Raw genomic sequence first — 57,671 nt, forward strand, 5'->3', positions numbered from 1 at the left:
AGGAAGTTGGCCGGGTCGCCGCCGTAGTGCTTGATGATGTCCATGGTGGCCATGGCGAGACCGGCGCCGTTCACGAGGCAGCCGATGTTGCCGTTAAGCGAGATGTAGGAGAGGTCGTGATGGGAGGCCTCGATTTCGTTCGGGTCCTCCTCGTCGAAGTCGCGCATGTCGCCGATCTGCAGGTGGCGGAACAGGGCGTTGTCGTCGAAGCCGAACTTGGCGTCGAGGGCGAGCAGATCCCCCTCGGCGGTGACCACCAGCGGGTTGATCTCGAGCAGGGAACAGTCGCAGGCGATGAAGGTGGCGTAGAGGTTGGTGAGGACCTTGACCGCCTTGCCGGTCAGCTTCCCCTTCAATCCGAGGCTGAAGGCGATCTTGCGGCACTGGAACTGGGTGAGGCCGACCAGGGGATCCACCGCCTCGGTGACGATCTTCTCCGGGGTGTTGGCCGCGACCTCCTCGATGTCCATGCCCCCCTCGGTCGAGGCCATCACGGTGACGCGCGAGGTGCCGCGGTCGACCAGGAGGCTCACGTAGAGCTCGTTGGCGATGTTGCAGCCGTTCTCCACCAGCACCCGGTGCACCACCTTCCCTTCCGGCCCGGTCTGGTGCGTCCTGAGCGTCATGCCGAGCATGTCGCGGGCGATCATCTGCACCTCGCTCGAGGTCCTGGCGAGCTTGACCCCGCCCCCCTTGCCGCGCCCGCCGGCGTGGATCTGCGCCTTCACCACCCAGGGCCCCTCGCCCAGACGCTTGGCCCATTCGCGGGCGCTGGCGCCGTTGTAGCAGACGTGGCCGTCGGGGACCGGCACGCCGAATTTTCTCAGGATCGCTTTGGCCTGGTATTCATGGATATTCACTGTTTCTTCTCCAAATCTGCAGCGGAATTTCTGCGGCGGTTAGCGGGGTGTTGGTACCGGGCCGGCCGATAGTGACACGCCGACGTCAGGTTGTCGAAGGGGGCCGGCGCCTGTGGCGCCGGTCCCAGGTTCCGTCCGTTTCTGGCATCAATCGTTGCCAGAGAACTCCAGGTTGGACGCGGTCATCGATTCCTTCAGGGGCACTTCCTCCGGCGAGCTGGAGGACGCGAGCCGGGATACCGCCGCGAGGCCGATCAGGGCGGCGGCGGAGAGCCAGAGGGCCGGGCTGGCGCGGTTGCCCGTCTTCTCGATGAGATAGGTACAGACGGCCGGGGTAAAACCGCCGAATATGGCGGTTGCCAGGCTGAAGGAGAGAGAAAAGGCGGTGGTTCTCACCTTGGCCGGCATGATCTCCGTCAGGAAGGGGATCATCGAGCCGTTGTAGACACCGAAGATGAAGGAGAGGAAGCTCACCACCGCCAGCAAACGGCTGAAGGAAGGGGCGGTCACCAGCCAGGACATGGCCGGGTACGAGAAGCAGAGGGTAAGGATGGTGCACAGGAACAACAGCGGCCGTCTACCGATGCGGTCCGAGATGGCCCCGCCGATAGGGAGCCAGATGAAGTTGGATATGCCGACGCAGAAGGTGGCCAGCAGGCTGTCCGATGGGCTCAGGTGCAGGGCGTGCTTGCCAAACGTGGGGATATACGCCGTGATCAGGTAAAAAGTGGTGGTAGTCATCACCGACATCATGGTGCCAAGCCCCACCTTCTGCCAGTTCTCCGCAACGGTACGGAGCACCTCCTTGTTGCTCGGATGGTGGTGACGCGCCTCGAATTCGGGGCTCTCCTTCAGTCCGCGACGGATGATGAAGATCAGGGGGATGATGATGCAGCCGATCCACATCGGAATGCGCCAGCCATAGGAGAGCATCTCGGCGGGAGGCAGGATGCTGCTTATGTACATACCGATCGCCGCCGCCATGACAACGGCGACCTGCTGGCTCGCCGATTGCCAGGCGCAGTAGAACCCCTTGTTGCCGGGAGTCGCTATCTCGGAGAGGTAGACGGAAACGCCGCCCAGTTCCACGCCCGCGGACAGCCCCTGGATCAGGCGCCCGAGCACCACCAGTATCGGCGCCAACACCCCGATGCTGCTGTATCCTGGCGTGCAGGAGATGGTGAGGGTGCCAAATGCCATCATCGCCAAGGTCATGACCAGCCCCTTGCGCCTCCCCTGGCGGTCGATGTAGGAGCCGAGGAACAGCGCGCCCAGGGGGCGCATCAGGTAGCCCGCCCCGAAGGTGGCCAGAGAAAGCATCAGCGACGTGAATTCGTTCCCCGCCGGGAAGAATGTCTTGGCGATATACGAGGCGTAGTAGCCGTAGACCATGAAATCATACATTTCCAGAAAATTGCCGGTTGCGACGCGGTAGACGTTCTTGATCCGATCTTTCCTGCTCATCGTGGGTTTCATACATCACCTCCTGTCATTCTAGTTATGGTTTGCGGTTACTCGGCGCCGAGTTTCTGCATGGTGCGCTGCTCCTTGGCGTTGCGCAAAAGAGCGCCGAAACGATAGATGCCATGGACGAACTTCCCATAGGGCATGGTGACGAAGAGCCCCAGCACCACGCCCAGGTGCACGACCACCAGCGCGGAGAGCGCCGGGGTTTCACGAAAGACGGTCAGCAGGAACCCGCTCAGGCTGGTGAGCATCAGCGAGACGAGGAACCCCGCGTCCATGCCGTTTTGTCGCGGGTCCACCAGCAGGGAGTTTCGCCTGCTTTTGAGCCAAAGGAGCCCCGCAGGACCAAGCAGCAGCCCTATTCCACCGAGCGATCCGAGCAGGAGCGGCAGGCTGCGTACCACCCCGGCGCCCCCTCGCGCGAAATCGGGGATCGGCGGGGGGCCTTCCCACCCCAGCCCGTAATGGAAGACCGTCCCGACGGCGGTTGCCGCCAGGCAGAGCCCGAAGCCGTAAAAGGTGAGGTGGTGGAACACGCGCCTGGTGTTGGAAGGGAGTTCGTCCGGATAGGCGCAACCGTTGTCGGTGCCGTCCAGATGCTTGAGCCCCAGGGTGTCGCTGATCGCCTGGAGCAAGTCCGACGCGACCAGCGGCTGAGCGTTACTGACACCGGTGTCCCTCCAGAACCGGGCGAAGCCGATGGCGAACACCCCGCAGATGAGCAGAGCTACCGTGGCGAAGGTGGCAACCATCGCCTGGTGCGACATGACCGCGTAAAAGGCCCCTTCGGCATCGCTGTGTGCGGCAAGGAGTGCCCGCGGCGTGCGCCCCGCCAGCATGATGGCCAGGATCACGAAAAGACCCGCCACTGAGACAACCCCGGTCGCCAGACCGTTTCTGCGGAACAGGGCGGCGAATGCCCCGGGCCAGGCGTACTTGCGGTAGGTCTCCAGGCGTATCTCCGCCAGCGTCTTCGGGAAATTCAGCTCGAACACCTGCGGCGGCGCGAACTGGCAGGCGTAGTAGCATTCGGTGCAGTTGTGGCAGAGGTTCGCCAGGTAGTTCAGGTCCTTCTCCGTGAAGTTGATTCTGCGCTCCATGGCAGGGAAGACGGCACAGAACCCCTCGCAATAGCGGCATGCGTTGCAAAGCCGCATGACCCGCTCCCCCTCCAGCACCAGTTCTCTTGGGATTGATTCAAGCGTTGACATGTTTGACAGCCTCCTCTCCAGCGATACGTCCGAAAATTGTTCCGATGGTCATGCCGAACCCGGCCAGGTACCCCTTGCCCAAGATGTTGCCGGCCATGATTTCACCTGCCGCGAACATGTTGTGGGACGGCTTGTCGTCCTGCATGATGATCTGGGCGCGCTCGTTGACCTTGACGCCGAGATAGGTGAAGGTGATGCCGGGGCGCAGCGGGTAGGCGTAAAAAGGTGGCGTATCCAGCGGGCGTGCCCAGTGCGATTTTGGTGGGGTGAGGCCGGCGGTGCTGCAGTCATCCAGGACGTTGTGATTGAAGTTCCCCGGCTTGATGGCGGCGTTGAACTTAGCTACGGTCTGTGACAGCGTATCCGGGTCCAGGTTCAGCTTGGCCGCCAGTTCTTTGAGAGACGTCGCCTCGATGGGGGGGAAAACTGGCGGCATGAAGGTCCCCATCGCCTTCGCATCGATGATGGAATAGCCGATCTGATCGGGCTGACCGGCCACGAGGCGTCCCCAGATCGCGTAGCGCTTGGGCCAGAAGTCTTCCCCCTCGTCGTAGAAGCGGAGTGCGTGTCTGTTGACCACGATCCCCAGCGACACGCAGTCCACCCTGGTGACGATGCCGCCGTCGAAGTTCGGGGCACGGGCGTCGATGGCGACCGCATGGCACTGGGTAGGATCGCCGACGCTCTTGACACCCTGGTCCATCAAAAAGCGCAGGATGTTCCCCTTGTCGTAGGGGGTGCCGCGGATGATGAAGTTGTTGGCGGCCTCGCCCCAAGCCTCCTTGAGCCAGGCGATGTTGGACTGGAACCCCCCGGCCGCGGCGATGAGGGTCTTGGCGTGGACCTCGTGGGTGAAGCCTTTGCGGGCGAAGACTGCGGAGGTGAACGTGTTGTCCTTGATCTTCAGTTCGACCACCTCGGAGTTGTACTCGATGTCGACACCGAGCTTTTCCGCGGTGCGGTAATAGGCGTTGACGAGGAACTTGCCGCCCCCCAGGAAAAAGGCGTTGGTGCGGGAGAGGTGGAGCGTACCGCCAAGTGACGGCTGGAAACGGACGCCGTGGCGCACCATCCACTCCCGGCAGTGGGCGGAGTGGCGGATCGTCATCCGGGCGAGCTGTTCGTTCGTTTCCCCCCCGGTCACCTTGAGCAGGTCTTCCCAGTATTCGCTCTCCGAGTAGCTGTCCGTCAGCACGTCCGCCGGGTGGTCGTGCATGCAGCGCAGATTGCGGGTATGCCTGCTGTTGCCCCCCCGGAAATCCTTGGGTGCCCCTTCGAGCAAGAGCACGCTTGCTCCGGCGCGGCGCGCCGTGATGGCGGCGCAAAGGGCTGCGTTCCCGCCTCCTACAATCAGGACGTCGTAGGTTCGTGTTAAATCCATAATCACTGCTCCTTTCCCTTCGTTGTCTGGCGCATTTTCCGATGAAGCGTTTTAAAAACCGAACACTCGTTCGAACGGCGCTGCACCGGCTGCCAGCCTCAATTCATAGGCAGGTTTCAGCAACAGGGATGCCATGAGGGGGGAGAGGTGATAAGCGCTTGATTTCGTATACAAAACTATGTTTTGGTTGGTAGAAAGAGGGGCTGAAGGGGTAAGACGTCCGTCTTGGCCCGCGCAGCGGGAGGAGAGGCGTTTCGTTAAAAATCAGGGTGTTGCGTAGGTCATGACGAACGTCATGACCATTCCATTTGTCATGACGGTTCGTACAAGGGGAGTTGCAAAGGGGGGGGGGTGCGGGTGAAAAAAAGCGGCAGGAATGAAAAACGGCGCAACCACAGAGGGTTGCGCCGTCGGAGACGACCATGAAACTACGGTGCGGATCGCTTTCGCATTGAGTTCAGCCGCTTGTTAAGGCCCGACTGTGTCATGCCGAGCAGGCGGGCCGCTATGGTCTGGTTCCCCCCGGCGCGCTCCATGGCGTCGGCCATCAGCAACTCGATGGCCTCGTTGAAGGTGGGGAGGCGTTCGAAGCAGGCAAACGGCTTCAGCTCGGAACCGGGGACGGTGGCTGGCCCCAGGGCTCCTTCGACACAGTTGATCGCCTTGTTGAAGGAGTCAAGGGAAAGAACCCTGCCTTGGTGGGTACTCACGGCATCGAAGACCATCGCCTTCAGCTCGCGGATGTTGCCGGGAAAGCCGTAGGTGGAGAGGAGTTGCACCAACTCCTTGGGCGGGGTCGGCTTCTTCTTGCCGAACGCGCCGGCCGCCTCCGCCAGAAAATGATCAACGAGCAGGGGAAGGTCCCCTTTGCGCTCCCTCAATGGTGGTATCTGGACATGGTGGGTGCGCAGCCGATAATAAAGGTCCCGCCGGAAGGTCCCGGCAGCCTGCCTGGCCGCCAGATCGTGGTGGGTGGCAACTATCACTCGCGCGCGAAGCCGCTTCGGAACGTCGGATCCCAGCGGGAAGTATTCGCCGCTTTGCAGGAGCCGCAGCAGTTTTACCTGGGACGACGGGCTCAGGTCCCCGATCTCATCCAGAAACAGGGTCCCGTCCGCCGCCTCCTCGATCATCCCGCGCCGCGCCACGTCCGCACCGGTGAACGCGCCGCGCACATGTCCGAACAGCGTGTCGGCAAAGACGTTGTCATCGAGACCGGCCACGTTTACCGCGACCAGCGCACCCCGGCACCGGCTCAGGTTGTGGGCGACCTGGGCGAAGAGCTCCTTGCCAACGCCGCTCTCGCCGCCGATCAGCAGGGGTTCGCTGCTCCTGGAGACCGCTTCCAGGTAGGAGAAGATGGCATGCATGCCGGGGTCGACGCTGACGATGGACTGAAAGGCTTCGGGGTGCTTCAGCTTGCGGCCCAGGATGCAGGCGGACATCTGCCGGTTTTCACGTTGCAGTTCCAGCATCTTTATGGCCCGCAGCACACCGCTGGCGATGCTTCCCTCCTCGGCGGTCTTGACGAAATAGTCGAAGGCCCCGATCTTCATGCATTGCACCGCGTTCTGGATCTGATTGAGGCCGCTGACGATGATGGTCGCGACTTCCGGGTGCCGCTCGCAGATCAGAGCCAAAAGTTCCTCTCCCCCCTGATGTGGCATGGTCAGGTCCAAAAGAACGAGGCCCACCGCCCCACGGTCCAGTATGTCCATGACCTCGCGGCTGTCTTGGCAGGTGACTATGTTGGTGATGCCGGCCCATTCCAGTGCGAGTGAGAAGGTCTGCAGCCAGGAAGGCTCATCGTCTACCAAGAGAATGCTGAAGGAAGGGAAGAGGGGATCGCCCATGTCTTTGATATCCTATGCTGTCGGCAGGGAAAGTGTGACGGTGGTCCCGGTGCCGGGTTCCGAGGCGAATTCCAACAGACCGCCATGCTCCTTGACGATGCCCGCCGAAACCGAGAGGCCGAGGCCGGTTCCTCCCGTCTCACGTTTGGTCGTATAGAAAGGGTCGGTAAGATGCAGGAGCTGTTCGGAGTCGATGCCGATTCCTTCATCCCGCACCTTGAGCACCACTTTTCCCTGCTTCCGTTCAAAAGAGGTGGAGACGAAGATGCGCCGCTCCTGGTCGGGGAGAGCCTGGCACGCGTTCAGGATCAGGTTGACCACGACCTGCTCGATGCGCTGGGCGTTGCCCATGACCTTGGGAAGGTCGTCCGCATAGCTGGCGGTAAACCCGCGCGTTGCCTTGCGGATTGAGCTTTCTATCAGGCGTGTCGCGGCCTGCACCACGTCGTTCATATCGAATGGTTCCATGCTGGCAGCGTCGCTTTGACGGGCGAAGTCCTTGAGATCATCGACAATCCGTTTGATTCGCTTGGCGCCCTCGTGGACCTCATGGAGCAACGCCGGGATCCTGTTCCGCATGCGGGAATAGGGGAGCTGTCCGCACATGAAGTCGCCGTGTTCCCGGCAGTAATCCTCAAGCACCTTGCTCACGGCATCCTGCGATTCCTTCAATATCGGCATGCTCATCAGTATGAGCCCGTTGGGGTTATTGATCTCGTGGGCTACACCGGAGACCAGGATACCCAGCGATGCCAGCTTGTCCGCCTGGACGAGTTTGTCCTGGTGCAGGCGCAATTCCTCCAGGGCACGTTCCTTTTCGGAGACCTCAAGCGCCAGTTCCCTGGTACGCTGGTTGACGCGATTTTGCAGGGAACGGGACCAGACAAAGGTCCCGGCCAAAAGAAGCACGAGCGGAAACAACGTCATGGCGCCGTACTGCAGGGCCTTGTCCCAGCTGACCTTCTTGGGCTCCAGCACGCCGAGCCACTTGTCGTAAATCTGCTGGTACTGCCCGGTCTTGATGAGAATTGCGAGACCTTCGTTGAGTCGCGACTGCAGCGCATGGTTCCCCTTCCTGACGGCGAAGGAGAACTTGTAGGAGGCGATGTTTTTATTCACCGGGACAAGGTTCGATAGCTTGTTTTCCCGGATGATGTACATGGAAGGGAGCAGGGCCGTCACCGTGTAGTCACAGCGGCCCGAGGCCAGCAACCTCAGCGCGTCGGCAACGGTATCGGCGGGCACGAGATCGTCGCCGAAGCCGAGCAGTTTCAACCGGTCGTGCATGGCCCCGTCGCGAAAGACGATTACCTTATGGCCTCTCAACTCCTCCAGGGATCCCACGGGGGGTGTCCCTTTGCGTGCGAAGATGGCGTGCTGCACGATGGAATGAGGAGACGGGTAGTCAAAGAACGCTTCTCGCTCGGGGGTGTGCGACATACCCAAGCTCATGTCGATCCTGCCGGCAGCGAGGTCGCTGCGCACCTTAGACCACTCATTGAGCTGGATCCTGACGTCCATCCCCATCACCTCGGCGACAGCTCGCACCAAATCCACGGTAAAGCCGGCAGGCTGGCCGTTTTTGTCGACGAACTCGTAGGGAGGGTAGTTGCGGTTGCCGCTGACACGGATGATATTACTTCTTCCGGGAACAGGGCCGTCATCACCCTGGCCCCCTACCAGAATGCCGTCAACGGGGGCGGAGGCAAGGCATGAGGAAGCAAGGCCAAGCAGTAAGCACACTGCGGAGACAATGCGGATTACGAAACCCACGTCAACCTCACCTCGCCGCGCCAGCGTACTTTCAGTGTCGACTCCTTATCAATCTAAACTAAAGTAAATCCTCGTTTTTCCTGTTTATATCAAATTCAACGAGACCCTGTAAACAAATTCCATCCCTCTCCTTCTGCACAAAAGCTCCGCACAAGCCATGGCAGGACATCTTGGTATCTTTGAACGGGTGGCCCTTTTGTTGCTGTGCCTTTCTTTAATGTCTCCTTGATGCTCATCCATTTTCTTAATAGCTCTGCTCTCGCGCGGCTTGTGCCTCATCCGCCGCATCCCTTCGTGTCCACGACCCACAAGCCGCGGCTCTCCCTCCCTTGGGCACCCCCCATCAATACTCCGCGGCCATGGCCAGGGCGCGCTGGACTTTCACGGAGAGGGTGGCTTCGCGCAACGGCTTGGGTATGAAGTCGAAAAAACCGCGGCGCAGGGCGGTGGCCTCCTCGTCCACTGTGGCGGTCGAGGTGATCAGTATCACGGGGACGTTGGCGGTCTCGGGGAAGGTGCGCAGGCTCTCCAACACGGCATAGCCGTTCAGCTTGGGCATCTCCTTGTCGGTTATCACCAGGTCGAAACGGTTGGACATGATCTCCTTGAACGCTTCCATGCCGTCGGCGGCACAGACCACGTGGTACCCCTTGCGTTTCAGGGAGGAGCTGATGAACTGGCTCACGGCCTGGTCGTCGTCCACGATGAGGACGCTTTTCTTGTCGGATGCCGCTGCCGGTGCGGATTTCAGGTAGTGCAGCTTGATGGCGAGCATGATCTCGCGCCGGGGGGCCACGTAGGGCAGTACGGTAAGACCATGTTCTTCCGTCAAGGTACGCAGCACACCGGAAAGGGTCGGGTCGCTGATGGCGACGGCCAACTTCCCGTCCTGCATCTTCAGCGGAAAGATCAGATTGGCCAGGGCCGCCTTGGTCGGGATCAACCCGAGCAGTGCCTCGGAATACTTGTAGCGGTGAAAGTCCCCGAGGAACTTCATGCCGTGCTGCTGCGCCAGCGCCTGGGCGAGCTCATCGGGCGTGACCAGTTCCAACTCCTCCAGCACGGTGCCGAAACGCTTTCCCTTCTTGCGCGCGTAGCCGACCAGCCTTTCCACCGTCAGGGCGGAAAGTATCCCCTTCTCGACAAAGATCTCCCCCAACTTCTTCCTGGATGAGCCCTCGCTTCGCTGCGCCTCTCGCTGTGAACGCTCCATCTCTCCCCCTGGCCACCGGCGGGCTTCCTCGTCGGGACGCAAAAAAGCCGGGGCTGAATATCGTCTGATATTTCGGCAACCCGGCTGTCTCGTGGAGACCCTTTAGGCTTTCCGCCCCATTCTCGCGAATGGTTTAGTATTGTCGTGTATCGCTAATTAATTTTCTCCCAGTCATTACACTCACAAGGCCTCCTTTGTCAAGGGAAACAAAGAGGCACTGGCAATGAAGGAATCCCGGTGCCTGCTCCCGCAGGTTTCTTTTATCCCGATAGCAACCTGCACTGTGTCGCGTCTTTCCCCGAACAGCCGCTCGGCCTCTTCTAAAAGCATTGCAGCAGAGAGTATGACATCGAACACTGATACTTGTGGTCAGTAGTGGGAGAAGATTTCCGTTTTCCTGACTTAAGTCTGAAGTCCTGGGCCCGATGAGTGAACAGGTTGCTGGAAGAAAAGAGCAGACAAATAGAATCATCCAGGAGGGACAATGAAACGATTGGTCTTTTTCATGTTGCTGTCCGGCGTGGTGACGGGCTGTGCCTCGACCACTCCCGTCGTGATCAATGACGGTGCCAGGAGCCGCGCCTTCATTCCGTGCACTGCCGATTCTCTTTGCTTTCGCGACGGGTACAACGTGACCTGGGACAACTGGTGCCCCAACATCAACCGCGACTTCCCGGTGTCCTACCGGCTGAAGCAATTCGAATACCTGTCCAACCGCGTGGAGTACATCCTGCAGCCGCGCACCGAGATCGGACGCCCGGGAGGTGACCTGTGAGATACCACGTCAAGACCTTGGCACTCGTTGCCGCCATCGGACTCCTGTCGGCATGTGCCAACTCGGCCACCATGGCCCCCGCGTCCATGCACCGCGATGCCGACGGCTACCAGAAAGAGAGCCTCGCCTCGGACCAGCGCTACATCGTCGACGAGTCGCTGCAGGTCCAGGACAGCCTGACCCAGGTGGGCAAATTCAACGCCCGGATGATCTTCATGACCGACCAGCTGGAGCGGAACGCCGACCGGAAGAGCCTGGAGAACACCTTCATCGTCACCAGCTTCGTGAATCTCGACAACCTCAACGAGACCACCTCCTTCGGCAGGCTGGTCGCCGAGGACGTGATCCACGAACTCCAGGTCCGCAAGTGGAAGGTCTACGAGGTCAGGCTTGCCAAGGACACCACCGTCAACGAGCACGGCGAGTTTTCCTTAAGCCGCGACATACAGAAGATCCGGGCCCTGTACAAGATCGGCGGCGTGGTCACCGGGACCTATTCCGTCGCCGACAACCATCTCATCGTCAACGCCAGGGTCATGGACATCGGCACCGGGCTGGTGATCTCCTCGGGGCAGATCCATCTCCCCAGGAACCACTACATCGACAGCCTGCTCTTTCGCGAGGACAAGCTGAGCACCATGAAGATCGTCGGGGATACCCCCTACAGCTGCCGGGACATCCCGACCTGCTGGGGCGGCCAGAGCACGCCAGGGGAGGGGAGCCGTAAATGAACCCCCTGCGCCTGGTGCTCCTCGCCCTCGTCAGCTGTTCCCTCCTGTCGGGATGCGCGGGGACCCTTCCCATCACGGTGGGGGGGGATTGCCACAACAAGACCCTGCCCATGCTGCTCGACGCGACCGACATGAAGACCCTGTTCCACGACATGGCCCTGGAGTTGTGCACCGACAAGTGCGCCGACCGCCAGACCTGCGGGGCGCCCGCCTCCTGCAAGGAGGAGCCCGGAGGCCGGGCGACGGTCATGGTGACCGACTTCGCCGACCTGCAGAGCCTCGTCCCGAGCCAGTCGGGGATGCTCATGGGCGAGCTGATGCGGGGCGGGCTGAACTCGGTGTGCTGCTACAAGATCGTGCAGGCGGAGTTCGGCAAGTACTTCAAGCTCTCCGAAAACGGCCTGGTGGTGCTGACCCGCCGGGCCACCGAGGTGAAGAAAAATGAGTACCAGCAGCCCGAGGCGGTGGTGGGGACCTATACCTACCTGAGCAACAACAAGGTCCTCGTCTTCGCGCGCAAGATGGACACCGAGACCGGCACCATCTCCAAGATGGTGACCCGGGAGCTGACCTATGCCTGCGGCGGAAGCTCGGTAATCAGCTACACCGTGAAGTAGATCGGACGCGGGCCCCGCGCGGCCGGGAAGGCTGCAACGCCGCCAGAACATGAAAGGCCTACCTCCTGCCGGGGTAGGCCTTTCACTATGGAAGCGCCTACCCCCGCTGGACGGGGAGGCATACGGTCACCTTGGTGCCGCGGCCGGGCTGGGACTGGAATTGCAGGGTGCCGCCATGCTCCTTGACGATGGAGGAGGAGATGTACAACCCCAGCCCGGTCCCCCCCTTGTTGATCCTCATGGTGAAGAAGGGCTCGGTGAGCCGCGCGAGCACCTCCTCGGTCATGCCGTCCCCCTGGTCCTCGACGCTCAGGTTCACCGTCTCCCGCTCGGCGTCGTACCAGGTCGCCACCACCACGCCGCTGTTCTTGTCGGGAAGCGACTGCAGCGCGTTCATGACCAGGTTGATCACCACCTGGTCGATCTGCTGCTGGCTCCCCCGCACGGCGGGGAGGTTCTGCACGAGCTCCATCTTGTACCTGTCGGTGTGGCGCTGGATGTGGTGCCACAGGATGGCGGCGGAGTTTTCCACCGAGCGGTTCACGTCGATGGTCCCCTGCATGTCCAGCTCGGCGGGCTTGCTGAAGTTCCTCATGTCCCGCACGATCTTGTCGATCTGCTGCGATCCCCCCCTGATGCCGTCGTGCAGCTGGGGGACCATGTCCAGGACCTCGTCGTAGGGGAAGCCCCCAAGGTCGAAGCTCCCCTCCGCCTCCCTGAGCGCCCGCAGCCGGAGCAGGGCATCCCTGGTGATCTGGGTCAGGACGGTGTTGTTGATGGAGATGCAGTGGTTGGGGTTGTTGATCTCGTGCGCCACGCTTGATACCAGCATCCCCAGCGAGGTCATCTTGTTGGTCTGGATCAGCTTGGCCTGGGTGGCACGGATCTCCTGCTCCAGGCGGAGTTTCTCGGAGATGTCCCGGATGGAGCAGAGCACGATCTCCTCGTCCTTGAGCCGGATCCTGGTCCCCCTGAAGGAGATGACGATCTTCTCTCCCCCCGCCTTGTGGCTCACCGCGCGCTTCAGGAATCCCTGCGAGTCGTGGTGCCCGGCGAGCTCAGCCCTGATCTTCGCCAGGTCCCCGGCGTCGATGAGGGCGTCCATCCTGAGGTGGGGGAGGTCCGCCGGGCGCAGCCCGTAGAGCGTCAGCGCCGCGGGGTTGGCATCGATCACCTGCAGGGTCTCCAGCTTCATCAGGATGACCGGGTCGTCGTTTTGCACGAAGACCTGGTAGAAGCGCTCCTCGCTCTCCCGGAGCTCGCTCTTGGCCCGGGCGAAGTCGGTGATGTCGCGCCCCTCGGCGACCAGGTAGATCACCGCGCCCGCCTCGTCACGGATGGGGGAGAGGGAGAAGTCGACGTGGCGCACCCCTCCCTCGTGGTCGATGTGGGTGGTCTCGAAACGGGCGGGGATACCCTGGCAGCCGCTGGCTATCGCGGCGCGCAGCCGCTCGCGCAGTTCCGCGTCGTGGCGCCACCAGGGGGTGTCCCAGTAGGGGCGTCCAAGGACCGCCTCCTTGCTCGCCCCGACCAGCGCCAGCGCGGTGCGGTTCGCGTCGACCAGGGTTCCGTCCGGGGTGAGCAGCCCCTGGTAGTGGAAGGCGTGGTCGGTGACCGAGCGCAAAAGCCGCTCGCTCGCCACGATCCGCTGCTCCCGGTGCCGGATCTCGTCCGCCATGCTCTGCAGGTCGCCCGCCAGTTGTTCCACCTCGGCGATCTCGCCCCTGGGCCAGGGGGAGCTCTCGCCGCGGGTCACCCTGCGGGCGAAGGTGGCCAGTTCCTCCAGGCGGCGCGAGAGGCGGCGGGCCAGGAAGAGCGAGGCGGAGAGGGCCAGGAGCAGGGCCGCCACCGCCCCGGCGGCCACGTTGTGCGTGGTGATGACCACGGACCGGTAGGCGTTTTGTACCGGCTGGGCGACCAGGACGTACCATCCGATATGCGTGGATTTCATCATGGTGCCGGTGAGGGCGCGCCCACCCAGGGTGAATTCGCCGCTCACGGGCTCCTCCGAGCGAAGCCCGCGGCGCACCAGGGGGATCTCCCCGACGAAGCGGGGCACGGGAAGGCCGGTCACGCCCTGGTCGGCGATCACCTGCCCGCCGCCGTCGATCAGGATGATCGCCTGCCCGGCGCTCCCGACGATGTCGCGCATGGAGCGGACCAGCTTGGCGAGGTCCACCTCGCCGATGACGACCAGGTCGCCGCTTGGAACCCCGACCGCGACCGACACCCCCTTGCCGAAGGCGGAGACGAAGGTGTTGGACCAGACGGCCTCCCCGAGGCGCCGGGTGTCGAGAAAGAGCCGCTCGTGGGCGAGGCTGGTCCTTGCCAGGGTGTGGTGGTCGGCTTCGGTGTGGTGGTGGTCCTTGCGGATCCCCGCGGCCTTGATGCGGCCGTCGGGGAACACCGCGTAGAGGAGGTTCAGCGAGGACGACGACTCCACCTCGGTGTCGAGGATCTCCTGGAGGTCGGCGAGGTAGCCGGGTCTGTGCAGGGGGAGGGCGGCGACCGCCCTGACGTCGGTGAGCGCGGCGGAGAGGTAGTTGTCCATGGCCACCCCGAACGCCCGCGCCAGTTCGCGCTGACCCGACTCCACATCCTTCTTGATGTGGGGGAGCAGCAGGAAAACGTTCAGGAAGACGACCAGCAGGAAGGGGATGACCGCCAGAAAGGTCGACTGCAGCGACAGTATCCTGCGAAAACGGTGCGTGGCCACAGAGGCTCCTCGTGCCGGGGCGGAGCGCGGCCGTCCCCGGGAAATCCGCGAAAAAAACTCTTTTGCTTTTAACATTTTGACGATAAGGTGGCAAATACTCATTTGACTATTAGCATTAGCGGATAGTGAAAGGCGGCGGAGCGCACATGTCAGCACAGGGAAACAAGAAGGGCGCGGCGGACCTCATCCTCCTCGTGGATGACGAGCCGCAGATACTGTTCGGATCGTCGGTGATGCTGCGGCAGGCGGGGCTTGGGCGGGTGAGGACGCTGGAGGACATCCGCCAGCTGTTGCCGCTTTTGGCCGAGGAGGAGCCGGGGGTGATCGTCCTCGACCTGCAGATGCCGCACATATCGGGCAAGGAGATGCTCGGGGAGCTCAGCTGCGGCTATCCCGGCATTCCGGTCATCATCGTCACCGCGGCCAACGAGGTCGACACCGCCATCGACTGCATGAAGCTCGGCGCCTTCGACTACATCGTGAAGCCGGTGGACGCCACCCGCTTCGTGACCAGCGTCAGGAAGGCGCTGGACCGCAACACCATGCAGCGCGAGATCGAGTCGCTGCGCGAGTCGCTTTTGACCGGCAGGCCCGCCAACGAAGAGGCCTTCACGTCCATCAAGACCAGGAGCCCGCGCATGAAGGCGATCTTCAGCTATCTGGAGGCGGTGGCTCCCACCGAGCAGCCGGTGCTGATCACCGGCGAGACGGGGGTGGGCAAGGAGCTCATCGCGCGCGCCCTGCACGAGCTGAGCGGGCGGCGCGGGGCGTTCGTCCCGGTCAACAGCGCCGGGGTGGATGACCACGTCTTCTCCGACACCCTGTTCGGGCACAAGAAGGGGGCCTTCACCGGTGCCGACCACGGGCGCGACGGCATGATCGTCCGCGCCGCCGGGGGGACGCTCTTTCTCGACGAGATCGGCGAGATGTCGCCCCCCACCCAGGTGAAGCTCCTGCGCCTTTTGCAGGAAGGGGAGTACTACCCGCTGGGGTCCGACCTCCCCGCCGCCAACCGGGCCCGGGTCGTGGTCGCCACCAACCGCGACCTCGCCGCCGCCATCAGCGAGGGGAGCTTTCGCCGCGACCTCTACTACCGGCTCTGCGCCCACCAGGTGCACATCCCGCCGCTGCGCGAGCGGACCGAGGACATCCCGCTCCTTTTGGAGACCTTCGTCGAGGAGGCGGCGCACACGCTGCACAAGGAGGTTCCGGAGTACCCCTACGAGCTGGCGAGCCTCCTGGCCGGGTACAGCTTCCCCGGCAACATCAGGGAATTGCGCGCCCTGGTCTTCGACGTGGTGACCCGGCACCAGCGGGGCAAGCTCCCCCTGGCCCCGTTTCGCGACGCCACCGGCGTCGGTGTTCCGGCGACGGTGGCGTCGCTCGACGACGGGGGACGGTGGCTGAACCTCGCCGACGGCTTCCCCACCCTGGCGCAGCTCACCCAGAGTCTCATCGAGGCCGCGCTGAAGCGCTCGGGGGGGAACCAGCGCGCCGCCGCCGAGCTTTTGGGCATAAGCCGCCAGGCCCTCAATCAGAGAATTAGCAAGAAATAATGTAGTGCTTTCTCCTACTTCCCCCTAGAAACCCCCTTCCCGGCACCGCGCGCCCCCATCGGCGGACAAGAAATCTTTCCTTGTCAAGATTTCTTGCTCGCCGCCGCAACGTCACGCCAGTTCTAATGAAATTCCTTCCGGCGCGCCGGGCTGTCAAGAAATCTTGCTCGCCCCGCCCCCCCCTCCCACACTTTCGCCGCCACGCAACCCCTGTAATCAGGCACTTCCTACTTTTCCCTACGCTGGCACGGCGCTTGCCATGGCAGATCAGCCGGGGTGCGCCCCTTACCGGGGGAGGCCGCCCCGTTGGCAGCGGCCGGGGGACTCCCGGAGCCGCCTGACACGAAAGGAAAGAGAACGAGGTGCATGATGCTTAAGAAAGTGCTGGTGGTCGATGATTCGGAAATGATCCACAAGATGTACCGCCTGGTTCTGAACCGTTACGGCTGCGAGATTATCGACGCCATGGACGGCCAGCAGGCGCTTGACCTGCTGGAGCGGCACCAGGGGATCCAGCTCATCCTGCTCGACATCAACATGCCGGTGATGAACGGGGTGCAGTTCCTGGAGAAGGCCGGCGCGCTGGGGATCACCGGCAGGATCCCGATCGTCATCATCAGCACCGAAGGGAAGGAGAGCGACACCATCCGCGGCCTGCAGCTGGGCGCCAAGGGGTACGTGAAGAAACCCTTCAACCCCACCCTGCTCCACGAACTGATCGACAAGCTCGTGCCCCCCTCCGACACGCCCCGGTTCGACGAGCCCCGCCGCGCCAACACCCTGTAGCCCCAAGGCCACCGGCGCCGGCGCTCAAGGCCGGGCCCCTCGGCCGGAGATGGAGAGGGAAACGTGATGAACCTGAACAAAGTTTTGGTGGTCGACGATTCCGCCTTGATCCACCAGATGTACCACCTGGTCCTGGCGCGTTACCGCTGCGAGGTGGTGGACGCCCACAACGGGCAGGAGGCGCTCGATGTCCTGGCGCGGCTAAACGACGTGCAGCTCGTGCTGTTGGACATCAACATGCCGGTGATGAACGGGGTGCAGTTCCTGGAGAAGGCGTCCCAGCTCGGCCTGACCCAACGGGTCCCGGTGGTGATCGTCAGCACCGAGGGGAAGGAGGCCGACACCATCCAGGGGCTCAGGCTGGGTGCGATCGGCTACCTGACCAAGCCGTTCACCCCGAGCCAGTTGCACGAGGTGATCGTGCGGGTGCTGCAGGGGAGCGAAAGCTGTCCGGAACCGGACGAGGAGATGGCCCTTGAGCGGTGAGTGCGATTTTTCAACCCTGATCGAGGAGTTCGTCGAGGACGCGGGCAGCCACCTGGACGCGGTGGAGGGGTTTCTCCTCGAGCTGGAGCGGCGCGCGCCGCAGGGATGCGACGGCGAGCTGGTCACCCTGATCCTGGGGCACCTGCACACCCTCAAGGGGAACTCCGGCATGATGGGGCTCACCCCGCTGCAGCAGTACGTGCACCGGCTGGAAGAGGTGATGAAGGAGACCGGGGGCGGCAGCCTCACCCCGGGCCCCGCGCTCTTCGGCGCGCTCTACGGCGGGGTGAACGCTTTGCGCTCCGCCCTGTTCCGCTTCGCCCAGGCACCCGACGCCGGCTTCGACTTCGCGGCCGAGGAGGCGGCGCTCGAGGAGCTGCGCGCGGCGCCCGGGCAAGCGGCCGAACCCCGCCCCTCCCGGCCGGCCCCCCAGGGCGAGTTCGGCTACATCACCCAGAAAAGCAGCACCCTCAAGGTGAACTTCGAGAAGCTCGACGAGCTCTTGAACCTCATGGGCGAGCTGGTCATCCAGCGCACCGCCCTGGCCACCCTGGAAAAGCGCCTGCGCGAAAAGGTCTCCGACCGGGAGCTTCTGGCCGCCTTCAACGAGACCAGCCAGCTGATCGGCAAGAGCACCGACGACCTGCGCCAGTCCATCATGAAGGTGCGCATGCTCCCGGTGAAGAGCGTGTTCCAGCGCTTCCAGCGCCTGGTGCGCGACCTCTCGCTTGCCCACGGCAAGGAGGTGCGCCTGCAGCTCGAGGGGGAGGATACCGAGCTCGACAAGACCGTTCTCGACGAGATCGGCGAGCCGCTGTTGCACCTGATCCGAAACGCCGTCGACCACGGCCTGGAATCCCCCTCCGAGCGGCGCGCCGGCGGCAAGGATACCCGCGGCACGCTGACCCTCAGGGCGCGCCACGAGAGTAACCACATCGTCATCTCGGTCTCCGACGACGGCCGCGGCATGGACCCGGAGGAGATCCGCAAGAAGGCGGTGGCCCGGGGCGTGCTCGAGCCGGAGGCGGCGCGGGGGATGAGCGACGCCGAGATCCTGCAGCTGGTCTTTCTCCCCGGCTTCTCCACCAGGAGCGAGGTGACCGAGACCTCGGGGCGCGGGATCGGGCTCGACGTGGTCAAGAAGATCGTCTCCTCGTTGAACGGCATCATCGAGATCGACTCCAGCAGGGGGCGGGGCACCACCTTCACCATGATGCTCCCGCTGACCCTGGCCATCATCACGGCGCTCATGGTCGAGGTGGCGGGCGATACCTACGCGGTGCCGCTCTCCGGGGTCCTGGAGAGCGTCCAGGTGGGGGGGGCGGAGTGCCACGACACCGGCAACGGCGAGGTGATCATGCTGCGCGACCGGGTGCTCCCCCTGTACCGGCTGGACCGCTTCTTCGGGCGGAAGGGCGCGGAGCAAAGGGAACAGGAGTACGTGGTGGTGGTGGCAAGCGGCGACAAGAAGGGGGGGCTCGTGGTGGACCGGCTGGTCGGCCAGCAGGAGATCGTCATCAAGGGGCTGGACGACTACCTGGGCGAGCTTCCCGGCATCTCCGGGGGGACCGTGCTCGGTGACGGCCGGGTCTCGCTCATCGTCGACATCCCCTCGATACTGGGGCGCTGACCCGAAAAGGCATCAGAGTTTTCAAAAAGGAGACAGGCATGGCAGAGCAATTTATCCTCCCAAGCTCCGGACTGGCGGAGGACGTGCTGGCCCGGTTCATCGAACAGGCCCAGGAGGAGGTGGACCGGGGCGTGGTGGTCGATGCCGCGGCCCAGGGGGCGGGGACCGTGCAGCTGGTCACCTTCCGGCTGGGCAAGGAGGAGTACGGCGTCGACATCAACAGCGTCCAGGAGATCATCCGGGGAGGCGGCATCACCGAGGTTCCCGGGGCTCCCCCGCACGTGCGGGGCGTCATCAACCTGCGCGGCAAGATCATCCCGGTGGTGGACCTGCGCCGGCGATTTTCCCGCCCGGAGATCGAGGAGAACGAGGAGCAGCGCATCGTGGTGGTGGAACTGGGCGAGAAGCGCCTGGGGATGCTGGTCGATTCGGTGCGCCAGGTGATCCAGTTCTCGACGAGCCTCGTGGAGGAGATGCCCGAGGACGCCACCACCGCCGAGGCGAGCTACATCCGCGGCATGGGGAAGCTCGACGGCCGCCTCATCATCATTTTGAATCTCAACCGGGCACTGCTGCTCTAGCGCGGGGCACGACCAGTAAAGGAGAAGGGGATGTTAAAGAACGTTCGCATAGGGGGCCGGCTCGGCCTTGGTTTCGGCATCATGCTGCTCATCGTCATCGCCGTCGGCGGCACCGGTTACTGGGGGGTGAGGGAGAGCACCCAGACCACCATCGCCATGCTGCAGGGGGACGCGACCATCTCGGAACACGCCTCCCGGGCGCGGGCCAACGTGGTGGGGCTAAGGCGCTACGAGAAGGACCTCTTCCTCAACATCGGCAGCCGCGATAAGGAGAAGGAGTACCTCGCCAAGTGGAGCGAACAGCGCGACCACCTCGTCAACCGCCTGAAGGACCTGGAGAAGGTCGTGGTCCTGCCGAAGGAGAAGGAGGCGATCAAGTCGATGCGGGATGAACTCCTCGCCTACGAGGCCGGTTTCAACAAGATCTACCAGGGGATCGAGGCGGGTCGCATCAAGAGTCCGGCCCAGGCCAACGCGGCCGTCGAGCCGTACAAGACGGGGATCCACAAGTTCGAGGAGGCCTCCAGGGAGATCGCCGACGAGAGCAACCAGCGCATGGACAGCAAGGAGAAGGTCATGATCGACCTCTCCCGCCACGTGTCGCTTCTGGTGATTGCGAGCATCCTGGTGAGCCTCATCGTCGGGATCCTGGTGAGCTTTTTGATCACCCGCAGCATCACCGTCCCCATCAACGCGGCGGTCGAGGTGGCGAAGACCGTGGCCCGGGGCGATCTCACCGTGGCGGTCGAGGTGAACTCCAAGGACGAGGTGGGGGAACTCCTCTCCGCCATGCAGATCATGGTGCAGAACCTCATGGCCATGATCGGCAAGATCCGGGGCACCTCCGGCGAGGTGGCCTCCGCCGCCGGCCAGATCTCGGCCAACACGCAGCAGCTCACCAAGTCGGCCCACGGCCAGGCCTCGGCCACCGAGGAGACCTCGGCCACCATGGTGCAGATGGCCGCCTCGATCCAGACCGTCGCCGGCAACGCCGACGCCCTGGCCGCCAACGCGGACGAGGTTTCCTCCTCCATCGAGGAACTGGGCGCTTCCAGCGAGCAGGTGGCGAAAAGCGCCGACGTCATGGCGAGCGCGGTCGCCGAGACCTCGGCCACCATCGAGCAGATGACCGTTTCCATCGAGAACGTGGCGCAAAACGCCGAAGAACTGATGTCCTCCGTCGCCGAGACCTCGGCCACCATCGAACAGATCACCGTCTCCATCGACCAGGTGGCCAGCAACTCCCAGGAGCTGCAGAAGGTGATGGCGGACTCCTCCGCCACCATCGAGGAGATGGCCGCGTCGATCCGCCAGGTGGCGAAGAACGTCGAGGAGGCGGACCGGGTGGCCAAGGGGGCGGCCAAGGAGGGTGAGGCCGGCCTCGAGGCGGGGCAGCAGGCGGTCGCCGCCATGGGGCGCGTGGCCCAGGTGATCGAGAAGACCTCCGACTCCATCCTGAACCTCGGGCGTCGCTCCGAGGAGATCGGCAACATCGTCAAGGTGATCGGCGAAATCGCCGATCAGACCAACCTCCTTGCCCTGAACGCGGCCATCGAGGCGGCGCGCGCCGGCGACGCCGGGCGCGGTTTCGCCGTGGTGGCCGACGAGGTGCGGAAACTGGCCGAGCGGAGCATGGGGGCCACCAAGGAGATCGCCCTGGTGATCCGCCAGGTGCAGGCCGACACCGGCGAGTCGGTGAAGTTCGGCGAGATCGCCTCGCAGGAGGCGAAGAACTCCATGGAGCTCATCACGCTGGCGGGGACCGCGCTCGACAACATCGTCACCAGCATCGACCGCACCAGCACCCTCATGTCCGACATAGCCCGTATGACCGCCGAGCAGTCCAACGCCTCCAACCAGGTGCTGCGCGCGGTGGAGCAGATGAGCGGGGCCTCGGACGTCGTGGCCAACGCCGCCCGCGAGCAGGCGACCGGCGGCCGCCAGATCCGCATCGCCGTGGAGCGGATGAACCAGCTCACCCAGGAGGTGACCGGTTCGGCCAAGGAGCAGGCGCTGGGGAGCCGCCAGATCCGCATCGCGGTGGACAACATGAACCAGGTCACCAGCCAGGTGACCGTCGCCACCCGCGAACAGTCCCTCTCCGCGCGCCAGATCGTCTCCGCGGTGAACAGCATGACCTCCATGACCCAGTCGGTGGCCAACGCAACCGCCGAGCAGAAGAAGGGGGGCGAGATGGTGGTGGTCGCCATGGACAACATAAGCGACATCACCCGGGAGAACCTCTCCGCCGTCGAGCAGCTCTCGCGCGCGGCCCAGAACCTCACCCAGCAGGCCGAGGAGATGACGGCCCTGGTGGGGACCTTCAAGGTGGCCTGACATGGAAATCGCGGCACGCCGGGCATACGGGGACGAACTCCCCGACCCCTGCCTGGACAGGATACGGGAGCGGGTCTTCCAGCTGAGCAGGCTCTACTTCGCTCCCCGTAAGCTCTCCCTGTTCCGGCAGCGGGTGGAAGGCCGGCTGGCGCAGCTGGGCCTTGCCGACTGCTGCTCCTACCTGGACCACCTGGAGCGGACGCCCGGCGAGTACACCACCCTGCTCGACCTTTTGACCATCAACGAGACCTTCTTCTTCCGCAACCCCGACCAGTTCACGCACCTGCGCGAGGTGGTGCTGCCGGAGCTTGAGCTCGCGCGGGGGCGGGAGATGATGCGCTCGTGGGGGGGGAGCGGGGGGGGGCGGGGGATCATGAAGCTGCGCATCCTCTGCGCCGGCTGTTCCACCGGCGAGGAGCCCTACTCCGTCGCGATGACGCTGCTCGAGGGGCTGCGCTATCCCAAGGCATGGGACATCGAGGTGGTCGCCGGCGACATCAGCAAGAGCTGCCTGAAGGCCGCGCGGGAGGGGTTCTACGAGACCGAACGGTTGCACAACATCCCGCCCGACCTGCTCCGGAAGTACTTCACCGCCACGTCCGGCGGGGCCTTCGCGGGGGAGGAGCTGAGGTCGCTGGTGCGGGTGATTCCGCTCAACCTGAACGAGCTCATGGGGGGGGACCTTCCCGCCGGGAGCGATACCGGCTGGGGGGGGTACGACCTCGTCTTTTGCCGCAACGTGATGATCTACTTCTCCCCCGCCTGCCAGCAGCTCCTCGTGGAAACCCTGTCCCGGCTGCTGGCCCCGGGGGGGCACCTTTTCACCGGGGACGCCGAGCCCCTGCACCTTTTCAACCACGATCTCGCGGTGGTTCCCAAGGCCGGCTGTCTCGTGTACCGCAAACTGGAGAACATAGAACATGCTTCATCTTTATGAGCCCGTTGGCGCCGAGTTGACCCGATTGCAGGAACGTTCATTACCGGAGCTCCTTGTGTTCGTCGGCGATGCCCAGCGCGGGCGCAAGAACGAGGCCCTGGACATCATCATCGGCCGCGGCCTGGAAGCGATCTATCTCGGCTTGGAGGCGGCGGTCCGCGACAACGACAACGCCGACCTGAGAAACGGCGCCATGGAGGTGCTGGTCAAGTTCGGCGGGGAAGCCGTGCCGCGCCTGGGCCGACTCTTGACCGACGCCGACGAGGAGATCCGCAACTTCAGCGCGGTCATGCTCGGGGACATCGGCAGCCGCGACGCGGTGGGAGACCTGATCGCGGCGCTTGCCGACCCGGACAGCAACGTGAGCCATTCCGCCGCCGAGGCCCTGGGCAAGATCGGCGACCGCAGCGCGCTGGTACCGCTTCTGGAGCTGTTGAAGGGGGATTTCTGGCTGCAGTACCCCGCCATCTGCGCCATCGGCGAACTCAGGGATTACCGCGCCGTCCCCCACCTCTTGCCGCTACTTGACGACGAAATGCTGCGCGGCGCGGTGATCGAGGCGCTGGGGAAGGTCGGTGACCAGCGTGCCCTCTACGCGCTGGCGGGCATTCTCCCCTTCGTGGACGAGGAACTCGCCCGCGGCGTGGCGCGCGCCATGGCGTCCATCAACAACGGCCTGAACGACCAGTCGAGCTACAAAAACCGCATCGAGATCGGGACCCAGCAGGAACGGCTGCGCCAGCTGCTCGCCGCACGCGGCGTCGAACGGCTCAAGTCGATGCTGCAGGAAGAGGGGGACCCGCAATCGTCGCAGGCCGCGGCGATGCTCCTTGGGGGGATGGGGGAACTTTCCGCCCTGGACGGCTTCTTCACGCTTTTGGCGGACGAACGCAACCTCGAGGTGGTGGAGAACGCAGTCCTCGCGCTGGGGAGACCGGCCGAGGGGGAGCTGTTGGCGGCGTTGGACCATGACAGCGCCGCCGTACGGGTGGTCGCGCTGCGCGCTTTGCGCTGGCTCGGCATTCCCTGCCAGCCCGGCGAACTGGCGCGCCTGCTCGCCCAGGAGGACGAGGCGGTGCGGTTCGAGGTGCTGGAGACGCTGCAGTCCTTCCCGGACGAGTCGCTCTTGCCGCAGCTGCAACTGATGCTGGCAGAAGGGAGCGACGCGCTGGCGCAGCAGGCGGCGCTGGCCCTCGCGCGCCATCGCCTCGGGCCGGTGCTGGATCTGTTCGCCCAACTGGCGCACTCCCCCGAGCCGCAGTCGCGCCGCCGCGCCGCCATGCTCCTTGGGTGCCTCAAGCAGGGGGGGGGCATCGAGAACCTGCGCCTGCTCAGCTTGGACGACGATGCCGAGGTGCGGGCGGAGCTCGTGCGTTCCATCGGGAAGCAGCAGGTCTCCCACGCCGTGCCGCTTTTGTGCCGCGCGCTGTGCGACCCGGAGGAGTCGGTGCGCGAGGCCGCGGTCCTGGCAGCGGCGGAACTGGGGGAGCCGATGCTCGTGGACGAGCTCCTCGCCCTTTTGGGGAGCGGACGCGAGGATCTCGACTACTGCGTGATCCGGGCGATCGGCGACATCGGGGTGCGCGAGGCGGGCGCGTTCCTGGTGGAGTACCTTTGCCGGGGCGTGTCGCGCCAGCTCGAGTACGCCATCGTGGAAACCCTGGGCAAACTCGCCTACCGGGAGGCCTCCGACCTGGTGACCAGGCGGTACCTGAAGCATGCCGATCCCGACATCCGGCGGCTCGCGGTCTACACCCTGGGGGAGCTGGCCGACCAGGAATCGCTCAAGGCGGTGGAGGAAGCGGTCGGCGATCCCCACTGGAGCGTGCGCATCGCGGCCCTGCGCGTGCTGGGCAAGATCGGCGGGGGGCGCGAACTGCCGCTGCTGCTAAAGGGGATGAGCGACGCCGATGCCATGGTGCGCAAGCATGCCATCACGGTGCTCGGGGAGCTGCGCAACCCGATCACCGTTCCGGAGCTGGTGGCGCTGCTCCCCGACCCGGAGGTCGGTAGACATGCCTTCGAGGCGCTGGTCGCGTTCGGGCGCGGCGGGCTTCCCTGGCTGCACCGTCTCATGAAGAAGAACTACAACGCGGAGCTGCGCGAGCGGGTCATTGACGTGATCGGCAAGATCGCCGACAACAAGAGCGTTGACCCGCTGTTGGAGCTCCTCGAAGACGAGAGCGAGATCGTCCGGCTCGCCTGCATCGACGCGCTGTGCCACTGCTACGACACCCTCCCCTTGAAGCGGCTGATCCAGGTGAGAAAGGAGGACCAGAGCGCTGAAGTCCGGGCGAGGGCGGAGTTGGCCCTGAAGAGTTTCGCACAGCGGGAATACCTCGCATGATGGTGGAGAAAATCGCCATGCAGGCCGAGGAGTTCAGACTGCTCAAGGAGCACGTGGCCGAATCCCTGGGGCTGGTGCTGGAGGACGGCACCAGGAATAACCTCGCCGGAAAGCTTTGCCACCGGCTGGAGGAGTTGCGGCTGAAGAGCTTCACCGAGTACTACTGCTACTTGAAGTTCTCCCCGGGAAGAGACGCGGAGTGGCAGCGACTGGTTCCGCTGCTGACCAACAACGAGACCTACTTCTACCGGGAGGCGGCCCAGCTGTCGGTCCTTGCGCAGGAGGTGCTGCCGGCGCTCAAGGAGCGGAAGCTTGCCCGCGGCGAGCGGACCGTCCGCCTCCTCTCCGCCGGCTGCTCCAGCGGCGAGGAGGTCTACACCCTGGCCATGCTCCTTCTGGAATCGGGGTGCTTCTCCTGGGACTGGGACGTGCGCATCACCGGCATCGACATCGACCCGCGGGTCCTGGACGCGGCCCGGCAGGGACTCTACACCCGGCGTGCCTTCTGGGCAGCCGATCCGGAGCTGGTGCGCAGGTACCTGAAACCCCAGGGGGACAAACTCGCCATCAGGCCGATCCTGAGGAAATGGACCAGCTTCGTCCGGGGAAACCTGCTCGAGCCGGGTGACAGCCTAGTTGGGGGGCGCTTCGACGTCATCCTGTGCCGCAACGTCCTCATCTATTTCGCGGAGGAGACCGTGAAGCGGGTGGTGGACAACTTCTCGGCGCTGCAGGCGCCGGGGGACTACCTGTTCCTGGGGCATTCGGAATCGCTTTCCAGGACGGAGACGCCCTATCTGCCGCTGCGTTTTCCGGGTGCCATCATCTATCAGAAGAGGGAGTGACGCGTTGGGGGACTTGAAGAGGAAAATCAGGGTGCTGGTCGTCGACGACTCGGCTTTCGTGCGTCGTGCCATCCTGCGGATGTTCGAGGAGAGCACCGAGATCGAGGTCATCGGTGTCGCGGCCAACGGCGAGAGCGCGGTGGAACTCGCCAGGAGTCTGCGTCCGGACGTGATCACCCTCGACGTGCAGATGCCGGTCCTCGACGGTCTTTCCGCGCTGGAGCTGATCATGAAGGAGTGTCCGGCGCCGGTGATCATGTTCAGTTGCCTGACGGGGAAGGGGGGGGAGAAGACCCTCAGGGCCCTCGAGATCGGGGCGGTGGACTTCGTCGACAAGAGCTCCGCGGGGGGCGCCATGGACATCGGCGTCCTGGCCAGGGAGCTGACCGGGAAGATCAAGGTGGCGGCCTGCGTCGACCTGGAAAAGCTGCACGGCGCGGCGCGCAGGCGGGAAGCGGCGCCTGTCTCCCCGGGTAAAGCGCGCAGCGTCGGCACCGAGGTCGTGGTCATCGGGACCTCGACTGGCGGCCCTCCCGCGCTGCAACACGTCCTGAGCCGGCTCCAGCACCCTCCCTGCCCGATCCTCATCGTCCAGCACATGCCGCCGGGGTTCACCACCTCGCTGGCCGCGCGACTGGACCGCAACAGCACCCTGACGGTCCGGGAGGCGAGCGACGGCGAGACGGTGCTGCCGGGCAACGCCTACGTGGCCCCCGCGGGCTGGCACATGCGGCTCAGGCGCACGGACGGCGCCCTCCAGGTCTGGCTCGACCCGGTCTCCGGCGGCCACCTGCATTGCCCGTCGGTCGACGCGCTCTTCGAATCCGCCGCCGAGGTCTGCGGCAACCGTTCCCTCGGCGTGGTCCTGACCGGCATGGGGAAGGACGGCGCCGACGGCGCGCGGGCGATCAAGAAGGCGGGGGGGCGGGTCGTGGTGGAGACCGAGGAGACCGCCATCGTCTACGGCATGCCCAAGGCGGTCGCGGCGGCGGTCAGCGTCGACGCCGCGGTGCCGCTGTACCAGGTTTCCGACACCATAACCGGCATGATCTAGCGGCAGCGCCGGTTACCGCGCCCGACCGGCGGCGGGGCGCCACCTGCCCGCCGCCCCCTTTTCCCCGAGTCGCCCCCTTCCGCCGCCCCCCTTTTTTCCGGGTCGCCCCTTTCCCGCCGCCCCTTTCCCCACCGCTTCAACCTCGTTCATTGCCGCTCCTTCCGCGCCCATGGCCCGATCGGCTCAAGCTCCGCCGCGAGCTGCCGATAAGTCAGGGAACCTCAACCGCGGAGCCGACGAAATGTCCCACACCACCAAGATCCTCGCCGTCGATGACGAACCCGTGTTCCGCTTCCTCTTGGAGCGTCAACTGCGCGAGATCGGCTATGACGTCGTCAGCGCCGTCGACGGACTGCAGGCGCTGGAGATCCTCGAGCGGCAGGCGGTCGACCTGGTGCTCTCCGACCTGGTCATGCCCAGGATGGACGGCCTGCAGCTGATCGGCTCGGTGCAGAAGCTGTATCCCGCGACGCCCATCATCGTGATCACGGCACACGGCAGCGTGGAGAGCGCCGTCGAGGCGATGCGGCGCGGCGCCTACGACTACCTTGAGAAGCCCTACGACCCGGAAGACCTGCGCATCACCATCCAGCGCGCCCTCGACTACCAGCGGGTGGTCCAGGAGAACGAGCAGATCAAGGGGCTTCTGACCGAGCGCTACACCTTCCAGAGCGTGGTGACGGTTAATCCGGCCATGAAGCAGGTGCTTGAGCTCGCCTCGCGGGTGGCCGCGGCGCGTCAGACCACGGTGGCGATCTACGGGGAGAGCGGTTCCGGCAAGGAGGTCCTGGCGCGCGCCATCCATTTCGCCGGCAAGGGGCTTCCGGCCGAGTTCGTCGCGGTGAACTGCGCCGCCATCCCCGAGCACCTCATGGAGAGCGAGCTCTTCGGGCACGTGCGCGGCGCCTTCACCGGCGCCGACCGGGACCGGGAGGGGAAGTTCAGCCTGGCCCGCAAGGGGACCATCCTGCTGGACGAGATCGGGGACATGCCGCTCTCCCTGCAGGCCAAACTGTTGCGCGTGCTCCAGGAGCGGGTCTTCGAGAAGATCGGCAGCAACACCCCCATCCCGGTCGCCTGCCGCGTCATCGTCGCCACCAACCGCAGCCTGGCCGACCTGGTCGCGGCGGGGCGCTTCCGCGAGGACCTCTACCACCGCGTCAACGTCTTCCCGCTGACCATACCGCCGCTTTGGCAGAGAAAGGACGACATCCCGATCCTGTGCGGCCACATCCTGGAGCAGCTGCGCCAGCACCTGGGCAAGCCGCTGCCGGGGATCTCGCCGCAGGCGATGGAGCTGATGCTGGAGTACCGCTGGCCCGGCAACGTGCGCGAGCTGCGCAACTGCCTGGAGCGGGCCGCGATCCTGACCGACAACGAGCTGATCCGTCCCGCCCACCTGGGGCTCGCCGGCGCCGCGCCCGACAGCGGGGAGGGGGCGGATGAAGGGACGCGGAGCACGGCCGACCCGAGCCGGGTCAGCTACCACCTGTCGCTTCCGGTCGAGGAGCTCTCCCTCGACGCGCTGAGCGACCAGATTCTTGGCATAACCCTCGAGCGCTGCGGCGGCAACAAGTCCAAGGCGTCCCAACTGCTCAAGGTGAACCGCAAGGCCTTTTACCGTACCTGACCCGCCTCGATTCTTCCTCCTGGCGCTGTCCCCTCTGGTTTTGGCTCTTCCGGAATGACCCAACCGTCTCTTTGCCTATGGATTTGTTGGGGGATTGCCCCTCCGCTTTGTCCCGCTCGCGCACACACTGTCCCGCTGGGGGACAACGGGGCGTGTCCCGCTTCGATTCAACGCGCCGGAATTACGCCGGTTACGGTTTTGGCACCGGCTATGCTCATACAAGATCAAGGTGGTCCTCATTGTCCCGTACGGGACAGGGCGGCGGTACCGGCCACCAACCTCCCTCCGGGGGGGTGCCGCCACTACTTCAGACACGGGAGACATGACATGAAAACGATCAGAGATCTTAAAGTAGGCGTGAAGCTGGCAGCAGGTTTCGCCTGCGTGGCCATAATAGCCGCGATCATCGGGTACATCGGCATCAGGGTGACCAACAACCTCAACGCCGAGGGGAAGAAAACCTACGAGACCGTCACCGTACCCCTCGGCGAACTGGCGGGAATGTCGGTCTCCTTCCAGCGGGTCCGGATCAACGTGCGCGACGTGGTGGAGGCGACCGACCCGACGCAGCGCCAGCGGTACGTGGACACGGTCGCAACGCTGCGCAAGAACATTTCCGAGCGTGCCGAGCGGTACGAGAAAGCCATCACCACCGAGCAGGAGCGGGGCCTGTTTCGTGATTTCGTGCAGGCGAGGTCGGCGTACCTTGGCTACGTGGAAAAGATACTGTCGCTGGACGAGGCGGGGCACGACGCCGAGGCGAAGGAGCTCCTGCACGGCGCCGGCAAGGACGCCGCCCTTAAACAGCAGGCGCTGCTGGACAAGCTGATGGCGGCCAAGGAGCTGCAAGGCAAGACCACCGCCCATAACAACGAACTGGCCGCCGCGTCGGCGGCTCGCTCCATCGCGGGCCTGCTGGCGCTGGGGCTCATCCTCGCGCTGGTGCTCGGCGTGGTCATCACCAGGATGATCACCCGCCCGCTGGTCAAGGCGGTGCAGGTGGCGAACCGGCTGGCCGAGGGGGATCTGACCGTCGAGGTGGTGGTGGATTCCAAGGACGAGACCGGCCAACTCCAGGCGGCGATGGGGCACATGGTGCAAAGCCTCAGGGGACTGGTAACCCAGACCGTGCAGATTTCCAGTAGCATCGCCTCCGCTTCGACCCAGCTTCAGGGGACCTCCGCCCAGATCGCCACCGGCGCCGAGGAGGTCGCGTCCCAGACCGGGACCGTGGCCACCGGCAGCGAGGAGATGGCGGCCACCAGCGCGGACATCGCCCGCAATTGCGTCCTCGCCGCCGAGGCATCGCGTCAGTCCACCCAGTCCGCCAACCAGGGGGCCAAGGTGGTGCAGGAAACCATCGTCGGCATGGAGGAGATCGCCGGCCGGGTGCGCCGGACCTCCAAAACGGTGGAGGCGCTCGGGCAGCGTTCCGAGGAGATCGGCGACATCGTGGGGACCATCGAGGACATCGCGGACCAGACCAACCTCCTCGCGCTGAACGCCGCCATCGAGGCGGCCCGGGCCGGCGAGCAGGGGCGCGGCTTTGCGGTCGTCGCCGACGAGGTGCGGGCGCTGGCGGAGCGGACCAGCAAGGCGACCAAGGAGATCGGCACCATGATCAAGGCGATCCAGGGTGAGACCCGCGAGGCGGTGCGCGCCATGGACGAGGGTGTGCAGGAGGCCGAGAAGGGAGCGGCTTCGTCGCAGCGCTCCGGGCAGGCGCTGGAAGAGATCCTCAGGTGCATCAGCGAGGTCTCGCTGCAGGTGAGCCAGATCGCCACCGCCGCCGAGGAGCAGACCGCCACCACCACCGAGGTCACCTCGAACATCCAGCAGATCACCGACGTGGTGCAGCACACCGCGCGCGGCGCCGAGGAAACCGCCATGGCCGCGGCGCAGTTGGCCCAGCAGGCGGACGAGCTGCAGACGCTGGTGGCCCGCTTCAGGGTCGCCTAGCGCCGCGGCTTAAGGGGAAACGGGAACCGCGACTTTGGACTCAAGTGCGACGCGGTTCCCCCCGAACAGGAAAATACCTCCCCCAGATCGGATCGATGGCGACCGAGACAGGTTCAAACATACAGAGGTGGCGTCATGAACGCGGAACGCAGCCTGAAAATAACCATAGTAAGCACGCTGGCATTGGTGGTCCTGCAGGGGGGACTCACCTCCCTTTTCCTGGACACGCTGCGGGGAGGGGGCGGCGGCCTCGACCTGAGGCAGTCCGCCCTGCTGCTCGTCGCCGTCGCCTGCACCGTCTTCGGCGGGTTCCTGGCCTGGCAGTACACGGCGCGGCGCGACGACCCCGGCGCGGATGAGGGTGGGCCGCACGCCTCGCTGCTGCTGAAGTCGGTCGAGGAGGGGGTGGTCTCGGTGGACGGGACCGGGTGCGTCACCTTCGCCAACCAGGCCGCACACGAACTGCTGGGGTACCGGGAGGGGGAATTGGTGGGCCGGGACCTGCGCGAGGTGATGCACCACGGTAAAACTCCCGACTGCAGCCACTGCGCCAAGGAGAGTTGCCTGCTGAACGCCGCCTTCGCCGGCGGCAGTCGGCAGCGCTCGCGCAACGAACTGCTCTGGCGCAAAAACGGCAGCTCCTTCAGCGCCGACTTCAGCTGCAGCGTGCTCGCCGGCGGCAGCCACCCCGGCGCCGTGCTCACCTTCCGGGACGTCAGCGCGCGGCGCGAGGTCGAGGAACGGTTGCGCCTGCAGGGGGCGGCGCTGGAGGCGGCGATGAACGGCATCATCATCGCCAACAGGCAGCAGAGGATCATCTGGGTGAACCAGGCGCTCTGCCGGATCCTTGGGTGCGCGCTGGAGCAACTGCTGGGCAAGGACCCGCGCTCGCTGTTCGCAGCCGACGGTGACCCGGAGCTCCTGGCCGGGCTTGCCGAGAGCCTGGAGGCGAGGCGCCCCTGGCAGGGCGAGCTGCCGGGGCGTCGCGGCGACGGAACCGCGCTGGAGCAGGAGGTGACGGTAACGCCGGTACTGGACGAGACCGACGAGGTGGGGAATTTCGTCTGGATCATGGTCGACATCTCGCAGCGCAAGCGCAGCGAGGCGGCCCTCATGGAAAGCACCCGCCTGCAGGAGGAGGCCAACCGGCAGCTGGTCAGGACGGTGCAGCGGGCCAACGAACTGGCGGTGAAGTCGGCGCGCGCCTCGGCCGCCAAGAGCGACTTCCTGGCCAACATGAGCCACGAGATCCGCACCCCCATGAACGCCATTGTCGGGGCCGGGCACTTGCTGCGGGAGACCGAACTCACCCCGCGCCAAAGCGAGTACCTGCGGACGCTGATGGTCTCGGCCGACCTCCTGTTGGGGATCATCAACGACGTGCTCGACTTCTCCAAGATCGAGGCGGGCAAGCTCATGATCGATCGGGTCAGCTTCTCCCTGCAGGACGTGGTGGCGGAGCTCCTGGCGGTTTACTCCCTGAGGGCGCGCCAGCAGGGGGTCGACCTGCGCGTCGAACTGGACGCCCAGATCCCGGAACTGCTTACCGGCGACCCGATGCGCCTGGCCCAGATCCTCAACAACCTCTTGAGCAACGCCCTCAAATTCACCCGCCACGGCAGCGTCCAGGTCGCCGTCAAGCTGGCCCGCAAGGATGCCGGCTCGGCGGAACTGATCTTCGCGGTGCGCGACTCCGGCATCGGCATCCTGGCCGAGGACCAGGCCCGGCTGTTCCAGGCCTTCACCCAGTTGGACGGCTCGATCACCCGCAGCCACGGCGGCACCGGCCTGGGCCTCGCCATCTGCAAACGTCTCACCAGCATGATGAAGGGGGAGATCTGGTGCGAGAGCATCCCCGGCCTGGGGAGCACCTTCTCGTTCTGGCTCCCGTTCGGCATCGCGGCGGGCGAGAGCGGGGCGGTGCCCAAGAAGGAGACCGGCTTCACCCCCTTTTGCCAGCAGCGGGTCCTCCTGGTCGAGGACAACCCTTTCAACCAGAAGGTGGCGCTCGCCCTGCTGGAGCGTGGGGGACTGCAGGTGACGGTCGCCGGCGACGGCGACGAGGCGGTGGAGTTGGTGCGGACCAGGGACTTCGACCTGGTGCTGATGGACATCCGGATGCCGGGCAAGGACGGGCTTACCGCCGCCCGGGAGATCCGGGCGCTCGGCAAGCCGGGGACGGAGTCCCTCCCGATCCTGGCGGTTTCCGCCAACGCCATGGAGCCCGACGTGGCGGCAAGCCTCGCCGCCGGCATGAACGGCCACATCGCCAAGCCCTTCACGCCCGAATCCCTCTACGGCGCCATCGCGGTCTGCCTCAAGGGGCCGGGGGCGCTGCCGCCGGCATCCCCGGAGCAGGTCGATGAGCGGCCGCCGGTGGCGAAGATCGATTTCGAGACCGGCGTGCGCCAGACCGGCGGCGACCGGGCCCTGTATCGGGACCTGCTCGGCCAGTTCGAGCGCGAGTACCGGGACCAGGGGGACGAGATCGAGCGTGAGATCCGGGGCGGCAACAAGGAGGAGGCGGCGCGGCTCGCCCATTCGGTGAAGGGGATCGCCGGGGTACTGGCGGCCAAGCCGCTGCACGGGGCCGCGCAGCGGCTGGAGAGTGCCTTGAAGGGGGAAGGGGACCTGACCCGCGTCCTCTTCGATTTCCGGGAGGAGCTCAAGGAAACCATCGCCTGCCTGCAGGCCGAGGGGTGGCGTAACCTTACCAGCAGCGCGTCCCCCGAAGCGGGCGGCGCCGCTGCGGTGCGCAGGTCGAACGGCTGAAGGTGTGCAGCGGCAAAAACGCCGCCGGGAGGTTCAGGCGAGCGCCTCGCGCACCTTGGCGGCCAGCTCCGGTATGGAGAACGGCTTCTGGATGAAATGGACGCCGTCTTCGAGCACGCCGTGCTGGGCGATCAGGTCCGCGGTGTAGCCGGATATGAACAGGCACCTAAGCTCCGGGTTCTCGGCCTGAAGGAGCCCGGCGAGCTCGTGGCCGTTCATGCCGGGCATGATCACGTCGGTGATGAGGAGGCTGATCTTCCCGGGATGGGTCCTCGCCAGCTTCATCGCCTCTTCGGGGGAGGTGGAGGGGAGCACGTGGTACCCCTGCTTGCCGAGCATCATGGTGACGATGTTCAGGATGGCGCTCTCGTCCTCGACCAGCAGGATCGTCTCCTCGCCGGACGATGGCGGTTCCGGGGAGGGGAGGGGCTCCTGTAGCTGCTCGTCCTGGTGGCGTGGCAGATAGACCGTCACCGTGGTACCTCCCCCCACCTTGCTCTCCACGTCGACCCAGCCGCCGTTTTGCCTGGCGACGCCGTAGACGGTGGCAAGCCCGAGACCGGTACCGGCACCCACCTCCTTGGTGGTGAAGAAGGGCTCGAAGGCGTGGGCCAGTATCTCGGGCTCCATGCCGCAGCCGGTGTCGCCGATGCTGATCCGCACGAAGTCGCCGGGGTGGATCCCCCGGCCGGCGCTGTGCATCCCGTCCACGACGCAGTTGGCCGTCTCGATGACGATGCTCCCCATCTCCGGTATGCTGTCGCGCGCGTTGACGCAGAGGTTGGCGAGGATCTGGTCCACCTGGGACGGATCGACCAGCACGTGCCACAGCTTCGCCCCGGGTTTCCAGACCAGTTCGATCCGCTCTCCGATCAGCCTTTGCAGCATGCTCAGCATGTGCCCCACCGTCTCGTTCAGGTCGAGCACCTTCGGGCAAACGGTCTGCTTGCGGGCGAAGGCGAGCAGCTGCCGGGTGAGGTTCGCCGAACGTTCCGCCGCCTTCCTGATCTCTTCGAGCCCGGCCTGCAGCCGGTCACCCGGAGGGAGGTCCATGAGCGCCAGGTTCGCATGCCCGAGGATGACGCTCAGCATGTTGTTGAAGTCGTGGGCGACGCCTCCCGCCAGGCGCCCGACCGATTCGAGCTTCTGCGCCTGGATCAGCTGCTCCTCCAGCCTTTTCTTCTCCTCTTCCGCCTTCTTGCGCTCGGTGACGTCGGTGGCCATGACCAGGAGCACCCGCTTCCCCTTGCTCACCCTCCCAAGCGGCGTGGTCTGGAAATCCCAGGTGCGCGTCGAGCCGTCCCTGGCCCTGAAGCTCCACTCCCCGTTGTACTCGGTCTTTTCGATGGCGAAAAGCCCCCGCAGGTACTCCATGGTGTCGGTGCTGCGCTCCCCGAAGGCTGCCGCGGCCCACTGTTCGAGTGTGGCGATCTCCGACATGGCGTACCCGGAGAGCCTGGTCCATCCGGCGCTCAGCTGCAGCACCCGCCCCTCCTCGTCGCAGATCATGATGGGGTAGGGGGAGCTGTCGACGGCCACCTGAAGCAGCGCCTGCGCCTCGCTGAGCTCGGCGGTCCGCTCCTCCACCCGCCGTTCCAGGGCGAGCGCCTGCTGCTCGATGACGCGAAAGGCGACGGCGTTTTTCAGGGCGAGGGCGATCGGGGGGGAGAGGAGGGAGATGATCTGGTTCACCTCCTCGATGCGCTGCAGCGCGTGCAGGTCGAAGAGGAGCAAAAGGCCTATGGTCTCGCCGGCCGCCACCAGGCGGCAGCGCATCAGGGAGCGGATCCCCGCGCGGTGCAACGGGGCGTAGAGAGGGTGCCGCTCGTCGAACTGGTCGGGGGTCAGGGGGAGCTGTTCGGGAAACCGCTTGCAGCAGAACAGTTCCAGCTCCTCCGGGGTGAACAGGGAGGCCCGGCGCTGCGGGCTCACGGTCAGGACCTCGTGCATCGGCGAGCGCGTCTCGTCGTGCAGCAAAACGATCACGGTCCTCGCCCCGGTCAGCTCGCGCAGGTGCTCGGTCAGCACCGCGCCCAGTTCGCGCGGGGACGACGAGACGAGCAGCTCCGAGATGACCTCGACGGCCATGAGCTGTGCGGCGGGCGAAAAATCCCGGCTCTCTCGCTCCTTCATGCCTGCTCCCCTCCCCGGGCCTCCGCCTCGAGGAGTCCCGCCAGAGCCGTTTCGAGCCCTATCACCTCCACCCGCCAGGGGAGACCGCTGTAGGCGGAGAAGGCTTCCATCTGCCGGGCGGGAACCGGCACGAGGCCCGTGTCGAGATAGACGAGCACGGCGCGGTGCTCGGTGAGTAGGGCGCGCGCGGCGGCGGGATCCGGTCCAAGGGCGCTTGCCATGACCTCCTCCCAGCGCTCCGCCCATTCAGGGAGCACGAGGAAGGCCTCCTCGCGCATCAGCTCGCGGTAGCGCTCCCTGCCGAGCAACAGCTGGGCGCAGTTGATTGCCTTCACTCTGCCCGCCCCGAAGTTGCGGGCGAGGTCCAGCATGCCGGCGCAGCAGTCGCCGTACACGAGCACGAGCCGGTCCCCCCCGGCGCGGCGCCGCAGCAGCTCGTCGTTGAGCGTCGACTCCAGAAGGGGAGGGTTCATGTGCAGGAGGGAGTCGAGAAAGACCAGTTCCCCCGCGATCCTGCCGTCGCGACGCAGCCGCGTCAGCTCCTCGCGCAGTACGCCGCAGGCGAGCCACACCGTTGCCCCGGTCACGCCCCCTCTCCGGCGCCGGCCGGGTAGCGCAGCACGCTCTCCCTGAGGGCCTTCAGGTTCGCCGCGGGGGTGTCCCGGGGGAGGTCCCCCCCGGAGTTGGCCAGCACGAAGTGGCCTGCCGGCGCCGCGACCGACAGGCGCTCGAGGGCGATGCGGCCGATCTCGCCGGCATCGGCTGAGGCGAAGGCGAGGTTGTCCAGGTTGCCGATCAGGTTGAATCCGGGGGGGGAGAGCCGGCGCGACTCGGCGAGGTCGTCCTTGGAGCCGACGATGGCGCCGACCACCCCGGGGAGCCCCGGGAGGAGGTCGAGGGTGTGGTTCATGCGCCCCCCCGTGCTGCTGATCACCTTGGGGCCGTCGATGGCGCCAAGGATGCCGGCCAGGTGCGGCAGTATCGCGTCGACGAAGAGCCCGCGCGGCGCGATCTCGGCCGAGGCCATCCCTTCGGTGAAGACGAGGCAGTCGGCCCCCGCCTGCAAAAGGGCGTTGGCGAAAGCGACCAGGAACCCGGCGCTGTGGTCCAGGAGCCTGGCCGCCTGGTCGGGTTCGAAGAGGACCCCCTCCATCCAGCATTCCAGCCCGGTCAGCAGCGCGGGGAGGATCCCCGGGCCGGGAAGGACGGCTATCACCGGGACCTCCTCCTTGTAGCACCGGGCGAGCTCCCTGGTCGCGTCGAGGGCGACCGACAGGCGCGCGGTCGAGGGGGATGGCACCGGGAGGGAGAGCGCCTGGGCGATGCTCCTCGCCGGGTACCGCTTCACGTTCGGGGTCTGCAGCCCCCCCCAGGCGGTCTCACCGCCGAAGGCCTCGGATATGGCGCTGAAGTCGAAGGGGGCGAGCACGAGGTCGAAGCCGTAGCTTTGCCGTACGGCCTTTTGGCCGGCAAGGTACGCGGCCGGGTCGCTGTACAGGGTGCGCTGGTCGCAGCCGGTGATCCCGGCTCCGTGGGCGCCCAGCACCGCGAAAACCGGCAAACGGTCCACCGGGAGTCCCCCCAGGGTGTTCATGACGCGCTGGTAGGAGTTCATGACACGTGCCCGGACGCGAGGGCGAGTTTCTGCAGGCGGGTGAAAAGGTGGTCCGCCCCGACCGCGTTTCGGGTCGTGCCGTCGCCCCCGACCTCGGCGACCAGTTCCGGGCGCCAGTTGAACACGGCACCGCCGACGGCGAGCTTGATCCGGTCCTTTTGCCCCTCCCTGTCGATCAGGTCGCGCAGCTTCTTGATGTTCAAGGCCGTGGTCTGCATCATCGCCGAGACCCCGATGACGCTGGCCTTGACCTCCAGCGCCTTTTCCAGGAACTGTTCGGCCGGCACGTCGTTGCCAAGGTCCACCACCTGCCACCCGGCGGTGCCGAGAAAGAGCCCGACCGTCCGTCGTCCCAGGCTGTGAAAGTCGTCCTCTATGTTGCCGATCACGGCTACCCCCTTCGGGCCATGCGGCTCCTTCCGCTCGGGAAGGCAGCGCAAAAGGGCGTCCTCGGCGATCTTCGAGGCGATGAAGTTCTGGGCGAGCGATATCGATTCCCCCTCCCACATCGCGCCGAGCCGGACGATGGCGGGGTCCAGGATGTCCGTGATGACCCTGGCCGGGGGGATGCCTCCTGAAAGCGCGCTGTCGATGATCTCGGCGGCGCGGGCGCGGTCGGCGTTCATCATCGCGTCCAGCAACTGCCGGTACAATTCTTCACAATCACATTGTGCACCACGTGATGACATCGCCGTGTCGCCTCCCTGTTCGCGGCGTATCCGCGCACTCATTGCCTCTCGAAAATACTCAATGAATGGCGTGCAGCTCCAGAATTTGTTTTATGAAGGAGTATATATGAGGTCTCTTAACAGTCAATAATGATCTAACGGGCGGGATACAGTGACAGTAAAGGCGGGGGAATCTCAGTTGAAACGGGTTCGAACAGTGGCTTGAGACAATGAAAAACTGTGCAAAGGCCGCGCCTGTCCGGGGATGGATCTGGCGCGGCCTTTGCGGTGACGGGGGTGATTATTTCGCTTTTATCATCTCGATCTCGAGGTTGATGTCGACGTCCTCGCCCACCGCGACGCCGCCGGTTTCCAGCGCGGCGTTATAGACCAGGCCGAAGTCCTTGCGGTTGATCTTGGTGCTGGCGGTAACGCCGCTTCTCAGGTTGCCCCACGGGTCCTTGCTCTCCTTGGCGGGGCCTTCCACGTTGAGTACCACTTCCTTGGTGACGCCGTGCAGGGTGAGGTCGCCGGTCACTTTGAGTTTGCCCTTGCCGGCCTTGGCCACCTTCTTGGAGGCGAAGGTCATGGTCGGGTACTTGGCGACGTCGAAGAAGTCGGCGCTCCTCAGGTGCTCGTCACGCTTGGCCACGTTGGTGTTGACCGAGGCGGTGTCGATGGTGACGTTGACCTTGGACTTGGTGATGTCCTTGTCGTTGATCTCGACGGTCCCCTTGTGCTTCTCGAAGCTCCCTTTCACGTTGGAAACCATGAGGTGGCGGACCTTGAAGCCGACGTTGGAATGGTCGGGGTCGATGTTCCAGGTGGATGCGGAGGCGAGTGCGGGAAGGGCCAGGGCTGCCACTGCGGCTATGGTTGCGATCATTGTTTTCATGGTGGTTCTCCTTTTCTGATCCGTGGTACGGATTTGGTTTTGGTTGTTATCTTTTAAGTTGATGTCTTTTGATGTTAAACTATCGAGTCAAAAAAAAGCTGCTGATATCTCTTGGTCCGCTATCCCTCCCGTAAGCCGAGTTTCTTGCAAAGTTTGCCCAGGGTTTCCTGTTCCGCATCGGTCAGCACCCCCATCTCCGCGACGATGGCCGCTTCCACCTCGGCGAAGGTGGCTTCGATGAGGCCGCGTCCCTTCTCCGTGAGGAGCACGGTGCAGTAGCGGCGGTCCTCAAGGGAGCGCTCGCGCTGGACCAGCCCCTGCTTTTCCAGGTTGTCGATGACCAGGGTGATGTTGCCGGTACTTTTCAATATCTTGGACGCCACGTCGCGCTGGCACATGGGGCCCTTGTGCAAGAGGGCCTCCAGCACGCCGAACTGGCTGATGGTGAGTCCCGCGTCCGACATCTTGCGTCCCACCCGTACGGTGACCGATTCGGCACCGCGCATCAGTTTGGTGTAGGTGTTCAACGCGAGTTTTGACGTGGCGTCCTGTTTCATGATCTTCCTCTCCGTTGAGGTGCAATATCGTTTCGATGATTTAAAGTTAAATCCATAACGATTAAATGTCAAACTATTTTTTTGCGACAGCCGACAAAAAGCGTAACTCGCTGTAACTTTTACGACTACCTGCCACTCCGGCAGGCACTGCTTGCACAGGCCGTCCTTTTAATGGAAAATAACGCGGTGCCGTGTTAACAAAAAAAGCTCCAGACAAATGCTTTAACGCAAAGCCGCAAAGCCGCAAAGCCGCAAAGCCGCAAAGCCGCCAAGGCGCTGAGACGCAAGGAGCGACAAGGCTTTAACGAAAAGCCTAAAGAAGAAACAAGAACAATATAGGAGTTGGTACATCAGCAGTTTGCTTTGCGGCTTTGCGACTTTGCGTTAACGATTTGGGTCTGTTGTCTTGCAGTCTTTTTCTTGTTACAGGAGGTGCCGAAATGAAACGGCTGTTCCTGGTGTTGCTAATACTGGTGGTGCTGCCTCTGTGCCTTGCGGCGCAGGAGCCGCAGGTGGGACTTCTATCCCTGCGCGGCCCCATCAACCCGATTACCGCGTCCTTTTTGCAGGAGAACCTGGCCGCGGCGGGAAAACGGGGCGACCGGCTGGTGCTGGTGGAACTGGACACGCCCGGCGGGCTGGATACCGCCATGCGTGAGGCGGTCCAGGCCATCTTCGCGGCGCCGGTGCCGGTCGCCGTCTACGTCGCCCCGGCCGGGGCGCGGGCGGCCTCCGCCGGGGCGGTGATCGGCCTCTCCGCCGATATCCTGGCCATGGCCCCCGGCACCAACATCGGCGCGGCCCACCCGGTCGGGCTGGGCGGCAAGCCCGAGCCGGTCATGGAGGCCAAGCTGGTCAACGATGCCGAGGCGTACGTCGCGGGGATCGCCGCCAGGCGCGGCCGCAACGTGGAACTGGCCCGCAAGATGGTGCGCCAGAGCATCTCGCTCACCGCCGAGGACGCCCTGAACCAGCGGGTGATCGACCTGGTGGCGCCGTCCCGGCAGGAGCTGCTGGCGAGCCTGGAAGGGCGGCGGGTGCAGCGCGGCGGGAAAGAGGTGGTGCTGCACCTGGCCGGCGCGCGCGTGGTGAGCCACGAGATGGGGACCCGCGACAGTATCCTTAACGCCGTCAGCAACCCGGATGTCGCCTACATGTTGATGCTCCTCGGCATCGCCGGGCTCTTCTTCGAACTCTCCAACCCGGGGGTGATCCTGCCGGGCGTGATCGGCGGCATCTCGCTGCTCCTCTCCTTTTTCGCGCTGCAGACCCTGCCGGTCAACTACGCGGGGATCGCGCTGATCCTTTTGGGGATCATCCTGTTCATCGCCGAAATCAAGGTGGTCTCCTACGGCATGCTTGCGGTCGGGGGCGTGGTGGCCATGGTGCTCGGGTCGCTGATGCTCTTCCCGTCGCCCGAGCCGTACCTGCGCCTGTCCTGGCAGGTGCTGGCGGGGACGGTCGGGGTGACGGTGCTCTTCTTTACCGTGGTGGTCGTCAAGGTGATCCAGGCGCATCGGGAGCGGCCGATCACCGGCGTCGAGGGGATGATAGGGGCAATAGGCGTAGCGGATTGCGACCTCGCGCCGGAGGGGAAGGTGATGTTGCGCGGCGAATACTGGAACGCGACCAGCGAGGAGCCGGTGCGCCAAGGGGAAAAGGTGCGGGTGGTCGCGGTGACCGGGCTGCGGCTCACCGTGCGCAAGGAAGAAAAGGGAGAGGTGCGGGGCGGAGCATGAGCCAAGGTAACAAGGCCTGTGCCGGCCCTGCCTCGAGCGCTTCAGTCGCCCCGGCTAAGCGCTAGTAGTGCTTCGGTATCGGGAGGCACCCTTCCTCGTTGAGTGCGTTCAGATAGGCGCTGCGCAGGCCGAGGAAGGCCTGGGTGAGCCGGTCGACCAGGGTGTTTTGGTTGCACCCGATCAGTTCCAGGAGGCCGTTTTGCTTGTTGGCGATCAGCCGCTCGATGTGCGCCGCCCGGCGGTTGATATCCACATGGGTGTGCCCCTGGGCGTGGCTGACCAGGCTCAGCATGGCGTCGGTCACGAAGACGTCGATGGAGTAGACCGCCGCCACCTGCGGGTGCTCTTTGAGTTGAAAGACCACGCGGATGTCCGGGTGCGGGAATTCGATGCCGGGCAGGTGCTCCGGCCCCATGTAGTGGGACGCCGCCACCGGCAGCACTTCGATGTAGCAGTTGAGCAGAGTGGACTCGATATCGATGGGGGTCTGCACCGGAAGTTTCAGCGCGGCCCGGGAGAACTGTTCGCCATGTTCGAGATAGAGAGATAGCCGCATGTCATCACCTATAGTAGATCCTGCCAGAGAGGGGATACGTCAGTTGTCACGATAAAAATAATACCGGCCCCCGCCAAAAAGCAAGTGGGGGCATGCAATTATCTTCGCCCCCTGCCAAGGTTGCGGTCCACCCGTGGCGTCTGATCGCGGTTGACATAACCCGCCGGTCTATGCCATTAATTTCCCATCGTCCTCATCCCGCTCATCCCCTGCTAAGGTGTCTTGCCCTTGCCCGTTTTCGGCTTCGTACAGTACATTCAGAGGTCGCGCGCCGCCGGCCGTAAGCGCCCGTGCCTTCCCTGGGCCGTCACGCTCCTCCTGGGACTGCTGCTGGCGCTGTTCGCCTCGGCGGCGGGCGCCGACACCCTTGGGCGCGGCGGCATCGGCAAAGCCGTGGTCGTGGTCGGGGGGGACTTCAACTATCCTCCCTACGAATTCGTCGACCACGACGGCAAACCCGCCGGCTTCAACGTGGAACTGACCCGCGCCATCGCCGAGGTGATGGGCTTCAAGGTGGAGATCTCCCTTGGACCGTGGGACGGCATGCGCCGGGCGCTGGAGCAGGGGGACGTCGACATCCTGCAGGGGATGGCGTTCTCGCAGGAGCGTACCAGCGAGGTCGATTTCTCCACGCCGCACGCGCTCTTGTTCCAGTCCATCTGGATCCGCAGGGACGACCGGCGCATCAAGTCCATCGAGGACGTGCGCGGCAAAGAAGTCATCGTGATGAAGAACAGCATCATGCATGACTTCATGAAAGGCTTCGACCCCAAGGCGCGGCTCATCTTGACCGACACGCTGGCCGAGGCGCTCAGGCTCCTGAACCAGGGGAGGGGGGACTGCGCCCTCGTGTCCCGGCTCACCGGGATGTACCTGGAAAAGGAGATGGGGCTGAAGCGGATCGTCCCGGTGGCCGAGCCGATCATGACCCAGGCCTACGGCTACGCCGTCAAGAAGGGAAACGCCGAGGTGCTGGCCCGCTTCAACGAGGGACTCGCCATCCTGAAGCGTTCCGGGCAGTTCCAGGAGATCCACAACAAGTGGCTCGGGGTGATGGAGCAGCAGCCGGTTTCCTGGGGCCGGGTGGTGCGCTACGTGACCCTGGTTTCCCTGCCGCTGTTGCTGATCCTTGGGGGGACCGTGGTCTGGTCGCGGACCCTGCAGAAGCGGGTGGCGCAGCGCACCGAGGAACTGGCCCGCGAGGTGGCCGAGAAGCAGGCCGCGCTGGAGAAGCTCCGCATGCACCAGGACCAACTGGTACAGGCCGACAAGCTCGCCTCGCTGGGGACCCTGGTCGCCGGCGTCGCCCACGAGATCAACAACCCCAACGGTCTGATCCTTTTGAACCTTCCCCGTTTCGAGGAGGTGCTGCGCGGCTCGCAGCCGATCCTCGACGAGTACCGCGAAACCCACGGCGACTTCAAGTTGGGGCGGCACAGCTACGACCGGCTGCGCGAGGAGTTGCCGCACATGCTGTCCGAGACCCAGGACGCGGCCAAGCGGATCAAGCGCATCGTCGCCGAGCTGAAGGATTTCGCCCGCCGCGACAGCGCCGACCTGACCGAACTCTTGGACCTGAACCTCTGCACCCAGGCCGCGCTGCGCCTGGTCGAGAATACCGTCACCAAGAATTCGCACCAGGTCGTGGCGCACCTGGCCGACACCCTGCCGCGGGTGAAGGGGAACAGCCAGCGCATCGAGCAGGTGATCGTGAACCTCCTTCTGAACGCGGCCCAGTCGCTGGAGGGGAGCGGCAAGAGCATCCAGATCTCCACCCGGCACGACCGCTTCCGCGACCTGGTGCTCCTCACCGTGCGCGACGAGGGGAGGGGGGTGGAGCCCGAGCACCTGGCGCGGCTCACCGATCCCTTCTTTACCACCAAGCGCGAGGAAGGGGGGTGCGGCCTGGGGCTCTCCATCTCGGCGGGGATCGTGAAGCAGCACGGCGGCACTCTGAATTTCGATTCGGAACCGGGGTTTGGCACCACGGTGACGATGGAGTTGCCGGCGCTGCGGGAAAACGCACCTGGCTAAGGGTGGCTGCCGATCCCCCCTCCCAGCCTCCCCCCTCCGGGGGGAGGGGCGTGGACCGCGGTCACACCGACCGACTGGTTCCGTAGGGGCGAATAATCATTCGCCCGCCTTTGATTGAGGGGGACAGGCACCAGAGGAGCCTGTCCCCGGAAACGATTAAGAGGAGTTGCAGATGAGCGAAGCACTATATCCGGCTTTCGGCGTGCTCTTGGTGGACGACGAGGCGCCCTGGCTGCGCAGCCTGCGCATGACGCTGGAGGGACCCGGCGCCATCAGCAACATCACCGTGCTCACCGACAGCCGCCTGGTGATGGGGGCGCTGGACCGGGGCAACATCGGCCTGGTGCTGCTCGACCTGACCATGCCCTACCTCTCGGGACAGGAACTGCTGGCGCGCATCGCCGAGGAACATCCCGAGGTGACCGTGGTGGTCCTGTCCGGCCTGAACCAGATCGAGACGGCGGTCTCCTGCATGCGCCTGGGCGCCTTCGACTATCTGGTGAAGACCGACGAGGAGGACCGCATCCTCGAATCGGTGCGGCGCGCCATCCGGATGCAGGAGCTGCAACTGGAAAACAAGGAGATGCGGCGCCGTTTCCTCAACGACCGCCTGGAGTGCCCGGAGGCCTTCGCCCCCATCGTCACCAACAACAAGGCGATGCGCTCCATCTTCCAGTACATCGAGGCGGTCGCCAAGAGCACCCAGCCCATCCTGGTCACCGGGGAGAGCGGCGTGGGCAAGGAACTGATCGCCCGCGCCATCCACACCCTGAGCCGAGGCGACGGCCCGCTGGTCCCGGTCAACGTGGCCGGACTCGAGGACAACGTCTTCACCGACACCCTCTTCGGGCACAAGAAGGGGGCCTTCACCGGCGCCGACGAGAGCCGCAGCGGCATGGTGGAGCAGGCCGCCGAGGGGACGCTCTTTCTCGACGAGATCGGCGACCTCTCGCTCGCCTGCCAGGTGAAACTGTTGCGCCTTCTGCAGGAGGGGGAGTATTACCCGCTGGGGAGCGACCAGCCCAAGCAGCTGCGGGCGCGCATCGTGGTGGCGACGCACCACGACCTCTCCAAGAAGAAGGACGCCGGCGGCTTCCGGAAAGACCTCTACTTCCGCCTGAGGGCGCATCACGTCCACATCCCTCCCCTGCGCGAGCGAAAGGACGATATCCCGTTGCTTTTGGACCACTTTCTCAAGGAGAGCGCCGAGGTCTTCGGCAAGAAGGTGCCGAGCTACCCGAAGGAACTTTTGACGCTCTTGGCCAACTACAGTTTCCCGGGCAACCTGCGCGAGCTGAGGTCGATGGTGTACGACGCCATGAGCGTGCACTCCTCGCGCATGCTCTCCATGAACAGCTTTCGGCAGGCCATGGAGGTGCAGGGGGAGGTCCCCGCGGAACAGGCCGCCGTCGGGGAGCAGAACGTCTTTTACTCCTGCCCCGATATCCCGACCCTGAGCGCGGCGGTGGACCAACTGGTGACCGAGGCGATGCGGCGCTCCGACAACAACCAGAGCATGGCCTCGCGCATGCTGGGGATCTCGCAGCCCGCGCTCAGCAAGAGGCTCAAACTGCAGCGGGACGGCAAGGGGGAATAGGTGAGGATGGACGGGCGAATGATTATTCGCCCCTACAGTCCCGCCTAGAGCAATCGATAGGGTGCCCGGTTTCGAGGCGCCGCCCTCACCCCCGGCCCCTCTCCCGAAGGTCGTTTTGCCGCTTTTTTGAACAGTATCCGCGACCGTCGCCAAGCCGCTTACCCCTTGCCGGTCCGGCCATGCCGCGCGATGGGGTATAACTTTCGTTAAGCCTATAATGATTGTTATACCCGCCCTAAAATCCCCTTTCTCCGTCATTTCCTTCCTTCTCTCAAACAGCTTTCCACGAGTGGTTATACCCCATTGCTTCTAATGTTGGCTCCCGAAATGGCGTATTCGGATAACAATCCGTGTTGTTAGCTGTTTACGCCGTCTTTGGCACCGGCTTTGCTGTATATGAAGCCATACTGCACGCTTACTCGCGTTCCCGTTCCCGAAACGACGGTTGGCGGGAACGGCCGGCAGGGAAACTGCCCATATCCTGTGCAGCAGCTTCGAGTGACTCGATTGGCAACAAATAGAAAAGGAGCAGCAGATGATCAAGTTTGAAGGGGTCCACAAGTGGTTCAAAAAGCTTCACGTCCTTAACGGCATCGATCTCCACGTCAAACAGGGGGAAGTGGTCGTGGTCTGCGGTCCCTCGGGGTCGGGCAAGTCCACCCTGATCCGCACCATCAACCAGCTGGAACCGATCGAGGAGGGGAGCCTGATCGTCGACGGCATGGACCTCAGGAGCAAGAAGACCGACCTCAACAAGCTGCGCGCCGAGGTGGGCTTCGTGTTCCAGCAGTTCAACCTGTACCCGCACCTCTCGGTGATCGACAACATCACCCTGGCCCCGATCAAGATCCGCAAGACCTCCAAGAAGGAAGCGCAGGAGCAGGCCATGGAGCTGCTGGAGCGCGTCGGCCTCGCGGTCAAGCGTGACGCCTACCCGACCCAGCTCTCCGGCGGCCAGCAGCAGCGCGTCGCCATCGCCCGCGCCCTGGCCATGAAGCCGCGCATCATGCTCTTCGACGAGCCGACCTCGGCGCTCGACCCGGAGATGATCGGCGAGGTGCTCGCGGTCATGCAGGATCTCGCCAGCACCGGCATGACCATGGTCTGCGTCACCCACGAGATGGGCTTTGCCCGCGAGGTATCCGACCGCGTCGTCTTCATGGACCACGGCGTGATCCTCGAGGAGGCCCAGCCGGAAGAGTTCTTCCGCAACCCGCAGCACGACCGCGCCAAGCAGTTCCTGAAGCAGCTGCTGTCGCCGATGCACTAGAGAACTTGTCCACCCGACCAACGCCGCCGGATCCTCCGTAGCGGCTGGCGGGTGCCTGTTAATACTGAAATCAAAAGGAGAGTACTGTGAAAAGATTGGCTGCTGTTGTTATGGGTTTGGCCCTGTTGGGTTCTTTCGGTAAGGCGATGGCCGCGGCTCCCGCCGACACCCTTGCTGAAGTCAAGAAGAAAGGCGTCCTGGTTGCCGGTGTCAAGGACTCCCTCCCTCCTTTTGGTTACGTTGACGAGAAGAGCCGCGAGATCGTGGGCTACGACGTCGACTTCGTGAAAGCCATCGCCAAGAAGCTGGGCGTCAAGGTCGAACTGAAGCCGGTCACCTCCGCTTCCCGCATGCCGCAGCTCACCGAGGGCAACATCGACATCATCGCCGCCACCATGACCAAGAACCCGGAGCGCGCGAAGCAGATCGGCTTCAGCCACACCTACTTCGCCACCGGCCAGAAATTCATCACCGTCAAGGGCAAGGTGAAGAGCCTGAAGGACCTGGCAGGGAAGAAGATCGGCACCGCCAAGGGTTCCACCTCCGAGCAGAACGTGAAAGCAGCCCTGCCGACCGCCACCGTGCTTTCCTTCGACGACTACCCGCAGGCGTTCCTGGCCCTGCAGCAGGGTAAGGTGCAGGCGGTGACCACCGACGAGGCGATCCTGGCCGGCATCCTCGCCAAGGCTCCCAACAAGGCGAAGTTCGAGATCCCCAACGTCCAGATCTCCAACGAGCCGTACGGCCTCGGCATGAGGAAGGACGACGCCAAGTTCATCGCCTTCGTGAACAAGACCATCCTCGATATGGAGAAGAGCGGCGAAGCCAAGAAGATCTTCGAGAAGTGGTTCGGTAAAGGGACCGACTTCCAGCTCAAGCGCACGTTCAAGATCGTAGCTGACAAGTAAGAAAAGCAGGTTAAGGTTGAGGTTGAGGTCGAGTAAAACCACTCTCCTCTCAACCTTGACCTTGACCTGTCGTTTAAACAGTAAACCAGATTGTTGTTGAGCTTTAGGTTGAGAGAAGGGATTTTGTTGTTAGCCTTGTCTCAACCTTAACCTCAACCTCAACCTGCCTCTAAGGGGTTTCACGTGCTAAAGTACACATTTGACTGGTCCATCGTCACCTCCGGCAAGTATTTCGAATGGCTGGTTTCCGGGCTCAAGGTAACCCTGGAACTCTCCGCCGTCGGCATCGTCTGCGCCTTCATCCTGGGACTCCTGATCGCCGTCCTCAAGATGAGCCACTACCGCCCCGTGCGCTGGATCGCCACCGCCTACCTGGAGTTTTTCCGGAACACGCCGCTACTGGTCCAGATCTTCTTCTGGTACTTCGGCTCGTACAAGGTGCTCCCGGCGGCAGTCAACGAATGGTTGAACAGCACGAACTTCGAATTCGCCGCGGCCGCCATCGCCCTCACCATCTATACCTCGGCCTTCATCGCCGAGGACATCAGGTCGGGCATCCTTTCCATTCCCAAGGAGCAGATGGAGGCGGCCAGGAGCGCCGGCTTCTCCTATCTCCGTTCCATGCAGTACATCATCCTGCCGCAGGCGGTGCGCATCACGATCCCGCCCCTGGTGAACCAGTTCCTGAATCTGGCCAAGAACTCCTCGCTGGCCATGAGCATCGGGGTCATGGAGCTCACCTACCAGGCCCGCCAGGTCGAGAGCTACACCTTCAAGGGGTTCGAGGCGTTCACCGCCGCCACCGTGGTCTACCTCGGGCTCTCCGTGGTCATCACGGCGCTCATGGACCTGTACAACAAGAAGGTGCTCAACCCGAACCGGGCCTAAAAACGGCGACAGGGTGGCAACGAGATCGGCGGATTTTCCTGCGGGAAACGGAGAACAAAATGGAAGAAGCACTCAACTTTCAGGTAATCATAGATAACTTCACCTACTTCATGATCGGGCGCTACCCGAACGGGCCGCTGGGGGGGCTTGGGCTCACCATGTACCTCGCGGTGGTCTCCTGCGTCCTCTCCTTCTTCGGGGGGCTGATCCTGGGGCTTTTGAGCCTGTCGCGCTTCGCGGTGGTGCGCCACCCGGTGAACCTGTTCATCAACGCGGTGCGCGGCATCCCGCTCTTGATGGTGATCTTCTGGATGTACTTCCTGCTGCCGGCCCTGGTGGGCAAGACGGTGCCGGAAGCGACCACGGTGATCATGGGGCTCTCCATCTTCACCTCGGCCTACATGTCGCAGATCGTGCGCGCCGGCATCCAGGGGATTCCCAAGGGGCAGACCGAGGCGGCCATCTCCACCGGGTTGAAGCCGTGGCAGGCCATGCTCTACATCGTGCTGCCGCAGGGCTTGAGGAACATGATCCCGTCCTTCGTGAACCAGTTCGTGTCGCTGATCAAGGACACCTCGCTCGCCTTCATCGTCGGGGTTTCCGAGCTGACCCACGTCGGCACCCAGATCAACAACCGGACCATGGCCTTCCCGACCGAGATCTTCATCTTCATCGCGGCGGTCTACTTCGTGCTCTGCTTCGCCTTCACCAGTTTCTCGCGTTGGCTGGAGGGGAGACTGGCGTGGAGGAAGTCCATCTAGTTCGCGCAGCTGTACCGGATTTTAGAACCGCCCCCCTTGGCTTGCCTTGGGGGGCGGTTTCGTTGGTCCCTACGCCCTCTCCCCTTCGGGCAGGGGCGGGGTGAGGGCGATGTGGGCCTTGTCATCGGTGGCTCGCTGGCTTATCCTATGGTCTGTTCGGGGGGGCGAATGATTATTCGCCCCTACAGGTTTTGGGGCAGGACTGACATGATGCACAGGGGAGGGGATTTTGATGCAGGCTCAGGTCGTTTCGGTTCGCTACCGCATACCGCTCACGGAAAACCAGGCGCAGAAACTGCGGCGCACCTGGCCCAACGGCGACCCCTTTTACCCCTACGAGAAGATGGAACGCTACCTGGAACCACTCCTGGTCGAGGACCTCAACTGGCACCATTACTCGGGAAACTACCTCTACTTCACCGTCTACGGGGACGACATCGAGGCGACGCTGGCCGACGCGCTCAGGGTGTTCGAGACGAGGCTGGCTCTTTTGGAGGGGAAAAAATGACCAAGAAATCGTTGGCGCTATGCTGCCTGCTGCTCGCGGCCACCTCCGGCGCTGCACTCGCCGAACCTGCGGACCTCGGTCAGCAGATCCTCGCCGAGACCAACGCGGCACGCCAGAGCCCTCAGCGCTACGCGGACTACATCCGCGACTTCAAGAAGAACTTCATCGGCAAGGGGTACCGGCTGCCGGGATCGCTCAACGTGGTGATGACGTCGGAAGGGAAGGGGGGGCTGGACGAGGCGGCGCGGTTTCTCTCGCGCCAGCGCCCGCTGCCGGCGCTCTCCTGGTCGCCGGGACTGGCGCAGGCGGCGGCCGACCTGGTGCGGGAACAGACCGCCTCGGGGGAGACCGGTCACGGCGAGCGCGGCGACATGAAGAAGAGGATCGAGAAGTACGGCTCCTGGCGCTCGTCGCTGGGTGAGAACATCAGCTACGGACCGGACACGGCCAGGCAGGTGGTGATGGGACTGATCATCGACGACGGGGTCGCCGACCGGGGGCACCGGAAGAATATCTTCGACCGCTCCTTCGCGACCATGGGCGCCGCCTGCGGCCCGCATCCCCTCTACCGCACCATCTGCGTCATGGACCTGGCCGGCGGTTTCCAGAGCCGTTAACGCCGGCGCGACTTCGCACATGGGGGACTGGCTCCGCAGGTGCCGCCCCCCCGCGCCGGTGCGGCTACCCCTGGTTTACCAGGAGTGCCAGGCTCAAGCGGTTGCCGGCGGGGAGCTTGCCGTAGATGGAGGTGAGGTGGGCCTTCACGGTGCGCTCCACGATGCCCATGTCGGCGGCGATCTCCAGGTTGGTCCTTCCCGCCGCCACCATCTCGGCGACCTTGCGCTCGGTCGGGGTGAGGGGCGCCAGGAGCTTGTCCGTATTCCTTTCTCTTCCCGCCGCCGCGCCGCTCTGCGCGGCTTCCAGGATCAACTGCTGGATCACCTGCTGTCCCAGCCACACCCCCCCGCCGGTTATCACGCGCAGCGCTTCGAGGAGGTTGTCCCGGGCGATGTAGCTGTTGGCGTACCCCACGATCCCCACTTTCAGGAAGGCGAGTCCCTCCTCGGGGTCGGGACGGTCCGAGAGGAGGAAAAGCCGGGCCCTGGGGGCCGCGGCGCGCAACTCCGCGCAGGCAGCCACGTCCACCAGCTCGCGATGCAGAAGCACCAGCTCGACCTCCCCGAGGGAGGCCACTCGCTTCAGCTCGCCGAGGGTGCGGCATTCCTGGACCTGGTTTCCTTCCGCGACCAGCCCCTGCCACCGGTTGGACAGGGATCCGTTCGCACTTGCCAGCAGGATCAGCATGTAATCACCTTTCGCGTAACGCCGAGTACTTCGCCTTGAGGATCGGTTTCAGCAGGTAGGAGAGGATGGTCCGCTTGCCGGCCAGGATGTCCACGGTCGCGACCATGCCCGGGATGATGGGGAGCGGCTTGTCCTTGGTCCCCAGGTAGTTGCGGTCGGTCCTGAGGGTGACCAGATAGTAGGTGTCCTTCGTCTTTTCGTCGGCGAGGCTGTCGGCGCCGATCTGCTCCAGACGCGCCTCCAGGCCGCCGTAGATGGTGTAGTCGTAGGCGGAGAACTTCACCATCGCCTTCTGGTTCGGCTTCAAAAAGGCGATGTCGGCGGGCTTGATCTTCGCCTCGATGAGGAGGGTCCCCTCGGTGGGGACGATCTCCACGATGTTCATGCCGGGCTGGATGACGCCGCCGATGGTGTTGACGAGGATCCGGTTCACGGTGCCGTTCACCGGGGAGCGCACCAGGGTGCGGTCCAGCCGGTCCTTGAGCGCGAGCGACGACGCCGTTTCCTCGCCGACCTTGGCGACGGTGTCGTTGTACTCGGCCTTGGCCTTGTTGGAGAAGTTAAGGCGCAGCTCCTTCATGGCGGCGTAGCTCTCCTCGATCTTCGCCTGGGTGCGCGGGATGGATTGCTTGATGGTCTCGATCTCCCCCTTCATCTCGCTCGCCTTGCGCTCGAGCTGCAAAAGCTCCATGTCGGAGACCGCCCCCTTGGCGACCAGGGGCCTGGTGATGTTGATCTCCTTCTGGTACAGGGAGTAGGTCTGGTTCAGCTCGCGCAGCCGGGTGTTCAGCTCCCTCAACTCGCTCTGGCGCTGGTCGATCTGGGACTGCTTCACCTCGAGGGAGTGCTTCAGTTCGGAGCGGCGCGATTCGAAGAGGGCGCGCTCGCTGGCGGCGATGGTGGCGGGGACGTCGCTTGGGGGCGAGAAGCTGGTGCTCCCGGCGGCCTCGGCGCGCAGGCGGGCGGCCTTGGCCTTGTCGGCGCCGGACTTCGCCTGGCTCTGCTCCAGCGATGAGACGAAGCGGGTCTCGTCGATCTTCACGAGGAGCTGCCCCTTCTTGACCGTGTCCCCGACCTTCACGTGCAGCTCGGAGAGGATCCCCCCTTCGAGGTTCTGGATCACCTGCACCTGGCTCGCCGGGATCACCTTCCCCTCGCCCCTGGTGGTCTGCTCCACCTCGGACACCGCCGCCCACCCGATGAAGATGACGAAGAGCGCCAGCGTGGCCCAGAGGATGGCCCGGCCGCCGCGCGGGGACTGCACCAGGATCGAGGTCCTGATGTCGGTGACGTAGTCGACGTCGTCTTCGGGCATCCTGCGGAACACCCCGTTACCCTTGTTCTTGGCTGCTTTTATCTCCACGTCGTATTCTCCGCTAGATGTTCAGGTGGCCGCGCTGCAGCGCTTCCAGGACGGTCGCCTTGGGGCCGTCGGCGACCACGGTGCCGTTGTCGATGACGATGATGCGGTCCACCAGTTCCAGGAGCGAGGCGCGGTGCGTGATCAGGACCATGGTCTTCTCGCGGGCCCCCTCGGCCAGGTGGTTCTTGAGCCGCACCTCGGCGCGGCTGTCCATGTTGCTGGTCGGCTCGTCGAAGACCAGCACCGGCGGGTCCAAAAGGAGCGCCCGCGCGATGGCGACGCACTGGCGCTGCCCTCCGGAGAGGCCGCGGCCGAACTCACCCACCTCCATGTCGAAGCCCATCGGGTGCTTCTTGACGAACTCGCCGACGCCGGCCAGTTCCGCCGCGCGCATGATGGCGTGGTCGTCGATGTCGGCCGCGCCCAGGGTCAGGTTCTCGCGCACCGTCCCCTTGAAGAGCGAGATGTCCTGGGGCACGTACCCCACGTAGTGCCGCAGTTCGGCGGGGTCGATCTGCCTCAGGTCGGTGTCGTCCATGGTGACCATGCCGCTGGCGGGCTCGAAGAGTCCGAGGAGGACCTTGCCGAGGGTGGTCTTGCCGGAGCCGATGGGGCCGATGACGCCGACCTTCTCGCCGGGGGCGATCTGCAGGGTGATGTTGTTCAGCGCGTTGACGGTCTGCCCCGGGTAGGCGAAGGTGAGCGCCTTCACCCCCATCCCCCCCTTGAAGCGGGGGCGGTGCAGGAAGGTCTTGCCCGCCGGGCGCTCCACCGGGAGCTTCATGATGTCGTCCAGGGCGCGGTACGCCTCCTTGGCCCGGTGGTAGCGGGTGGCGAGGTTGGCCACCTGGGCCACCGGCGCCACCACCTGCCGGGACAGGATCACCAGCGCCACCAGTCCCCCCTGGGTCAGCTCGCGCATGGCGATGGCGTAGACCCCGGCGATCACCAGGGCGACCACGGCCAGGTTCTGCACCAGGTAGGAGAAGTTGTTCACCGACGAGGAGAGGAAGCGGGAGCGCGCGCTCCAGGTGGCGATGTAGCTGACCGCGTCCTCCCAGCTTCTCTGCACGTGGCTTTCCGCCCCCAGCATCTTCACCGTCTCCAGACCGGCGAGCCCCTCGACCAGGATGGCGTTCTTCTGGCTCGAGGCGGCGAAGGTCTTCTCCACGGCCCGGCGCAGCGGACCCTGGATGCAGGCGGAGTAGATGAGCATGAGCGCGATGCTGACGAGGAAGATGGTGAGGATCGCCCCGCCACCGATGTACCAGATCACGATGAGCCCCAGGATCACGAAGGGGAGGTCGATGACGGCGGTGATGGAGAAGGAGGTGATGAAATCGAGGATGCTCTCGAACTCCCTCAGGTTGTTGGAGAAGGAGCCGATCGACTGCGGGCGCGCCTCCAGGCGGAGGTTCAGGACCCGCTGCAACAACAGCGAAGAGAGCTGCAGGTTGGCCTTCTTGCCCGCCTCGTCCACGAAGTAGCCGCGCAACCCCTGCATCAGGACCGAGAAGAGGTAGACCACGGTGACGCCGATGGAGAGGACCCACAGGGTTTCGTAGGCGCTGTTGGGGATGACCCGGTCGTAGACGTTCAGGATGTAGAAGGTGCTCACCAGGGCGAAGACGTTGATCAGGAAGGAGGCGATCAGGACGTCGCGGTAGATGCGCCACGAGGAGGTGATGGCGGACCAGAACCAGTTCCCTTTCCCGTCCTCGCGGGTCACGCTGGTCGACTTGCCGAGGCGGTACCTGGGGCGGACGAAGAGGGTGAAACCGGTGTAGAGCTTTTCCAGCTCGGCGCGGGTCACCGTCTTCTCGCCGGTCCCCGCCTCGGGGAGGAGGATCTTGAAGCTGTCCTTTTCCGCAAGCCGCTCCACCACCGCGCACGCCTGCCGGTTGTGCAAGAGCAGGATGGCGGGGAGCTGCAGCTGGGAGATCTGCTCCAGCGGGCGCTTCACCAGGCGGCAGGAGAGCCCGGCGCGCTCGGCGCAGCGGGGGAAAAGCTCCACGGTGACGCGGTTTTGCACCAGGGGGAGCCCGGCGGTCAGCCCGGTGCGCGATGCCGGCAGCCCGTGCAGCTTGGCCACCAAGAGCAGCGAGTCGAGAAGCGGATCGTCATGGCGGTCGCTGTCTTCGCCGATGTTCCACTGTGTTTCAATCTTACTGGTTTCAGTCTCTGGCACGTCCAATCCTCTCATTGATGCGGGGCAAGCGGTCAAAGAATGGGAGATAGTCTAGCATAATACTTTTCACATTGGTTAACGTTTTGCGTTATACTTGCGCCTGTCGCCCTGTGTCAATGTTTATTATAAAATATATTAATGCCTGTAGCCCTGGAGAGGATACCGCATGCTCTACGTAGAAAGAGGAAGCGACGGCAAGATCGTCGCCCTGCACAAGACCCCCGTCGGAACCACCACCGAGCAGAAGCACCTGATGGACGAGGAGGTGCTCGGCTTTCTGAACGAGACCGGCGCCTGGGGCGAGTCGCTCGCCTTTTCCGATGCCGCCACCGTGCGCGTCATCGAGGACCTGGTCGACCTCCTGGTCAAGAAGAACGTGATCAACTTCACCGAGCTCCCCGAACAGGCCCAGCAGAGGATCAAGGCGCGCCAGAGCCTGCGCGAGCGAATCTCCGCCAACGACCTGCTGGTGCACGACATCATCTGAGGGCGGGGTAGGAGGAGAGCGGCTGGGGCCTGCCGAAGAAGTACCCCTGCATGCCGTCCAGGTTGAGCTCCTTGAGGATGGCCGCCTGCTCCTCGCTTTCCACCCCCTCGGCAACCACCTTGATGTCGATGCTGTGCGCCACGCTGCAGAGCGAGGCGACGTAGAACCTGCTGTCGTTTTCCCCTCCGGAGAGCTCCCCGGTGTAGGCCCGGTCGATCTTCACGTACTCCGGGTGCAGGGACTGCAGGTACCCCAGCTTCGAGAAGCTGCGGCCGTAGTGGTCCAGGCCGATGCCGTGGCCGCACTCGCGCACCGCCGCGCCGAATTCCCTGATGTTGACCAGGTGCTGCACCGCGGCGAACTCCGAGAATTCGAAGCTGACGTGGGGCGCGCCGGCCGGGAGCGCCTTCAGGAAGGCGTAGAGCCAGTTCCGGAAGGCGACGTCCTCCAGCGATGTGGGGGAGAGGTTGATGGCGACCCGCTCCACCCCGAGGCGGCGGTAGTCGACCTTCAAGGCCTCCTCGATCACCATGCGGTCGATCGACGAGACCAGCTTGAGCCGCTCGGCGACCGGCATGAACAGGGCCGCGTCCAGCGCCTTGCCGTCCTGCTCCATGATGCGCGCGAAGAGCTCCAGCTGGACCACCTTGCGCCCCGGCCCGTTCTCGATGACCCCCTGCGCGTCCAGGGTGATGCGGCGCTCGTCGAGCGCCCGCACCAGGGCGTCCTTCCAGTGCTGCTGCCCCTGCGGCAGCGTTTCCGTCTCCCCGGTGACCGCCCGCAACTCCCAACTGTTGGCCCCCTTCTGCAGCGCCGCGGAAAGCGCCAGGTCCGCCTCGGCCAGAAGCCTCGTGAGGGTGGTGCTCCCCTGGTAGGTGGCGATGCCTAAGTGGCCGATGTTGTCGGTGAGGGCGATCTTCTCCATGGCCACCCGCCCGAACTGCGCGGCGATGTCGGTGGCGATGAGCCCCCCCTCGGAGGCGGACGCGTTGGGGAGGAAAATGCCGAAGTCGCCGCCGGTGAGGCGGGAAAGCGCGGTGTCGGCGTAGGCGTTCAGGGAGCTCTTCAAAAGCGACGCCACCCGTTTCAACAGATCGTCGCCCGCCTGCAGCCCCTTCTTCTGGTTCAGGGCCTCGAGGCCGTGGATCCTCACGAGGACCAGCAGCCCGCAGCCGTTTTGGTCCTGCCGCCCGAGGTCCGCGTTCACCTGGCTCTCGAAGAAGCGCCGGTTGCCAAGCTGCGTGACCGGGTCCTGGTAGGCCCGCTCCTGCAGCCCCTCGGCCCTGGCCGCCTGTTCCTCGAACATCTCCTTCACCTTCACCGTCATCCGGTTCATCGCCTCGACCACGCTCTTGAACTCGCGGGTGCGCGGCAGGGACTCCTGCAGCTGGTACTCCTTGCGGCACAGGGCGTCCGCCTGGCGCTCCACGGCGACCAGCGGCTTCAAAAGGATCCTGAGCCCGATCCCCGCCGCCAGGAGCAGAAACGCCGCGCAGGCCGCGAACCAGACGGTCATGCTGATCACCTCGCTCCAGAGCGTCGCGTAGGCGTAGCCGGGATGGCTCTTGACCAGGATGCTCCCCCCCTGGTTCCATCCCGCCATCACGTCGGAGATCGCCTCCGGGGTCTTCACCGGCACCAGCGCCACGAACCACTGCGGCACGTCCTCGACCCGGACCGGGAGGGTGCGCTCGATGAGCACCTTGCCGCGCGGGTCGGAGTAGGTGATCTTCTGGTAGTAGCCGCGGTCGAACAGGGCGCTGATCATCCCCTCCACCACGGTCAGGTCCTTCTGGGCCACGTGGGGGGAGATGGAGAGCGCGAGGGAGGTGGCGGTGTCCTGCACGTGCGACTCGAGCTGGTTGGTCAGGAAGGTGCGGGTGTTGGCGAGCTTCGCGTACCAGGTGCCGGTGAACAAGAGCAGGAAGAGCACGACGGTGAAGATGATGAGCTGTCGATACAGTGTCATAGGGTTACCCTTTGTCCGTCACAGTTTGTTCTCGGACATCTTTTGAAGAAGATCCTGCCAAAGCCGCAACCGGCTGGACTTGCCGGCGGGCTTGCCCATGCCCCTTTGCTTGGCGAGCCACAGCCCGGAACCGTTGAAGCTCAGGATCGGCATCAGGTCGTTGCGCTTGGAGGCGTGGTCTATGGAGTCGACCAGGTTGTCGAGCACGAGCGGTTCCGCCTCGGGCGTAGCGTAGTAGGTGAGCACCATGTGGTGGATGTTGTAGCGCAGCGCCTTGACGTAGGTGATGCGGAGCCGGTCGTCCTCCACCCCCATCGCCTTCAGGGTGAAGTACTTGGCGATGGCGAAATCCTCGCAGTCCCCCGCCCCCTTGGCCAGAAACTCGATGGGGGTGGCCCAGTAGTCCTCGACCCCCCAGACGTCCCAGTCGGTGTCGAAGCGGAGCCTCTCGTTGAAGAAACGATTCACCTTCTCGAGCTTGTCGCGGTCGTTGCGGCTTTTGTCCCGCGCGATGAGCTCCTCCCAGGCGGTCAGCCGCCGGTAGGCTTCCCGGCCGTACTTCCTCTCGGCCTGTTGCAGCACCGAGCGGTCGACGCTGAAGTTGCCGGCGGGGAGCACGGTGCCGGCGAGCAACAACGCCGCCAGGAAGGCGGCCAGGGACAGCGATGTCAGTTGTTTCAGGTAGTTGCCCACGTTTATCCCGGGAAGGTGCC

At 64.5% G+C, this 57,671-nt stretch carries 46 protein-coding genes and 1 riboswitch; of the genes, 26 read left to right on the plus strand and 20 right to left on the minus strand.

Annotated elements, in window-relative coordinates:
• The 7 genes from sucC to KOL99_RS20415 all read right to left on the minus strand — a co-directional run.
• A partial coding sequence (gene sucC, locus KOL99_RS20385; protein ID WP_216512303.1) for an ADP-forming succinate--CoA ligase subunit beta occupies positions 1–860 on the minus strand: 860 nt, incomplete at its 3' end.
• 147 nt (positions 861–1,007) lie between these two features.
• Positions 1,008–2,336: an MFS transporter gene (gene tcuC, locus KOL99_RS20390; RefSeq protein WP_216512304.1), complete on the minus strand. Its 1,329-nt coding sequence runs from the start codon at positions 2,334–2,336 to the stop codon at positions 1,008–1,010.
• 35 nt (positions 2,337–2,371) lie between these two features.
• Positions 2,372–3,538, minus strand: coding sequence for a tricarballylate utilization 4Fe-4S protein TcuB (gene tcuB, locus KOL99_RS20395; protein ID WP_216512305.1), 1,167 nt, complete (start codon positions 3,536–3,538; stop codon positions 2,372–2,374).
• On the minus strand, positions 3,525–4,919 hold the full coding sequence (gene tcuA / locus KOL99_RS20400; RefSeq protein ID WP_216512306.1) for an FAD-dependent tricarballylate dehydrogenase TcuA: 1,395 nt from the start codon (positions 4,917–4,919) through the stop codon (positions 3,525–3,527). The genes tcuB and tcuA overlap by 14 nt, the downstream gene beginning before the upstream one ends.
• 428 nt (positions 4,920–5,347) lie before the next feature.
• The gene (locus tag KOL99_RS20405; protein WP_216512307.1) at positions 5,348–6,772 is read right to left on the minus strand and encodes a sigma-54-dependent transcriptional regulator; all 1,425 of its coding nucleotides are present in this window, start codon (positions 6,770–6,772) and stop codon (positions 5,348–5,350) included.
• Between the two features lie 12 nt (positions 6,773–6,784).
• Positions 6,785–8,545 (minus strand): transporter substrate-binding domain-containing protein, encoded by a 1,761-nt coding sequence (locus KOL99_RS20410; RefSeq protein WP_328760871.1) that lies wholly within the window; start codon positions 8,543–8,545, stop codon positions 6,785–6,787.
• 343 nt (positions 8,546–8,888) lie between these two features.
• A complete protein-coding gene (locus KOL99_RS20415) occupies positions 8,889–9,758 on the minus strand; it encodes a response regulator (RefSeq protein WP_216512308.1) in 870 nt (289 codons plus the stop codon).
• A gap of 71 nt (positions 9,759–9,829) precedes the next feature.
• Positions 9,830–9,906: riboswitch (cyclic di-GMP riboswitch) on the minus strand.
• Between the two features lie 336 nt (positions 9,907–10,242).
• On the opposite strand from KOL99_RS20415, the gene KOL99_RS20420 reads away from it, so the two are divergent.
• Genes KOL99_RS20420 through KOL99_RS20430 form a run of 3 tightly spaced genes read left to right on the plus strand, consistent with a single transcriptional unit; the run spans position 10,243 to position 11,881 of the window.
• Positions 10,243–10,533 carry a hypothetical protein gene (locus KOL99_RS20420; RefSeq protein ID WP_216512309.1) on the plus strand — a complete coding sequence of 97 codons (291 nt, stop codon included), beginning with the start codon at positions 10,243–10,245 and terminating at the stop codon, positions 10,531–10,533.
• Complete coding sequence (locus tag KOL99_RS20425; RefSeq protein WP_216512310.1) at positions 10,530–11,264, plus strand: FlgO family outer membrane protein; 735 nt, start codon at positions 10,530–10,532, stop codon at positions 11,262–11,264. The genes KOL99_RS20420 and KOL99_RS20425 overlap by 4 nt, the downstream gene beginning before the upstream one ends.
• Entirely contained in the window at positions 11,261–11,881 is a 621-nt protein-coding gene (locus KOL99_RS20430; protein WP_216512311.1) for a FlgO family outer membrane protein, read from the plus strand. Before KOL99_RS20425 ends, KOL99_RS20430 begins: the two co-directional genes overlap by 4 nt.
• A 97-nt stretch (positions 11,882–11,978) precedes the next feature.
• Here KOL99_RS20430 and KOL99_RS21945 read toward each other — a convergent pair whose 3' ends face one another.
• Positions 11,979–14,597 carry a PAS domain S-box protein gene (locus KOL99_RS21945; RefSeq protein WP_216512312.1) on the minus strand — a complete coding sequence of 873 codons (2,619 nt, stop codon included), beginning with the start codon at positions 14,595–14,597 and terminating at the stop codon, positions 11,979–11,981.
• Positions 14,598–14,743: 146 nt separating this feature from the next.
• Here KOL99_RS21945 and KOL99_RS20440 point away from each other — a divergent pair, with 146 nt between their 5' ends.
• The 13 genes from KOL99_RS20440 to KOL99_RS20500 all read left to right on the plus strand — a co-directional run bounded on the left by KOL99_RS20440 (position 14,744) and on the right by KOL99_RS20500 (position 33,517).
• Positions 14,744–16,153 (plus strand): sigma-54-dependent transcriptional regulator, encoded by a 1,410-nt coding sequence (locus KOL99_RS20440; RefSeq protein WP_216512313.1) that lies wholly within the window; start codon positions 14,744–14,746, stop codon positions 16,151–16,153.
• Between the two features lie 369 nt (positions 16,154–16,522).
• Positions 16,523–16,939 carry a response regulator gene (locus tag KOL99_RS20445; protein WP_216512314.1) on the plus strand — a complete coding sequence of 139 codons (417 nt, stop codon included), beginning with the start codon at positions 16,523–16,525 and terminating at the stop codon, positions 16,937–16,939.
• Positions 16,940–17,005: 66 nt separating this feature from the next.
• Complete coding sequence (locus KOL99_RS20450; RefSeq protein WP_216512315.1) at positions 17,006–17,425, plus strand: response regulator; 420 nt, start codon at positions 17,006–17,008, stop codon at positions 17,423–17,425.
• Positions 17,415–19,055, plus strand: a complete 1,641-nt coding sequence (locus KOL99_RS20455; RefSeq protein WP_216512316.1) for a chemotaxis protein CheA — start codon at positions 17,415–17,417, stop codon at positions 19,053–19,055. Before KOL99_RS20450 ends, KOL99_RS20455 begins: the two co-directional genes overlap by 11 nt.
• A gap of 38 nt (positions 19,056–19,093) precedes the next feature.
• Positions 19,094–19,636 (plus strand): chemotaxis protein CheW, encoded by a 543-nt coding sequence (locus tag KOL99_RS20460; RefSeq protein WP_216512317.1) that lies wholly within the window; start codon positions 19,094–19,096, stop codon positions 19,634–19,636.
• A 30-nt stretch (positions 19,637–19,666) separates the two neighbouring features.
• Entirely contained in the window at positions 19,667–21,973 is a 2,307-nt protein-coding gene (locus KOL99_RS20465) for a methyl-accepting chemotaxis protein (protein ID WP_216512318.1), read from the plus strand.
• Position 21,974: 1 nt separating this feature from the next.
• A complete protein-coding gene (locus tag KOL99_RS20470; RefSeq protein WP_216512319.1) occupies positions 21,975–22,910 on the plus strand; it encodes a CheR family methyltransferase in 936 nt (311 codons plus the stop codon).
• A gap of 55 nt (positions 22,911–22,965) precedes the next feature.
• Positions 22,966–25,257, plus strand: coding sequence for a HEAT repeat domain-containing protein (locus KOL99_RS20475; protein ID WP_216512320.1), 2,292 nt, complete (start codon positions 22,966–22,968; stop codon positions 25,255–25,257).
• A complete protein-coding gene (locus KOL99_RS20480) occupies positions 25,254–26,102 on the plus strand; it encodes a CheR family methyltransferase (protein WP_216512321.1) in 849 nt (282 codons plus the stop codon). Before KOL99_RS20475 ends, KOL99_RS20480 begins: the two co-directional genes overlap by 4 nt.
• A 13-nt stretch (positions 26,103–26,115) precedes the next feature.
• A complete protein-coding gene (locus tag KOL99_RS20485) occupies positions 26,116–27,156 on the plus strand; it encodes a protein-glutamate methylesterase/protein-glutamine glutaminase (protein ID WP_236026508.1) in 1,041 nt (346 codons plus the stop codon).
• Positions 27,157–27,397: 241 nt separating this feature from the next.
• Positions 27,398–28,786, plus strand: coding sequence for a sigma-54-dependent transcriptional regulator (locus KOL99_RS20490; protein WP_216512323.1), 1,389 nt, complete (start codon positions 27,398–27,400; stop codon positions 28,784–28,786).
• Between the two features lie 327 nt (positions 28,787–29,113).
• A complete protein-coding gene (locus KOL99_RS20495) occupies positions 29,114–30,745 on the plus strand; it encodes a methyl-accepting chemotaxis protein (protein WP_216512324.1) in 1,632 nt (543 codons plus the stop codon).
• A 135-nt stretch (positions 30,746–30,880) separates the two neighbouring features.
• The gene (locus tag KOL99_RS20500; protein ID WP_216512325.1) at positions 30,881–33,517 is read left to right on the plus strand and encodes a PAS domain-containing hybrid sensor histidine kinase/response regulator; all 2,637 of its coding nucleotides are present in this window, start codon (positions 30,881–30,883) and stop codon (positions 33,515–33,517) included.
• Between the two features lie 33 nt (positions 33,518–33,550).
• Here the strand turns inward: KOL99_RS20500 and KOL99_RS20505 are convergent, their stop codons facing one another.
• The 6 genes from KOL99_RS20505 to KOL99_RS20530 form a co-directional block, all read right to left on the minus strand.
• Complete coding sequence (locus KOL99_RS20505; RefSeq protein ID WP_216512326.1) at positions 33,551–35,650, minus strand: hybrid sensor histidine kinase/response regulator; 2,100 nt, start codon at positions 35,648–35,650, stop codon at positions 33,551–33,553.
• Entirely contained in the window at positions 35,647–36,237 is a 591-nt protein-coding gene (locus tag KOL99_RS20510; protein WP_216512327.1) for a DUF1638 domain-containing protein, read from the minus strand. Before KOL99_RS20510 ends, KOL99_RS20505 begins: the two co-directional genes overlap by 4 nt.
• Entirely contained in the window at positions 36,234–37,265 is a 1,032-nt protein-coding gene (locus KOL99_RS20515) for a uroporphyrinogen decarboxylase family protein (RefSeq protein WP_216512328.1), read from the minus strand. The genes KOL99_RS20510 and KOL99_RS20515 overlap by 4 nt, the downstream gene beginning before the upstream one ends.
• Positions 37,262–37,996, minus strand: coding sequence for a cobalamin B12-binding domain-containing protein (locus KOL99_RS20520; protein ID WP_236026509.1), 735 nt, complete (start codon positions 37,994–37,996; stop codon positions 37,262–37,264). The genes KOL99_RS20515 and KOL99_RS20520 overlap by 4 nt, the downstream gene beginning before the upstream one ends.
• A 238-nt stretch (positions 37,997–38,234) precedes the next feature.
• Positions 38,235–38,828 (minus strand): YceI family protein, encoded by a 594-nt coding sequence (locus KOL99_RS20525; RefSeq protein ID WP_216512329.1) that lies wholly within the window; start codon positions 38,826–38,828, stop codon positions 38,235–38,237.
• Positions 38,829–38,947: 119 nt separating this feature from the next.
• Positions 38,948–39,385, minus strand: a complete 438-nt coding sequence (locus KOL99_RS20530) for a MarR family winged helix-turn-helix transcriptional regulator (RefSeq protein ID WP_216512330.1) — start codon at positions 39,383–39,385, stop codon at positions 38,948–38,950.
• Positions 39,386–39,825: 440 nt separating this feature from the next.
• Here KOL99_RS20530 and KOL99_RS20535 point away from each other — a divergent pair, with 440 nt between their 5' ends.
• Positions 39,826–41,124: an NfeD family protein gene (locus KOL99_RS20535; protein ID WP_216512331.1), complete on the plus strand. Its 1,299-nt coding sequence runs from the start codon at positions 39,826–39,828 to the stop codon at positions 41,122–41,124.
• Between the two features lie 61 nt (positions 41,125–41,185).
• On the opposite strand, the gene KOL99_RS20540 is transcribed toward KOL99_RS20535, so the two are convergent.
• A complete protein-coding gene (locus KOL99_RS20540) occupies positions 41,186–41,680 on the minus strand; it encodes a hypothetical protein (RefSeq protein ID WP_216512332.1) in 495 nt (164 codons plus the stop codon).
• A gap of 228 nt (positions 41,681–41,908) precedes the next feature.
• Here KOL99_RS20540 and KOL99_RS20545 point away from each other — a divergent pair, with 228 nt between their 5' ends.
• The 8 genes from KOL99_RS20545 to KOL99_RS20580 all read left to right on the plus strand — a co-directional run bounded on the left by KOL99_RS20545 (position 41,909) and on the right by KOL99_RS20580 (position 50,263).
• Entirely contained in the window at positions 41,909–43,714 is a 1,806-nt protein-coding gene (locus tag KOL99_RS20545; protein WP_236026510.1) for a transporter substrate-binding domain-containing protein, read from the plus strand.
• Between the two features lie 172 nt (positions 43,715–43,886).
• The gene (locus KOL99_RS20550; RefSeq protein ID WP_216512333.1) at positions 43,887–45,311 is read left to right on the plus strand and encodes a sigma-54-dependent transcriptional regulator; all 1,425 of its coding nucleotides are present in this window, start codon (positions 43,887–43,889) and stop codon (positions 45,309–45,311) included.
• Positions 45,312–45,846: 535 nt separating this feature from the next.
• The gene (locus KOL99_RS20555; RefSeq protein ID WP_216512334.1) at positions 45,847–46,581 is read left to right on the plus strand and encodes an amino acid ABC transporter ATP-binding protein; all 735 of its coding nucleotides are present in this window, start codon (positions 45,847–45,849) and stop codon (positions 46,579–46,581) included.
• Positions 46,582–46,667: 86 nt separating this feature from the next.
• Positions 46,668–47,489, plus strand: a complete 822-nt coding sequence (locus KOL99_RS20560) for an ABC transporter substrate-binding protein (RefSeq protein ID WP_216499525.1) — start codon at positions 46,668–46,670, stop codon at positions 47,487–47,489.
• 183 nt (positions 47,490–47,672) lie between these two features.
• Entirely contained in the window at positions 47,673–48,377 is a 705-nt protein-coding gene (locus KOL99_RS20565) for an amino acid ABC transporter permease (protein ID WP_216512335.1), read from the plus strand.
• A gap of 59 nt (positions 48,378–48,436) precedes the next feature.
• Positions 48,437–49,138 (plus strand): amino acid ABC transporter permease, encoded by a 702-nt coding sequence (locus tag KOL99_RS20570; protein ID WP_216512336.1) that lies wholly within the window; start codon positions 48,437–48,439, stop codon positions 49,136–49,138.
• Positions 49,139–49,370: 232 nt separating this feature from the next.
• Positions 49,371–49,646 (plus strand): hypothetical protein, encoded by a 276-nt coding sequence (locus KOL99_RS20575; protein WP_216512337.1) that lies wholly within the window; start codon positions 49,371–49,373, stop codon positions 49,644–49,646.
• Positions 49,643–50,263: a CAP domain-containing protein gene (locus KOL99_RS20580; protein ID WP_216512338.1), complete on the plus strand. Its 621-nt coding sequence runs from the start codon at positions 49,643–49,645 to the stop codon at positions 50,261–50,263. Before KOL99_RS20575 ends, KOL99_RS20580 begins: the two co-directional genes overlap by 4 nt.
• A gap of 64 nt (positions 50,264–50,327) precedes the next feature.
• On the opposite strand, the gene KOL99_RS20585 is transcribed toward KOL99_RS20580, so the two are convergent.
• The 3 genes from KOL99_RS20585 to KOL99_RS20595 are packed head-to-tail and all read right to left on the minus strand — an operon-like array spanning position 50,328 to position 54,502.
• Positions 50,328–50,951, minus strand: a complete 624-nt coding sequence (locus KOL99_RS20585; RefSeq protein WP_216512339.1) for a helix-turn-helix transcriptional regulator — start codon at positions 50,949–50,951, stop codon at positions 50,328–50,330.
• A gap of 4 nt (positions 50,952–50,955) precedes the next feature.
• Positions 50,956–52,314 (minus strand): HlyD family type I secretion periplasmic adaptor subunit, encoded by a 1,359-nt coding sequence (locus KOL99_RS20590; RefSeq protein WP_216512340.1) that lies wholly within the window; start codon positions 52,312–52,314, stop codon positions 50,956–50,958.
• Between the two features lie 13 nt (positions 52,315–52,327).
• Positions 52,328–54,502 carry a type I secretion system permease/ATPase gene (locus tag KOL99_RS20595; protein WP_216512341.1) on the minus strand — a complete coding sequence of 725 codons (2,175 nt, stop codon included), beginning with the start codon at positions 54,500–54,502 and terminating at the stop codon, positions 52,328–52,330.
• 166 nt (positions 54,503–54,668) lie between these two features.
• On the opposite strand from KOL99_RS20595, the gene KOL99_RS20600 reads away from it, so the two are divergent.
• Positions 54,669–54,989 (plus strand): hypothetical protein, encoded by a 321-nt coding sequence (locus tag KOL99_RS20600; RefSeq protein WP_216512342.1) that lies wholly within the window; start codon positions 54,669–54,671, stop codon positions 54,987–54,989.
• On the opposite strand, the gene KOL99_RS20605 is transcribed toward KOL99_RS20600, so the two are convergent.
• Complete coding sequence (locus KOL99_RS20605; RefSeq protein ID WP_216512343.1) at positions 54,982–56,958, minus strand: bifunctional diguanylate cyclase/phosphodiesterase; 1,977 nt, start codon at positions 56,956–56,958, stop codon at positions 54,982–54,984. The two genes, KOL99_RS20600 and KOL99_RS20605, sit on opposite strands and share 8 nt — an antisense overlap.
• Positions 56,959–56,976: 18 nt before the next feature.
• On the minus strand, positions 56,977–57,651 hold the full coding sequence (locus tag KOL99_RS20610; RefSeq protein ID WP_216512344.1) for a transglutaminase-like cysteine peptidase: 675 nt from the start codon (positions 57,649–57,651) through the stop codon (positions 56,977–56,979).
• Between the last annotated feature and the right edge of the window lie 20 nt (positions 57,652–57,671).

The sequence above is a fragment of the Geomonas azotofigens genome (assembly GCF_018919395.1).
Classification (GTDB): domain Bacteria; phylum Desulfobacterota; class Desulfuromonadia; order Geobacterales; family Geobacteraceae; genus Geomonas; species Geomonas azotofigens.

What these genes read in the sequence shown, in the direction of transcription:
- KOL99_RS20480 (WP_216512321.1), top strand. Translation starts at nt 25,254, where the DNA reads ATGATGGTGGAGAAAATCGCCATGCAGGCCGAGGAGTTCAGACTGCTC.
- KOL99_RS20600 (WP_216512342.1), top strand. Translation starts at nt 54,669, where the DNA reads ATGCTCTACGTAGAAAGAGGAAGCGACGGCAAGATCGTCGCCCTGCAC.
- KOL99_RS20495 (WP_216512324.1), top strand. Translation starts at nt 29,114, where the DNA reads ATGAAAACGATCAGAGATCTTAAAGTAGGCGTGAAGCTGGCAGCAGGT.
- tcuA (WP_216512306.1), bottom strand. Translation starts at nt 4,919, where the DNA reads ATGGATTTAACACGAACCTACGACGTCCTGATTGTAGGAGGCGGGAAC.
- KOL99_RS20575 (WP_216512337.1), top strand. Translation starts at nt 49,371, where the DNA reads ATGCAGGCTCAGGTCGTTTCGGTTCGCTACCGCATACCGCTCACGGAA.
- KOL99_RS20450 (WP_216512315.1), top strand. Translation starts at nt 17,006, where the DNA reads ATGAACCTGAACAAAGTTTTGGTGGTCGACGATTCCGCCTTGATCCAC.
- KOL99_RS20525 (WP_216512329.1), bottom strand. Translation starts at nt 38,828, where the DNA reads ATGAAAACAATGATCGCAACCATAGCCGCAGTGGCAGCCCTGGCCCTT.
- KOL99_RS20445 (WP_216512314.1), top strand. Translation starts at nt 16,523, where the DNA reads ATGCTTAAGAAAGTGCTGGTGGTCGATGATTCGGAAATGATCCACAAG.
- KOL99_RS20535 (WP_216512331.1), top strand. Translation starts at nt 39,826, where the DNA reads ATGAAACGGCTGTTCCTGGTGTTGCTAATACTGGTGGTGCTGCCTCTG.
- tcuB (WP_216512305.1), bottom strand. Translation starts at nt 3,538, where the DNA reads ATGTCAACGCTTGAATCAATCCCAAGAGAACTGGTGCTGGAGGGGGAG.
- KOL99_RS20550 (WP_216512333.1), top strand. Translation starts at nt 43,887, where the DNA reads ATGAGCGAAGCACTATATCCGGCTTTCGGCGTGCTCTTGGTGGACGAC.
- KOL99_RS20520 (WP_236026509.1), bottom strand. Translation starts at nt 37,996, where the DNA reads ATGAGTGCGCGGATACGCCGCGAACAGGGAGGCGACACGGCGATGTCA.
- KOL99_RS20460 (WP_216512317.1), top strand. Translation starts at nt 19,094, where the DNA reads ATGGCAGAGCAATTTATCCTCCCAAGCTCCGGACTGGCGGAGGACGTG.
- KOL99_RS20570 (WP_216512336.1), top strand. Translation starts at nt 48,437, where the DNA reads ATGGAAGAAGCACTCAACTTTCAGGTAATCATAGATAACTTCACCTAC.
- KOL99_RS20465 (WP_216512318.1), top strand. Translation starts at nt 19,667, where the DNA reads ATGTTAAAGAACGTTCGCATAGGGGGCCGGCTCGGCCTTGGTTTCGGC.
- KOL99_RS20440 (WP_216512313.1), top strand. Translation starts at nt 14,744, where the DNA reads ATGTCAGCACAGGGAAACAAGAAGGGCGCGGCGGACCTCATCCTCCTC.
- KOL99_RS20555 (WP_216512334.1), top strand. Translation starts at nt 45,847, where the DNA reads ATGATCAAGTTTGAAGGGGTCCACAAGTGGTTCAAAAAGCTTCACGTC.
- KOL99_RS20500 (WP_216512325.1), top strand. Translation starts at nt 30,881, where the DNA reads ATGAACGCGGAACGCAGCCTGAAAATAACCATAGTAAGCACGCTGGCA.
- KOL99_RS20420 (WP_216512309.1), top strand. Translation starts at nt 10,243, where the DNA reads ATGAAACGATTGGTCTTTTTCATGTTGCTGTCCGGCGTGGTGACGGGC.
- KOL99_RS20470 (WP_216512319.1), top strand. Translation starts at nt 21,975, where the DNA reads ATGGAAATCGCGGCACGCCGGGCATACGGGGACGAACTCCCCGACCCC.
- KOL99_RS20430 (WP_216512311.1), top strand. Translation starts at nt 11,261, where the DNA reads ATGAACCCCCTGCGCCTGGTGCTCCTCGCCCTCGTCAGCTGTTCCCTC.
- KOL99_RS20505 (WP_216512326.1), bottom strand. Translation starts at nt 35,650, where the DNA reads ATGAAGGAGCGAGAGAGCCGGGATTTTTCGCCCGCCGCACAGCTCATG.
- KOL99_RS20605 (WP_216512343.1), bottom strand. Translation starts at nt 56,958, where the DNA reads ATGACACTGTATCGACAGCTCATCATCTTCACCGTCGTGCTCTTCCTG.
- KOL99_RS20405 (WP_216512307.1), bottom strand. Translation starts at nt 6,772, where the DNA reads ATGGGCGATCCCCTCTTCCCTTCCTTCAGCATTCTCTTGGTAGACGAT.
- KOL99_RS20490 (WP_216512323.1), top strand. Translation starts at nt 27,398, where the DNA reads ATGTCCCACACCACCAAGATCCTCGCCGTCGATGACGAACCCGTGTTC.
- KOL99_RS20540 (WP_216512332.1), bottom strand. Translation starts at nt 41,680, where the DNA reads ATGCGGCTATCTCTCTATCTCGAACATGGCGAACAGTTCTCCCGGGCC.
- KOL99_RS20585 (WP_216512339.1), bottom strand. Translation starts at nt 50,951, where the DNA reads ATGCTGATCCTGCTGGCAAGTGCGAACGGATCCCTGTCCAACCGGTGG.
- KOL99_RS20530 (WP_216512330.1), bottom strand. Translation starts at nt 39,385, where the DNA reads ATGAAACAGGACGCCACGTCAAAACTCGCGTTGAACACCTACACCAAA.
- tcuC (WP_216512304.1), bottom strand. Translation starts at nt 2,336, where the DNA reads ATGAAACCCACGATGAGCAGGAAAGATCGGATCAAGAACGTCTACCGC.
- KOL99_RS20580 (WP_216512338.1), top strand. Translation starts at nt 49,643, where the DNA reads ATGACCAAGAAATCGTTGGCGCTATGCTGCCTGCTGCTCGCGGCCACC.
- KOL99_RS20515 (WP_216512328.1), bottom strand. Translation starts at nt 37,265, where the DNA reads ATGAACTCCTACCAGCGCGTCATGAACACCCTGGGGGGACTCCCGGTG.
- KOL99_RS20415 (WP_216512308.1), bottom strand. Translation starts at nt 9,758, where the DNA reads ATGGAGCGTTCACAGCGAGAGGCGCAGCGAAGCGAGGGCTCATCCAGG.